General features: G+C 30.5%; 55 protein-coding genes, 1 pseudogene and 1 other annotated feature (1 of these 57 running past the window's edge). Of the genes and pseudogenes, 44 read left to right on the top strand and 12 right to left on the bottom strand.

The features are described 5' to 3' along the window. From L1S49_RS02060 to L1S49_RS02050, 3 genes are all read left to right on the top strand, one after another. Positions 1-241: the 3' portion of an HTH domain-containing protein gene (locus tag L1S49_RS02060; RefSeq protein ID WP_238902350.1), read on the top strand. The gene continues 185 nt to the left of window position 1, outside the view; only the last 241 of its 426 coding nucleotides appear in the window; its start codon lies off the left edge, out of view; it ends in the stop codon at positions 239-241. Positions 242-319: 78 nt separating this feature from the next. Beyond that, complete coding sequence (locus tag L1S49_RS02055) at positions 320-778, top strand: DUF3888 domain-containing protein (protein WP_238902349.1); 459 nt, start codon at positions 320-322, stop codon at positions 776-778. 80 nt (positions 779-858) lie between these two features. Then, on the top strand, positions 859-1209 hold the full coding sequence (locus L1S49_RS02050; RefSeq protein ID WP_238902348.1) for a DUF2200 domain-containing protein: 351 nt from the start codon (positions 859-861) through the stop codon (positions 1207-1209). A gap of 143 nt (positions 1210-1352) precedes the next feature. Here L1S49_RS02050 and sufU read toward each other — a convergent pair whose 3' ends face one another. Genes sufU through sufC form a run of 5 tightly spaced genes read right to left on the bottom strand, consistent with a single transcriptional unit; the run spans position 1353 to position 6246 of the window. After that, on the bottom strand, positions 1353-1775 hold the full coding sequence (gene sufU / locus L1S49_RS02045; protein ID WP_073019981.1) for a Fe-S cluster assembly sulfur transfer protein SufU: 423 nt from the start codon (positions 1773-1775) through the stop codon (positions 1353-1355). Further along, the gene (locus tag L1S49_RS02040; protein ID WP_238902347.1) at positions 1762-2982 is read right to left on the bottom strand and encodes a SufS family cysteine desulfurase; all 1221 of its coding nucleotides are present in this window, start codon (positions 2980-2982) and stop codon (positions 1762-1764) included. Before L1S49_RS02040 ends, sufU begins: the two co-directional genes overlap by 14 nt. Then, on the bottom strand, positions 2975-4066 hold the full coding sequence (gene sufD / locus L1S49_RS02035) for a Fe-S cluster assembly protein SufD (RefSeq protein WP_238902346.1): 1092 nt from the start codon (positions 4064-4066) through the stop codon (positions 2975-2977). Before sufD ends, L1S49_RS02040 begins: the two co-directional genes overlap by 8 nt. Before the next feature lie 10 nt (positions 4067-4076). Next, complete coding sequence (gene sufB / locus L1S49_RS02030) at positions 4077-5483, bottom strand: Fe-S cluster assembly protein SufB (protein ID WP_021801312.1); 1407 nt, start codon at positions 5481-5483, stop codon at positions 4077-4079. A 10-nt stretch (positions 5484-5493) separates the two neighbouring features. Beyond that, entirely contained in the window at positions 5494-6246 is a 753-nt protein-coding gene (gene sufC, locus L1S49_RS02025) for a Fe-S cluster assembly ATPase SufC (RefSeq protein ID WP_181600802.1), read from the bottom strand. A gap of 188 nt (positions 6247-6434) precedes the next feature. Between sufC and L1S49_RS02020 the strand changes: the two genes are divergently transcribed. Beyond that, a complete protein-coding gene (locus tag L1S49_RS02020; RefSeq protein ID WP_238902345.1) occupies positions 6435-7256 on the top strand; it encodes a patatin family protein in 822 nt (273 codons plus the stop codon). Positions 7257-7321: 65 nt separating this feature from the next. Continuing rightward, complete coding sequence (locus tag L1S49_RS02015; protein ID WP_238902344.1) at positions 7322-7915, top strand: hypothetical protein; 594 nt, start codon at positions 7322-7324, stop codon at positions 7913-7915. 44 nt (positions 7916-7959) lie between these two features. On the opposite strand, the gene L1S49_RS02010 is transcribed toward L1S49_RS02015, so the two are convergent. Then, on the bottom strand, positions 7960-8637 hold the full coding sequence (locus tag L1S49_RS02010; RefSeq protein WP_238902343.1) for an HAD family phosphatase: 678 nt from the start codon (positions 8635-8637) through the stop codon (positions 7960-7962). Between the two features lie 134 nt (positions 8638-8771). On the opposite strand from L1S49_RS02010, the gene L1S49_RS02005 reads away from it, so the two are divergent. The 5 genes from L1S49_RS02005 (at position 8772) to L1S49_RS01985 (ending at position 13059) form a co-directional block, all read left to right on the top strand. Beyond that, positions 8772-9665, top strand: a complete 894-nt coding sequence (locus L1S49_RS02005; protein WP_238902342.1) for an AraC family transcriptional regulator — start codon at positions 8772-8774, stop codon at positions 9663-9665. Between the two features lie 84 nt (positions 9666-9749). Further along, positions 9750-10658 carry a GNAT family N-acetyltransferase gene (locus L1S49_RS02000; protein WP_238902341.1) on the top strand — a complete coding sequence of 303 codons (909 nt, stop codon included), beginning with the start codon at positions 9750-9752 and terminating at the stop codon, positions 10656-10658. Between the two features lie 9 nt (positions 10659-10667). Beyond that, positions 10668-11324, top strand: coding sequence for a pentapeptide repeat-containing protein (locus L1S49_RS01995; protein ID WP_238902340.1), 657 nt, complete (start codon positions 10668-10670; stop codon positions 11322-11324). Positions 11325-11379: 55 nt separating this feature from the next. After that, a complete protein-coding gene (locus tag L1S49_RS01990; protein ID WP_238902339.1) occupies positions 11380-12273 on the top strand; it encodes an MBL fold metallo-hydrolase in 894 nt (297 codons plus the stop codon). A gap of 117 nt (positions 12274-12390) precedes the next feature. Then, positions 12391-13059, top strand: a complete 669-nt coding sequence (locus tag L1S49_RS01985; RefSeq protein WP_238902338.1) for a DUF3990 domain-containing protein — start codon at positions 12391-12393, stop codon at positions 13057-13059. Positions 13060-13112: 53 nt separating this feature from the next. On the opposite strand, the gene L1S49_RS01980 is transcribed toward L1S49_RS01985, so the two are convergent. After that, positions 13113-13769, bottom strand: a complete 657-nt coding sequence (locus tag L1S49_RS01980; RefSeq protein WP_238902337.1) for an FBP domain-containing protein — start codon at positions 13767-13769, stop codon at positions 13113-13115. Positions 13770-14030: 261 nt separating this feature from the next. Here L1S49_RS01980 and L1S49_RS01975 point away from each other — a divergent pair. The 23 genes and pseudogenes from L1S49_RS01975 to L1S49_RS01865 all read left to right on the top strand — a co-directional run bounded on the left by L1S49_RS01975 (position 14031) and on the right by L1S49_RS01865 (position 36479). Beyond that, positions 14031-15049 (top strand): annotated as a pseudogene (locus L1S49_RS01975) (PDDEXK nuclease domain-containing protein). 217 nt (positions 15050-15266) lie between these two features. After that, the gene (locus L1S49_RS01970; RefSeq protein WP_238902336.1) at positions 15267-15890 is read left to right on the top strand and encodes a GNAT family N-acetyltransferase; all 624 of its coding nucleotides are present in this window, start codon (positions 15267-15269) and stop codon (positions 15888-15890) included. Continuing rightward, positions 15877-16785: a PhzF family isomerase gene (locus L1S49_RS01965; RefSeq protein WP_238902335.1), complete on the top strand. Its 909-nt coding sequence runs from the start codon at positions 15877-15879 to the stop codon at positions 16783-16785. Before L1S49_RS01970 ends, L1S49_RS01965 begins: the two co-directional genes overlap by 14 nt. A 149-nt stretch (positions 16786-16934) precedes the next feature. Continuing rightward, positions 16935-17537, top strand: coding sequence for a Holliday junction branch migration protein RuvA (ruvA, locus tag L1S49_RS01960; protein ID WP_238902334.1), 603 nt, complete (start codon positions 16935-16937; stop codon positions 17535-17537). Positions 17538-17547: 10 nt separating this feature from the next. Next, positions 17548-18579, top strand: coding sequence for a Holliday junction branch migration DNA helicase RuvB (gene ruvB / locus L1S49_RS01955; protein ID WP_238902333.1), 1032 nt, complete (start codon positions 17548-17550; stop codon positions 18577-18579). A gap of 14 nt (positions 18580-18593) precedes the next feature. Continuing rightward, positions 18594-19619, top strand: a complete 1026-nt coding sequence (gene queA, locus L1S49_RS01950; RefSeq protein ID WP_238902332.1) for a tRNA preQ1(34) S-adenosylmethionine ribosyltransferase-isomerase QueA — start codon at positions 18594-18596, stop codon at positions 19617-19619. Positions 19620-19829: 210 nt separating this feature from the next. Continuing rightward, complete coding sequence (tgt, locus tag L1S49_RS01945; protein ID WP_238902614.1) at positions 19830-20972, top strand: tRNA guanosine(34) transglycosylase Tgt; 1143 nt, start codon at positions 19830-19832, stop codon at positions 20970-20972. A 14-nt stretch (positions 20973-20986) separates the two neighbouring features. After that, the gene (gene yajC, locus L1S49_RS01940; RefSeq protein ID WP_238902331.1) at positions 20987-21265 is read left to right on the top strand and encodes a preprotein translocase subunit YajC; all 279 of its coding nucleotides are present in this window, start codon (positions 20987-20989) and stop codon (positions 21263-21265) included. A gap of 55 nt (positions 21266-21320) precedes the next feature. Further along, entirely contained in the window at positions 21321-21686 is a 366-nt protein-coding gene (locus L1S49_RS01935) for a TIGR04086 family membrane protein (RefSeq protein ID WP_021801336.1), read from the top strand. Between the two features lie 155 nt (positions 21687-21841). Beyond that, positions 21842-21979, top strand: a complete 138-nt coding sequence (scfA, locus tag L1S49_RS01930) for a six-cysteine ranthipeptide SCIFF (protein ID WP_021801337.1) — start codon at positions 21842-21844, stop codon at positions 21977-21979. Between the two features lie 69 nt (positions 21980-22048). Beyond that, on the top strand, positions 22049-23413 hold the full coding sequence (gene scfB, locus L1S49_RS01925) for a thioether cross-link-forming SCIFF peptide maturase (protein WP_238902330.1): 1365 nt from the start codon (positions 22049-22051) through the stop codon (positions 23411-23413). 46 nt (positions 23414-23459) lie between these two features. Continuing rightward, entirely contained in the window at positions 23460-24716 is a 1257-nt protein-coding gene (secD, locus tag L1S49_RS01920; RefSeq protein ID WP_238902329.1) for a protein translocase subunit SecD, read from the top strand. 4 nt (positions 24717-24720) lie between these two features. Then, entirely contained in the window at positions 24721-25569 is an 849-nt protein-coding gene (gene secF / locus L1S49_RS01915) for a protein translocase subunit SecF (protein WP_021801340.1), read from the top strand. Positions 25570-25856: 287 nt separating this feature from the next. Further along, a complete protein-coding gene (locus L1S49_RS01910; RefSeq protein ID WP_073019931.1) occupies positions 25857-26723 on the top strand; it encodes a DHH family phosphoesterase in 867 nt (288 codons plus the stop codon). Between the two features lie 13 nt (positions 26724-26736). Beyond that, positions 26737-27255 (top strand): adenine phosphoribosyltransferase, encoded by a 519-nt coding sequence (locus tag L1S49_RS01905; RefSeq protein WP_073019929.1) that lies wholly within the window; start codon positions 26737-26739, stop codon positions 27253-27255. A gap of 107 nt (positions 27256-27362) precedes the next feature. Further along, positions 27363-29540 (top strand): bifunctional (p)ppGpp synthetase/guanosine-3',5'-bis(diphosphate) 3'-pyrophosphohydrolase, encoded by a 2178-nt coding sequence (locus tag L1S49_RS01900; RefSeq protein WP_238902328.1) that lies wholly within the window; start codon positions 27363-27365, stop codon positions 29538-29540. 16 nt (positions 29541-29556) lie between these two features. Continuing rightward, positions 29557-30006 (top strand): D-aminoacyl-tRNA deacylase, encoded by a 450-nt coding sequence (gene dtd / locus L1S49_RS01895; RefSeq protein WP_238902327.1) that lies wholly within the window; start codon positions 29557-29559, stop codon positions 30004-30006. A gap of 12 nt (positions 30007-30018) precedes the next feature. After that, a complete protein-coding gene (locus tag L1S49_RS01890; protein ID WP_238902326.1) occupies positions 30019-30618 on the top strand; it encodes an MBL fold metallo-hydrolase in 600 nt (199 codons plus the stop codon). Positions 30619-30628: 10 nt separating this feature from the next. Next, positions 30629-32056, top strand: a complete 1428-nt coding sequence (locus L1S49_RS01885; RefSeq protein ID WP_238902325.1) for a coproporphyrinogen III oxidase — start codon at positions 30629-30631, stop codon at positions 32054-32056. Between the two features lie 12 nt (positions 32057-32068). Further along, positions 32069-33322, top strand: coding sequence for a histidine--tRNA ligase (gene hisS, locus L1S49_RS01880; RefSeq protein ID WP_238902324.1), 1254 nt, complete (start codon positions 32069-32071; stop codon positions 33320-33322). A 16-nt stretch (positions 33323-33338) separates the two neighbouring features. Continuing rightward, positions 33339-35120 (top strand): aspartate--tRNA ligase, encoded by a 1782-nt coding sequence (gene aspS, locus L1S49_RS01875; RefSeq protein ID WP_238902323.1) that lies wholly within the window; start codon positions 33339-33341, stop codon positions 35118-35120. Between the two features lie 282 nt (positions 35121-35402). After that, on the top strand, positions 35403-36017 hold the full coding sequence (locus L1S49_RS01870) for an acetate uptake transporter (RefSeq protein WP_181600775.1): 615 nt from the start codon (positions 35403-35405) through the stop codon (positions 36015-36017). 192 nt (positions 36018-36209) lie between these two features. After that, on the top strand, positions 36210-36479 hold the full coding sequence (locus L1S49_RS01865; RefSeq protein WP_021801350.1) for a metal-sensitive transcriptional regulator: 270 nt from the start codon (positions 36210-36212) through the stop codon (positions 36477-36479). Positions 36480-36505: 26 nt separating this feature from the next. Here the strand turns inward: L1S49_RS01865 and L1S49_RS01860 are convergent, their stop codons facing one another. Next, positions 36506-36940 (bottom strand): threonine/serine exporter family protein, encoded by a 435-nt coding sequence (locus L1S49_RS01860; protein WP_073019913.1) that lies wholly within the window; start codon positions 36938-36940, stop codon positions 36506-36508. A gap of 1 nt (position 36941) precedes the next feature. Next, positions 36942-37709, bottom strand: a complete 768-nt coding sequence (locus L1S49_RS01855; RefSeq protein ID WP_021801352.1) for a threonine/serine exporter family protein — start codon at positions 37707-37709, stop codon at positions 36942-36944. Between the two features lie 162 nt (positions 37710-37871). Here L1S49_RS01855 and glyA point away from each other — a divergent pair, with 162 nt between their 5' ends. From glyA to L1S49_RS01835, 4 genes are all read left to right on the top strand, one after another. Beyond that, positions 37872-39104, top strand: coding sequence for a serine hydroxymethyltransferase (glyA, locus tag L1S49_RS01850; RefSeq protein WP_238902322.1), 1233 nt, complete (start codon positions 37872-37874; stop codon positions 39102-39104). A gap of 86 nt (positions 39105-39190) precedes the next feature. After that, positions 39191-40048, top strand: coding sequence for a metallophosphoesterase (locus L1S49_RS01845; RefSeq protein WP_238902321.1), 858 nt, complete (start codon positions 39191-39193; stop codon positions 40046-40048). A 12-nt stretch (positions 40049-40060) separates the two neighbouring features. Continuing rightward, a complete protein-coding gene (locus L1S49_RS01840) occupies positions 40061-40999 on the top strand; it encodes a dipeptidase (RefSeq protein ID WP_238902320.1) in 939 nt (312 codons plus the stop codon). An 8-nt stretch (positions 41000-41007) separates the two neighbouring features. Beyond that, on the top strand, positions 41008-41751 hold the full coding sequence (locus L1S49_RS01835; protein ID WP_238902319.1) for an SDR family oxidoreductase: 744 nt from the start codon (positions 41008-41010) through the stop codon (positions 41749-41751). A 134-nt stretch (positions 41752-41885) separates the two neighbouring features. Here L1S49_RS01835 and L1S49_RS01830 read toward each other — a convergent pair whose 3' ends face one another. Both L1S49_RS01830 and L1S49_RS01825 read right to left on the bottom strand, forming a co-directional pair. Then, positions 41886-43379: a HAMP domain-containing sensor histidine kinase gene (locus tag L1S49_RS01830; protein ID WP_238902318.1), complete on the bottom strand. Its 1494-nt coding sequence runs from the start codon at positions 43377-43379 to the stop codon at positions 41886-41888. After that, a complete protein-coding gene (locus tag L1S49_RS01825) occupies positions 43372-44046 on the bottom strand; it encodes a response regulator transcription factor (RefSeq protein WP_238902317.1) in 675 nt (224 codons plus the stop codon). Before L1S49_RS01825 ends, L1S49_RS01830 begins: the two co-directional genes overlap by 8 nt. 154 nt (positions 44047-44200) lie before the next feature. On the opposite strand from L1S49_RS01825, the gene L1S49_RS01820 reads away from it, so the two are divergent. From L1S49_RS01820 to L1S49_RS01810, 3 genes are all read left to right on the top strand, one after another. Beyond that, positions 44201-45439, top strand: coding sequence for a pitrilysin family protein (locus tag L1S49_RS01820; RefSeq protein WP_073019895.1), 1239 nt, complete (start codon positions 44201-44203; stop codon positions 45437-45439). A 207-nt stretch (positions 45440-45646) separates the two neighbouring features. Further along, on the top strand, positions 45647-46285 hold the full coding sequence (gene recX / locus L1S49_RS01815; RefSeq protein ID WP_238902316.1) for a recombination regulator RecX: 639 nt from the start codon (positions 45647-45649) through the stop codon (positions 46283-46285). A gap of 12 nt (positions 46286-46297) precedes the next feature. After that, positions 46298-47461, top strand: a complete 1164-nt coding sequence (locus L1S49_RS01810; protein WP_238902315.1) for a transglutaminase-like domain-containing protein — start codon at positions 46298-46300, stop codon at positions 47459-47461. Between the two features lie 26 nt (positions 47462-47487). Here L1S49_RS01810 and L1S49_RS01805 read toward each other — a convergent pair whose 3' ends face one another. Then, positions 47488-47835 (bottom strand): tetratricopeptide repeat protein, encoded by a 348-nt coding sequence (locus tag L1S49_RS01805; RefSeq protein ID WP_073019889.1) that lies wholly within the window; start codon positions 47833-47835, stop codon positions 47488-47490. Positions 47836-48003: 168 nt separating this feature from the next. Here L1S49_RS01805 and L1S49_RS01800 point away from each other — a divergent pair, with 168 nt between their 5' ends. The 4 genes from L1S49_RS01800 to L1S49_RS01785 all read left to right on the top strand — a co-directional run bounded on the left by L1S49_RS01800 (position 48004) and on the right by L1S49_RS01785 (position 57586). Continuing rightward, complete coding sequence (locus L1S49_RS01800; RefSeq protein WP_238902314.1) at positions 48004-52263, top strand: 2-hydroxyacyl-CoA dehydratase; 4260 nt, start codon at positions 48004-48006, stop codon at positions 52261-52263. Positions 52264-52330: 67 nt separating this feature from the next. Next, positions 52331-52554: a binding site (T-box leader), on the top strand. A gap of 150 nt (positions 52555-52704) precedes the next feature. Next, positions 52705-55347, top strand: coding sequence for a valine--tRNA ligase (locus tag L1S49_RS01795; RefSeq protein WP_238902313.1), 2643 nt, complete (start codon positions 52705-52707; stop codon positions 55345-55347). A 124-nt stretch (positions 55348-55471) separates the two neighbouring features. Next, the gene (locus L1S49_RS01790; protein ID WP_238902312.1) at positions 55472-56266 is read left to right on the top strand and encodes an HAD family hydrolase; all 795 of its coding nucleotides are present in this window, start codon (positions 55472-55474) and stop codon (positions 56264-56266) included. A gap of 15 nt (positions 56267-56281) precedes the next feature. After that, positions 56282-57586, top strand: a complete 1305-nt coding sequence (locus L1S49_RS01785) for a folylpolyglutamate synthase/dihydrofolate synthase family protein (protein WP_238902311.1) — start codon at positions 56282-56284, stop codon at positions 57584-57586. Positions 57587-57671 lie beyond the last annotated feature (85 nt).

Genomic DNA, 57671 nt, shown 5'->3' with positions numbered 1-57671 from the left:
AGTATTGATGCTTGAACTTATTGGTAAAGATGATGCAGATTTTAAAATAGGAGCATTTTTGCAAGTTTTATTAGATTATCATGATATTTCAGCAGAAACGATCTCATTAATGTCTGGGGTTAAGGAAAAAGAAGTTGTTGATTTAGTAGAAAATCCAGATTTAGTGCCATTAGAAAATAAATATAAAATAGCTAAAACCGTGATGAGCTTAAGATTTTTCTTAAAGGAGTTAGAGACATAGTTTTATTTCCTAAAAAGTTATTGATTTAGTATAAATCCACTGATAAGAGAAACTCTATATTATAGAATACTTTTGGGGGTGGGATTTTTGAAAAAAATTCTGTTTGGGATAAGCCTTTTAGTAGGAATAATGTCTTTTACAACTGAATGTTCTGCATACGAGTTATTAGTAGAAGAACCAATTCAGTTAACAGAGAATTCAAAGGAAATTATTTATAGAGACGTAATAACCTCATTACTTGTACCACATATACAAAAAGAAGTGAATAATTATTATAAGGAATACTTAACAGAAGCTCCAATGATATTTGCATATAGTGTTGATATAATAAGTGCTAAAAGGCAATATGAAACAGGTTATTTAATTGAGTTAGAAGTTATAGCACATCCATACGTTGGAGCACACAATACTGTTGGAGATGAAAGGCTAATAATTGAAACTGGAGGGCTTGGTTCTGTTGAAGTTAAGAAATTTGAACATATTAAAAGCTATCCTCTGCCAACCCATTTGCAAAACATAATAAAGAAACCATATTAAGTGAAGTCAATAGCAATTTTATTAAGTAATATTATTAAAATTTGAGATGGTTTTTATAAAAAGTTAAGGAGAAATTAAAAATGAAGAATTTAAAAATTTTCACAATGCCTTTTTCAAGGATTTATCCACTCTATATACAAAAAGTTGAGAAAAAAGGAAGAACAAAAGAAGAAGTGGATGAAGTTATTTTTTGGCTTACTGGGTATGATGAAGATTCATTACATAAGCAAATAGTTAATGAAGTAGATATGGAAACCTTCTTTAAACAAGCACCTCATATTAATCCAAATGCTTCACTTATAAAAGGAGTAATTTGCGGATATAGAGTAGAAGAAATAGAAGATGAATTAATGCAAAAAATCAGATATCTAGATAAATTAGTTGATGAGCTAGCTAAAGGTAAAACCATGGAGAAAATATTAAGAAAATAGAGAGTTCAGAAATTAGTTTAATAATGAATAGTTAAGAGTTAATAGTAATGGATGATTTTTGCGGAAGCAAAAAACTTTTATTAATCAAAAATTCCTAAGGAATTTTATCCATAACTCTTAACTATTCTCTTTTAACTCTTAATTTATTTGAGTGATTCCTTTAAAGTGTGCCAAGCAAGTACTGCACACTTTACTCTTGCAGGCATGTTTTGGATGTTTTGAAATACCATAGCGTCTTCTAGAGCTAGAAGTTCTTCTTCATTTGTGATTTCACGTTTTATCATGGAGATAAAGGTTTCTACTAAAGATAAAGCTTCTTGTTTGCTTTTACCTTTGATTAAATCTATCATGATAGAAGTTGAAGCTTGTGATATAGCACAGCCGCTGCCTGTAAAAGCCATATCTTCTATGATATCTCCATTAAATTTTACTGAAAGTGATATCTCATCTCCACAAGAAGGGTTATGACCTCTTTCTGTTTTGTCTGGATTTTCAAGTTCTCTTTTATTTCTTTTGGAGCTGTTATGTTCCATTATAAGTTCTGTGTATAGTTTACTCATGTCCATGTCCAAATAACCTCCTTGCATAGTTTAAGGCATCTACAAGTTTATCAATGTCAGTTTTTTCATTATAAATAGATAAACTGATTCTGTTGGTTGCATTTACTCCTAAGTATCTTAAAAGTGGTTGAGCACAGTGATTACCAGCTCTTAATGCTATACCTTTTGAATCTAGTATGGTAGCTAAATCATGAGGATGGATATCATCAACTACAAATGAAACAACACCAACCTTATCATGGGCCTCTTTTGGGCCTATTATTTTAACGTAGGAAAGAGAATTAAGTTTTTCATGAGCATACTCTAAAAGTTCTTGTTCATATGTGTGTATATTTTCGTATCCTATAGTATTTATGAAATTTATTGCCTTAGTTAAACCATAAACTCCTTCTACATGTTGAGTTCCTGCTTCAAACTTATGAGGAACTTCATCAAAGGTAGTTTCTTGCTCATATACATATTCAACCATGTCACCACCGTACATAAATGGAGGCATTTCATCTAATAGTTTTTTATCTGCACATAATACCCCTATACCCATTGGGCCAAAGATCTTATGAGGAGAGAAGGTATAAAAGTCAGGAGTATATTTAGATAAATCAGTTTTTATGTGAGGTACTCCTTGAGCTCCATCTACAATAACTTTTGCGTTAACTTCTTGAGCCTTTTTTATTATAGCTTCTATTGGATTTATAGTTCCAAGTACATTAGAAGCTTGACCTACTGCTATTAGCTTTGTTTTTGAAGTTATCTTTTCATCTATCTCTTCTTGAGTTATTTTATAGTTATCATTAATGTAAAGATATTTTAAGGTTGCCTTTTTAACCTTAGCTACATGTTGCCAAGGAATTAAGTTAGAGTGATGTTCTGTTATTGAAACAACAATTTCATCACCTTCATTAATAAAGGTTAATCCATAGGAATAAGCAACTAGGTTTAAAGCTTCAGTGTTATTCTTAGTAAATATAACCTCATGAGAGGAAGGCAGGTTAAGTAGTTCCTTAACCTTGGCTCTTCCTGCTTCATAAATGTTAGTGGAGTCTATTGAAATGCCGTAAGCACCTCTATGAGGATTGGCATTGGATTTATGATAATATTCATTTAAAGCTTCTATTACAGTATAAGGTTTTTGACTTGTTGCTGCCGAATCAAGATAGATTAGATTTTCATTATTTTTAATTAGCGGAAATAAATCTTTATAACTGTTAGACATTTTTAAGTTTCTCCTCTATAGAATTAATTAAATCTTCTCTTAAACTCTCTGGCAGATTATTTATAATTGGTGTAAAGTGAGCTAAAATGAGTAACTTTTTACTTTCTTCTAAAGATAAACCTCTACTCATCAAGTAGAATAGAGTGTCTTCATCTATTTTTCCTGCAGAAGCTGCATGTTCTCCTTGCACATCATCTTCCCTACATAAAAGTAGTGGAATTGAACTGTTTCTAGCTTTAGGGGAAAGAAGCATAACATACTCTTCCTCTTTTCCTATAGAACCTGATGCACCTCTCTTAAAGTCTAATGTACCTCTAAAGATTTTTTTACTTTCATCTAGTAGAGCACCTTTGGAGTTTATTACTCCTAAAGTTGACTTTCCTCTTTGAATAAGAGAGTAATTGATGTCTATTATCTTTTTGCCTTCACCTATATAAAGAGAGTCTAAACTAGAGTTAGAGTTTTCTCCATTTAGGTAAGAGTAGTAGCTAGAAAGTGAGTTAAGTGAGCCTAAGTCTATAAAACTATAATTAACTTTGGCATCTTCTTCAAGTATAGATACAGAAGATGTTAAGTTCACACTTTTGCTATTTAATCTTTGAAGTACAACTACATTTACTTGTGAGTTTCTTTGTGCATAGATCTTAATTAAAGAGTTAGCATAGTTAAACTCATCTTCAGTTGAGTCAAGACTTACTATAACAGTAGCAGTTGAACCTTCTTCAGCTAAGATGAAGTTATTAGCTACAAGAGTTGGACTTTTAGAGTCTAACTTGTAATTAACTATGATAGGTTCTAAAACTGACTTCTTTATATTTAAGTAAAAGCTAGAGTTAGCTTCCTTGTTAACTTGATTAAGTACTCCTTCAGAAACTCCATAAGTTTCTCTTTCAAAGTCTAGAACTTTAGGAAAGTTTTTAGAAGAGAAGTCTAGATTGTAAGAGTCTGCATCAACTGATTCAAAGTTGTGTTTAAAATCTGTTATAGTTGGAACCTCAACGTCTTTTAAAGAAACATTGTTTATTCCAAGCCATCTAAAAGTTTTTACTGGTATTTCGTTTAAGTTAGTTAATTGTAATGACATTGTATCCCTCCTATCCTATAGCACCTTCAAGTTCTAAGTTAATTAAGTTGTTCATTTCAACTGCGTATTCAAGTGGAAGTTCTTTAGAAATTGGTTCAACGAAACCTCTTACTATCATCTTTTTAGCTTCATCTTCACTTAAACCTCTAGACATTAAGTAGAAGATAGCATCATCAGATATTCTTCCTATTTTAGCTTCATGTCCGATATCAACTTCGTCATTTTCAATCTGAACTACTGGTATAGTATCTGAAATTGACTTGTTATCAAGCATTAAAGATTCACAAGAAACAGTGGATTTTGAGTTAACTGCATTTGGTGTTATTCTAACAACTCCTCTGTAGATTGCCTTACCTCCATCTCTAGATATAGACTTTGAGTTTATAGTAGAGGAAGTGTTGGGAGCTGCATGAATTACCTTTGTACCTGTGTCTAACTCTTGACCAGATGATGCGAAAGTTATTCCAGTAAACTCAGAAGAAGCACCGTCACCTTTTAATATACTCATTGGGTATAACATAGAAACTTTTGATCCAAAAGATCCTGATATCCATTCTATTTTTCCGTTTTTGTCAACTGAAGCTCTTTTAGTGTTTAAATTCATCATGTTTCTTGACCAGTTCTCAATAGTTGAGTATCTCAAAGTTGCATCTTCTTTAACAAAAAGTTCAACACAACCTGCATGAAGGTTAGTTACATTGTACTTAGGAGCTGAACAACCTTCTATAAAATGAAGTTTAGCACCTTCTTCAACAACTATTAGAGTATGTTCAAATTGACCAGCTCCTGGAGAGTTTAATCTAAAGTAAGATTGAAGTGGAATATCAACTTCAACTCCTTTAGGTACATAAACAAAAGAACCTCCTGACCAAACTGCACCATGTAGAGCTGCAAACTTATGGTCTTGAGGAGGAACTAATTTCATAAAGTATTTTTTTACTATGTCCTCGTAATCTCTTACAGCTGTCTCCATGTCAGTGTAAACTACACCTAACTTAACTAGATCTTCTTTGATACTATGATATACAACCTCTGAATCATATTGAGCGCCAACTCCAGCTAGGGAAGTTCTCTCGGCTTCAGGAATACCTAATAACTCAAAAGTATTTTTTATTTCATCGGGAACATCATCCCAAGTATGTTTCATTGAAGTGTCTGGTTTAACGTAAGTAACTATGTTGTTCATATCAAGGTCGCTTATATCAGGACCCCAAGTAGGAACTTCTATAGAGTTATATATATCTAAAGACTTAAGTCTAAAGTCTCTCATCCAATCTGGTTCATTTTTTTCTTTGGAAATAGATAATATAACTTCCTTTGTTAACCCTTTATCTGATTTATAACTAAATTTATCTTCATTTTTAACATCATATATGCCTCTATCTACGTCTTCTACATAGGTTTTTCTCTTTTCCATAATTATCACCTTACTTTTCTATAAGATTTTTAAAGCCGTTAAAACCATTTTCGTTGATTTCACTTATAAGATCTTCAGATCCTGTTTTAACAATTTTTCCATCGATTAAAACATGAACAAAGTCAGCTTTTAAATTTTCTAAGATTTTAGTGTTATGGGTAATGATTAATATAGAATTATTTTCTTTCTTAAACATTGAAACCCCTTGAGAAACAATTTTTACTGCATCTACATCTAGACCAGAATCTGTTTCATCTAATATAGCAAGTTTAGGTTCTAGTAGAAGCATTTGAAGAATTTCATTTTTCTTCTTTTCTCCACCAGAGAAGCCCACATTTAAATATCTTTCTCCATAAGTCTCAGGAATGCTTAAGTTCTTCATTTGATTTTTTAATTTAAAATTAAAAGCAAATGGACTTATTGGTTTATCTTCAACAGAACTTTTAGAAGAACGTATAAAGTTTTCAACTGTTATTCCAGGAACTTCTTCTGGATTTTGGAAGGATAAGAAGATACCTTTTTTAGCTCTTTCATTTACCTTTAATTCTGATATATCTTCACCTTCAAAGGAAATTGAGCCTTCAGATACTTCATACTTAGGATGACCCATTATAGCGTAAGCTAAAGTAGATTTACCTGCTCCGTTAGGTCCCATAATTACGTGAACTTCACCCTTATTAATTTTTAGATCTAAGCCTTTTAAGATCTCTTTATCTTCAACTTTAGTTTTTAAGTTTTTTATATCAATTAAAACTTCTTTCATAAAACGAACACCTCTTAATTCCGATAATTTTACTCTGATTTATTTTATAGTATCACCCAAAACTTAGTAAGTCAATAGTAAAACAGAGTATACATATATAAATTTCCAATGGTTACATAAATTATGTTATAATTTTTAAAATAGTTTGTTATAATTTAAAGATAGAATAAATTATAGGAGTGAATCATATGAAAGATACAGCATTAGTTCTAGAAGGCGGCGGAATGAGAGGCATATACACAGCAGGAGTATTAGAATATTTTTTGGAGAATGATATTAATTTTCCTTATGTAGCAGGAGTATCGGCAGGAGCTTGTCATGCTTTTTCATATATTTCAAAACAAAAGGGAAGAAATAGAAGAATAATGATTGACTACATAAATGATAAAAGATATTTAAGTTTTAGGAATTATTTTAAAGAAAAATCATTATTCGGCATGAATTTTATATTTGATGAAATTCCAAACAACTTAGTTAAGTTTGATTATGAAACTTTTGAAAATGATAATAGAGATTTTTATATAGGGGTAACGGATATAGTGACAGGAGAATCAATATATTATAATAAAAAGGAGCTTAATGATCCTAACTTAATAGTTAGAGCTTCTTCATCTCTTCCATTAGTTTCTCCAATTGTTGAATATGAGAATAAAAAATTTTTAGATGGAGCAATAGCAGACCCTATTCCAATAGAGAAGGCATTAAGAGATGGATATGAAAAGTTTGTAGTAGTTCTTACTAGAAATTTAGGTTATAAAAAAGAAAAAGATAAGTCCATTAGACTTGCAAAAAGATTTTATAAAAAGTATCCTAATTTAATTAAGCTTATGGAAACTAGACATGAGGTTTATAACAGGCAGTTAGATTTAATTGATGAGCTTGAGAAACAAGGTAGGGCTATAGTAATAAGACCTAGTGAAAAACTTCAGGTTGATAGATTTACAAAAGATAAAAATAAGTTAGAGGGTTTATATAAATTAGGATATTTAGATGGTAAAAAAATCAGATAAATTACTATTGAAATGAATATTTTGGATAATAATGGACATAATCACACCTAAGAGGTGAGATTATTATGAATAAAAGAAAGCTTATTTCAGTAATTATTTTAAGTTCTTTATTTTTAGTATTAGTTTTTGCAGGTACTTATGTAGGGGTTTCAAAATATATACACAATAAATATAAGGTTGAGCAAGAACAAATTAAAAAAGAACAGCTATTAAATGAAAAAGATAAAAGCTTAAAGGACTCCATTACGCTTATATTTAAGAATAATGATAAGGTTGAAAAGTCAATGAAGCTTAAGGATTATAAGAGCGAAAACTCAATAACTGGAGATATTAATAGAGAAGAACTTTTAAATAAATTAGAAAATAAAAACTACTCCTTAGAAAAAGAAGGAGAAGAACAGATGGTTTTCAGTAGGAGTACAGTAAAAAAATTAACTCCTAACAGCTATTACTTAGGCGAAAAAGATGGATATTTTGCTATATATAAAGCTGATAGCACTGGAAAACCTACTATAGAAGATGAATCAAAAGATGTATTTAAAAATTATAAGATGGTTAAAGAACTAAGTGACTTAGACCAAGAAAAGATAGTTAATTTTGAATTCTCTTTTACAACAAAAGAGGATGCTGAAGAAAAATTAAGCGAATTCCTATCATAGAAGAAAAACCGTTATTTTTTGTAACGGTTTTTTCTTTTATAAAATTACGGTCTTAAAAGAAATCTATCAAAATCATGGAAGTTATGAATTACATCGTAAACTTCAACCATGTTTTGAAATGTTGATTCATTTTTAGAAGAAGTAACAGCAATTATTTTACCTATTCCAGCACTATAAGCAGCTTGAATTCCAGAAATAGCATCTTCAAATACAATGCAGTTTTGAGGTAATATTTCTATTTCTTTAGATGCTTTTATATAGTAGTCAGGGTTAGGTTTACCAAGAACTGTACCATCATCATATACAATCTTGTCCACATCAAACCATCTAGTTAAATTGAAACTTTCAATATAGAACTTTAGATTTGTAAGTTGAGAGGCTGTTGCTATTGTGATTGGAATGTTTCTTTCTTTAAGTTCATCCAAAAGAATCTCAGCACCAGTAGCTAAATGAAAGTTAGATTTATCAGATAAACAAAGCTCTCTATAGATTTCCTCTTTAATCTCTAAATATGAGGAAACTTCCTTATCTGTTAAGGGTTTTCCAGATAAAAATTTTAATGTGAAATCACCATTTCGACCATGAACATATTTTCTAAATTCCTCATCAGTTACATCTCGTTTAAATTCAGTTTTGAAAAACTGTCTCCATGCTTTTTCATGTTTATCAGAATCATGAAAAAGTGTACCATTAAAATCAAAAACTACGCCTATATTATTCATATTATAATCCTCCCATGACTTATTGAAATCCTCTATATTTATAAGTATAATGCAATTATATAGACGGAAAATATAATATTATTGCATATAAATATAACAATATTGCAAATCTTAAAACTATGGAGGGAGTTATTATGGAGAAGGTAATTGTTACAAATGAGAACGATATGGAAATGATTTTACATGGTACAACAGAGCTCCCCTTAAAGGTAAGTGACGAAAGTATATTAAATTATAAAAATAATTACTTTAATTGTCATTGGCATAAAGAGATTGAATTAACCTATGTTTATGAAGGTGAGATGTTGTACCAAGCAAATAACCATGAAACTGTGCTCTCTGCTGGCGACTGCTCTTTTGTTAATTCTAAAGCCCTACATTTAGGAAGTGCTATTGATGGTAAGTCTTGTCACTATAAGGTGATAACTTTTAATCCAGACTTACTTGGAGTTGAAGAAACTGCGATTCAAAAAAAGTATGTTCAGCCAATATTAAACTGTAATAAACTTTCCTTGTATTTATTTAAAGCTGATAATGAGTGGGAAAACAAAATAGTAGAGATGATCAAAAAGATAATATTCATTTATGAAGAAAAATCCCCTTGTTATGAAATTGAAATAACTGCACTTTTGATTAATATATGGGGGATATTTTATCAAAATACAAGATCTATTCTTAAAGAGGAAGGCAACAATCCTAAAAGTATAGATTATATAAAAAATGTGGTAACTTTTATCCACAAAAACTTTAGCTCAAAAATATCACTAGAAGATATGGCTAAAGCAGCTAATATTTCTAAAAGCGAATGTAGTCATTCATTTAAAAGGTATATGAAGGAAACCCCTTTTGAATATTTGTTAAGATACAGAGTTGAGAGAAGTATGGCAATTTTACTTAAGGAGAATTCATCTATTACTGAAATAGCTTTAGCAGTAGGGTTCTCAAATGCAAGTTATTACTCAGAAGTTTTTAAGAAATATATAGGGGTAACGCCTAGAGAGTATAAGAAGCTGGGTGTTAACAAATGATTCTGTACCAAAAATTAGATAGACACTAGTATTTTATGAGAGTAAAATGGTGGAAGAGATAGAATTATTATCAGGAGGTGGACTATGAAGAACATAGAAAATCCATGGATCAAGCTCAAGGAAAATATAAATAAAGAAGATTATGAAGTAATAAATAGGTTACAACAAGAGTGTATTGATAAGGTTGCATTAAAGCTAGAACTTGATTATAAACTTGCATCATCAAATGAAAGCTCAAAGATAACAAACAATACAAATGAATTTATGTACTTTGACGGAGAAAAACTCATTGGGTACATAGGGATTGGAAGCTTTGGTGGATTTAACACACCTATTGAGGTAAATGGAATGGTACATCCAGATTACAGAAAACAAGGTGTTTTTAAGAAGTTAAGTGAGTTAGTAATTGATGAATGGAAAAGAAGAAATTCAAATAATATGTTTTTATTAAGTGATAGAACATCAAAGGAAGGACAAGAATTTATCAAAAACTTAGGGGCAACTTATAACCATACTGAATATGAAATGTATTTTAGGCAAGAAGGTTCATCAGAACTATCAAAAGGCCCATCAAACTTAACTTTTAGAAAAGCTAATAATGAAGATGCTTATGAACTTGCAAAACAGGATGCTATTTATTTTGGAGAAGAAGTTCCTGAAGAAAATGATAAAGAAAAATTAATACTTCCAGAAGAAGAGGAAAAGAAGGGTATTAGAACTTACTTAGCTGAAAAGGACAATGAAATAATTGGAAAAGTTCGTCTTGAGTTAACTGATAAAGGTGGAATTTATGGACTTGGAGTTTTACCAAAGCATAGAAGAAAAGGATACGCAAGAGAGATGTTAAAGTTTGCAGTTGACACACTTATAGAAGATGGAGCTAAGGAAGTTATGCTGCAAGTAGATAGCGAAAATCCTAATGCACTTAATTTATATAAGTCTTGTGGATTTGTTGAAACCTCTGTAATGGATTATTATGAAATGAAACTTTAGGAGAAGAAGATGAGTACTAGTCAAAAAACTATAAAAATAGCTAAACCTCAGTTACTTAGAGGAATTGAAGGTAGAAGTATAAACGAACTTACACTTGAAGATGAAAGTGTAATAGAAAATATTTATATAACTGATTGTGAAGTTGAAGTAAGTGAAGCAAGTAGTGTTAACTTTGAAGGAGTTGTCTTTAGTAGAGTAGACTTTAACGGAGTTAAGTTAGAGTCTTTAGAACTTACTGATGTAAGATTTGAGAACTGTGACTTATCTAATGCTGACTTTAGTGGAGCAATTATACATAGAACAGAGTTTGTAAACTGCAAACTTATAGGGTTAAAACTTAATGATTCTTCTCTTCAGAATGTTTATATAGAAAACAGTAATGGCAAGTTTGTTCTTATGAACTATGGGGAAATGAAAAATGTTGTTATAACTGACTCAATATTTGAAAACAGTAGTTTTCAGTATTGCAAGCTAAATAAAGTAAGTTTTAGAAGATGTGATTTTAAACTAAGTCAAATGTCTGGAACTAGTTTAAAGGGAATGGATATAGGCGATTGTGAGTTTGAAGGAGTAAACTTGAGTATAGATGACATAAAAGGTGCCATAGTTTCACCTATACAAGCTGTTGATTTTTCAAAGTTAATTGGACTAATAATCAAAGAATAAGAGTTAAGCAGAGTTAAAATAACTCTGCTTATTTTTTACAGAAGGAGAAGTTAAATTGAAGATACTAGAAGTTAAAGGAAATACATATTGTATAGATACTGGAATGACTTATATTCCATTTTATAAAATCAATGAGAATGAAATAATAATGTTAGATAGTGGCTGGGCAAAAGGTGAAAGAAAAGGAATAGAGGAAGTTTTAGAAAATAACAAATTTAAGGTAGTAGCTATAATAAATAGTCACTTTCATATTGATCATGCTGGTAATAATTTTTACATCAAGGAAAAACACAATTCTATAATTGCTATGAGTGAACTTGAAGCTGTTATAAGTAGTTCACTTGATAATCTTAAACTTTATTATGGAGAACAAACTATAAGAGATGTAAGAGAACATCATGAACATATGATATTTAAAACAGATATCATAATAGAAAAACATCAAAAAGAAATATCAGTACGTGGTGTTAATTTCAAGATTCTTCATACACCTGGACATAGTCCATCACACATATGCATAATGACTCCAGATGATGTTTTCTATGTAGGAGATGCACTTATAAGTTATGAGGTTATGAAGGGATCAAAGCTTCCTTATGCCTTTATATTAAGTGAAGACATGAAAAGTAAGGCTAAGCTTTATGATATTAAATGCAGTAAATATGTTGTAGCCCATAAAGGAATATATGATGACATCACAAAACTAATAGATGATAATATTGATTTCTATGAGAGTAGGGCCATGGCTATATATGAACTTATAGATAGGCCCATGACCTTTGAATGTATCATGAAAGTTGTACTTGAAAATCTGAACATCAAGGTAGGAAGTATATATAAATATTACACCGTTGAAAGAATGCTTAAATCCTACATAGAGTACTTAAATGACATAGAAAAAATCAAACTAATTATGGAAGACGGCTTCTTAAAGTATTCACCACTATAAGCAGGTCTTAAAGAAAGCTCTAAACTTTAAATGAATAAGTACATTAACATTTTCAATTTTCTAAAATACTATAATTAATGGATAAATATAATATGGAAAAAATTATGGAGGAGTTATATGTACTTGTATCATGGTTCTGATATAGCAGTAACTACAGTTGATTACAAAAAAAGTAGGACTTCTGCTGACTTTGGTACTGGATTTTATACTACAAACATTAAAGAACAGGCAATAATATGGGCTAAAAGGATAGCTATAAGTCATATGGGGAAGGAGTATAATCCTGAGATTAAAGCAGTTGTGACCACTTTCAATCTAGATAACAAAATATTTAAAGATACAAAAATAAGGTATAGGCGTTTTCGTGGAGCATCTGAGACTTGGCTTAGATTTGCTAGAAAAAATTTAGTGGGAGATAAAAATACTAAAGGAGATCATAATAAGGACTTTAGATATGATTTAGTCAGTGGATATATGGCTACAGCAGAGCTTATATCAATACTTAATAACTACGATAAAGGTGAAATTGATAAGGAAACTTTTAGAATGTATTTAAAATCTACATTAAAAAATAATCAATATTCCTTTCATTCAAAAAGAAGTACAAAATATCTAAAATCCCCTATGCATGAATATTTTGATATAACTCAGGAAGACTTTAATAAAGCTCGAAATACTGGTAATATAATTGAACTTAAGTTTTTTATTTATGATGAAAATAATGGTGTAAGTTTAAAAAGTATTGTTTTAAATCTAGAGGATATACTTAACAATAAAATTCAATGATTTTAAATTTAAAGGACTTACCCTTAAATGGTAAGTCCTTTAGTGTAAAAATATTATTTTATATCATTAACTTCTTTTAATATTTTCTCAAGCTTTTCTACTGATTCTATTCTATCATTACATTTACTGCTATCCAAACAAATATCAAAACCTATAGATTTATAGGCTCCGTCAAAAGAGTTTGATGTCTTGCATATAGGGGATACAAAAGCTACTTCGCTTTCTTTACCAACTCTATTACAAAGTACACATATATGTGAATTTGGATCTGGATTTGATATTCTACAAGACATACCAACAAGATTATCATTTAACTTATAAGCTATAAATAACTTTCTAACTGACTCATCAACCCAACCTAAATACACATTTTTTGAATCGGGATCCTCTTGATTTGGAAGTTTAAGTTTTTTCTCTTTCTTAAAGAGTTTCTTTAACTGAGCATCTGTAATTTTTTGCATTCCATAAACATACTCTTCTAATTTATCTAGGTATTCATCAACTTCAGTGGATTTAGTTAAGTTTGTAATATCTAAAAGTGATTTCTCATCTTCAGACAATGATGAAAATACACTAATTATCTTATCTTGTATATAGATTTTACTGGCAGCAATTATATCATTATCCACACAACCTTTAAAAGAATTCTTTAAATCTTTTAAACATCTCTTTATGTAGTTATATTCATGTTTTTTAATAAAAGTATTCATAAAATTATTACCTCTCTGTTCCGATTAATCTGCAAAATATTATTTCTACAAGTGAAATTTTAGCATGGACTAAGGTGGAATTCAAATCAATAAATAATTCTGTAAAGATTATGATTGAATGTAGTGAGAAGTTGAGGATGAATGAGTAGTGTATATATTAATACAAATATGTAATGTGATATAATATTAGAATGATGAACAGAGAAAATGAGAGAGAAATATATAATAAAAAAGATTAAAGAAAGTAGGGTAACTTTTAATATGAACATAGAAAAATCCAGTGAATATAAAAATTTGATAAGTGGCATAAAGAATCAAATAAAAACCTCAAGACAAAAGGCTTTATTGGCTGTAAATAAGGAGTTATTAATTTTATATTGGAACATAGGAAGAACTATTTTAGAATATCAAGAAAAAGAAGGCTGGGGAGCTAAAGTTATAGATAATATAGCAAAAGAAATTAAGTCGGAATTTCCAGAATTAAAGGGATTTTCTCCAAGAAATCTAAAGTATATGAGAAAATTTTCATCTGAATATGTGGATATTCAATTTGTGCAACAAGTGGTTGCACAAATTCCATGGTCACACAATGTAGTTTTAATGGATAGAGTTAGTGATATGAAGCAAAGATTATGGTATATTGAGAAAACCATAGAAAACGGATGGAGCAGAAATACTCTTTAGTTCACCAAATTGAAAGCAAGCTGTTTGAGAGATAAAACAATGATTTAAAAACAACAAATTTTATGGAAAAACTAAAAGCTCCTAATAATAAGTTGGCTATAGAAACTTTAAAAGATCCATATATATTTGACTTTATTACAATGACAGAAGAAATGAATGAAAGAGACATAGAAAATCAATTAGTAAAGAAAGTTACTAAATTTTTATTAGAGTTAGGATCAGGATTTGCTTTTATTGGAAATCAATATAAGTTGCAAGTAGGTGGAGATGATTACTACTTAGATCTTCTGTTTTATAATTTGAAATTAAGATGTTATGTGGTAATAGAATTAAAAACTGGCAAGTTTAAACCCGAGTATGCAGGTAAGTTGAATTTTTATCTCTCGGCTGTAGATGATATATTAAAAACTGAAATAGATAATCCATCAATAGGTATAATACTTTGTAAAGAGAAGAATAGACTTGTAGCAGAATACTCCCTTAAAGACATGACAAAACCAATAGGTGTTAGTGAATATAAGCTGTTAGAAAAAATACCAGAGGAATTAAAGGGAACATTACCAACAATAGAAGAAATCGAGGATACTTTAGAATAATCATAAGTTTAGTACTTATCTATAATTAATCTACAAAAACATTACTTTACAAGTGCAAGTTTATTTAGGAGTTAATCATTAGGTTGTTTCAATAAAAATTTTGATGTTATCATGAAAGGGTATGTTAAATTAACATATGCATGAGATAAAAGATATTTTTAACAAATATGAGTTAAATGAGAGAGTTGCTTAGAAACTGAAAGAGAGGATAATTATAATGGTCACTAATTGTACAAACTTTGATAATGAAAATTCAGCAAATATTTTTACTATAAACTGTAAGGATATTGTACTAAGAGAATTCCAAATGGAGGATCTGGATGAGATATATAATATTACCCTGCAACCAGAAATAGCAGAGTTTTTACCTGATTGGATAGCAACTAAGGAGACACGTAGAGAATGGTTAATTAAATATGAAATTAAAGAGAATAGAGAGTTTTTAGATTCTGTTCCTGATATCTCTAAGGTTAAAGGACGTGCTTTTCGATTAGGGGTTATATTGAAAAAGAGTAATAAACTTATAGGGTGGATCAATTCAGGTTTAAAAGAGGAATTACCTCCACCTAATAGGGAAATAGGGTATGCTATTTCTAATGAATATACAGGTAAGGGGTATGGAACTCAAGCTGCTCAAGGTTTAATAAAATATCTATTTGAAAATACTAATACAGAGATATTAAATGCAACGGCATTAACATATAATTTAGCTTCAAATAATGTCATAAGAAAATGTGGATTTAGATTAATAGATAAGATTGAAATTGAAGGTAAAGAATATTTTTATTATAGACTTAGTAAAAGTGAATATATTATGGAGGAAAAAGATGAGGAAATATAGTTTATATCAAGTTGACTCATTTACTAAAGAAAAGCTTTCTGGAAATCCAGCAGGTGTTATAACTAATGCAGATGGATTAAAAGATGATGAAATGCAAAAAATTGCTAGAGAACTAAATAATTCAGAAACTGCATTTATATTTTCAAAAAATAACGATGATTATGATGTACATGTACGTTTTTTTACTCCTAAAAATGAAGTTCCAATCTGTGGACATGCAACTATTGCAGCTCACTATGTAAGAGCAGTTGAAAATAATTTAGATAGCATGAGAATATACCACAAAACTGGAGCTGGAATTTTACCTGTTGATATAATAAGGGAAGATGAAGATTATAGAATTGTCATGACTCAAGGAGAGATTGAATTTGGCGATATTATTGAAGATAAAAACAAAGAAAGTCTTCTTGAAGCCTTACATATAAAAGCGGATGATTTACTTGAAGATTATAAAATCCAAATAGTATCTACGGGACACTCTAAAGTCATGATTGGGATTAAAGATAAAGTTGTTTTAAATAACTTAAATCCAGACTATTATGGGCTAGCTAGGTTAAGTAGTATTATAAATTGCAATGGATATTATGTTTTCACAGTTGATTCAGAGGAAAGTGATATTTTAGTTCATGGAAGAATGTTTGCACCTAGTATAGGAATTAATGAAGATCCCGTCACAGGTAATGCAAATGGGCCTTTAGGTGCATATTTAGTACATCATAACCTTATTAAACACGATAACTCTTCCTTCAAATTTAAAGCAAAGCAAGGAGAAGCTATGAAAAGACCAGGTATTATAGAGGTTGAGGTAGGTATAGAAGATGAGGAACCTAAAGAAGTAAAAATATCTGGAAATGCTGTAATAGTATTTAAATCAGAACTTATATTAAATGATTAAATATAATTTAATCTAGAGAAATCACCTATGATAATAGTTATAGGTGATTTCTCATTTCTACCCTCCAAACAAATTTTCGCATTCTTATTGATAAAATACTCCATAAATGCTAAAGTATTATGTAGGTTTTTAAAGGTTGAGGTGAGAATATGTACGAATATATTAGAGGTTTACATAAAGGAATAAATAAGGATTATATAGTAGTTGAGAATAACGGAATTGGATATAAGATTTTCACATCTGGTTCTACTTTAGCTAAACTTCCAAAGCTTGATGAAGAAGTAACTATCTATATTCAACAGATAGTTAGGGAAGACTTTATAGGTTTATATGGATTTTTGTCTAGAGAAGAACTTGATATGTTTAATATACTTTTAACTATTAATGGAGTTGGAGCTAAGGCTGCTTTATCGCTTTTATCTATAAGCACAGTTGATAATCTTAAGTATGCTATAATGATAGGTGACGAAAAACATGTAGTAAGAGCACCTGGAATAGGTAAAAAGACTGCTCAGAGAATTATATTAGAGCTTAAGGATAAGTTTAAAGCAGATGAGCTTTTAGATAATAAAGATGCTTCAATTGATATTGATATGAATAATATTTACGCTAACAATATTAATGAAGCTTTAAGTGCTTTAATGGCACTAGGATATACTGAGAAAGAAGCTCAGAAGGCTCTTTCTAATGCTGATGTTGATAAATCAGTTGAAGAGATAATAAAAGAGTGTTTAAAAATGCTTATGAGATAGGGGTGGGGAAATGGATGATAGAATGACTACAGGCGAAGAAATTCTAGAAGATTCCCAAGGTGAATTAAGTTTAAGACCTCAGAAAATCAGCGAGTATATAGGACAACAGAAGGTAAAGGAAAAACTTAATATTTTTATAAAAGCAACTAAAAAAAGAAGAGAAGCTTTAGACCATGTACTTTTATATGGGCCTCCAGGTTTAGGAAAGACAACTTTGGCCAATATTATAGCTAAGGAGATGGGTGGAGATTTAAAGGTTACTTCTGGACCTGCAATAGAAAGAGCAGGAGATTTAGCTGCTATTTTGACTTCTTTAAATGAATTTGATGTTTTGTTTATTGATGAAATACATAGACTGAACAGAAGTGTTGAGGAAATACTTTATCCTGCTATGGAAGACTATGCCTTAGATATCATAATAGGAAAAGGTGCATCAGCAAAGTCTATAAGACTTGAGTTACCTAAGTTTACTTTAATAGGTGCAACAACTAGAGTTGGTATGCTTACTGCTCCTTTAAGAGATAGGTTTGGAATTCTTTCATCTATGGAGTATTACACAAATGAAGAACTTAGAGAAATCATAGTAAGAAGTGCAGATATCTTAGGTTGCAGTATTACTCCTGAAGGTGCTTATGAAGTTGCAAGAAGATCAAGAGGAACTCCAAGAATAGCTAACAGACTTCTAAAGAGAGTGAGAGATTACTCAGAAGTTAAAGAACATGATTTTATAGATATCAAAGATGCAAAAGAATCTTTAGAACTTCTAGAAGTTGATGAAGAAGGTTTCGATAGAGTTGACAATAAGATACTTGAAGCAATTATAGATAACTTCAACGGAGGGCCAGTTGGTATAGAAACTCTTTCTTATTTTGTTGGAGAAGAACTTGGTACAATAGAAGATGTTTATGAACCTTATCTTCTTCAAAGAGGGTTCATTATAAGAACTCCTAGAGGAAGAATGGCAACTAAGAAGGCTTATACACATTTGGGAAGAATTAAGATTGAAAATAAGGATGAAAGTCAAACTACATTATTTGATTAGAGAAGGTGCTAGATATGAAAGTTGAAGATTTTTACTTTGATTTGCCAGAGGAACTTATAGCTCAACATCCCTTAGAGGATAGAACAAGTTCAAGACTTATGGTGTTAGATAGAGAAACAGGTGAAGTTTCTCATAAACATTTTTATGATGTAATAGAGTATTTTAACGAAGGAGATACCTTGGTTTTAAATAACACAAGAGTACTACCTGCAAGACTTATTGGAGAAAAAGAAGGCACAGGTGGAAGGATAGAGTTTCTACTTCTTAAAAAAGTTGGAGAAGATTTATGGGAATGTTTATCTAAACCAGGTAAAAAAGCTAAACCTAAAGCTAGATTTACTTTTGGAAATGGTAAACTTACAGCTGAAGTTAAAGAAGTTTTAGATAATGGTAATAGAATAGTTAAGTTTTATTATGAAGGACTTTTTGAAAATGTATTAGATGATTTAGGAGAGATGCCTCTTCCTCCATATATACATGAAGCTTTAGATGATAAGGAAAGATATCAAACTGTATATTCAAAAGAAAAGGGTTCTGCAGCAGCTCCAACTGCTGGTCTTCATTTTACAGAAGAGCTTTTAGAGAAAATAAAAGCTAAGGGTGTAAATATAGTTTATCTAACTTTACATGTAGGACTTGGAACTTTTAGGCCAGTTAAAGTTGAAAATATAGAAGAACATGATATGCATTCAGAGTTTTATGTATTATCAGAAGAAACTGCGAAGGTAATAAACGAAACTAAAAAGAGAGGCAACAAAGTTATTTCGGTTGGAACAACTTCAACAAGAACTTTAGAAACTGTAGGAGATGAGAATGGAGAAGTTAAAGAAGCTTCAGGGTGGACTAACATATTCATCTACCCAGGCTATAAGTTTAAAGTAGTTGACAACTTGATAACTAACTTCCACTTACCTGAATCAACTTTGATCATGTTAGTTTCAACTTTAGCTGGGCAGGACAATGTAATGAAAGCATATAAAACAGCAGTAGAAGAGAAATATAGATTTTTCTCCTTTGGAGATGCTATGTTTATTAAATAGTGTAGACTTGATAGTTTGGAGTTGACAATGAAGTAAGAACTTCATTAAACTTATTCAGTTAACTTTGCAAAGTCAGTAAAATATCATTAAAGTTTGACAAAGATTGTTAAAGATTATTAAAGTCTGCAAAAGTCTATCAAAGATTGCTAAACTTAGTTAAAGTTGAAGAAACTAGTTTATAAATTAAATTACTAATAGTTAGGAGAAAAGATTTTGTCTAAGAAGTATACACTTTTAAAGAAAAACGGAAAAGCAAGAAGAGGGAGATTTGAAACTCCTCATGGAACTATAGAAACTCCAGTTTTTATGAATGTTGGAACTTTAGCTGCTATAAAAGGCGGAGTTTCATCTATGGATTTAAAGGAAATAGGTTGTCAAGTTGAGTTATCTAATACTTATCATCTGCACTTAAGACCAAGTGATAAAGTTGTTAGTAACTTAGGTGGACTGCACAAGTTCATGAACTGGGATAGACCTATACTTACAGACTCAGGTGGATTCCAAGTGTTTTCACTTTCAGCTATGAGAAAGATAAAAGAAGAGGGAGTTTACTTTAACTCTCACATAGATGGAAAGAAAATCTTCATGGGACCAGAAGAAAGTATGCAGATTCAAAGTAACTTAGCTTCAACTATAGCTATGGCTTTTGATGAATGTGTATCTAATCCATCAACTAGAGAGTATGTAGAAAAGTCTGTAGCTAGAACTACAAGATGGCTTGAAAGATGTAAAGTTGAAATGGATAGATTAAACTCACTACCTGACACTATAAATAAAGAGCAGATGCTTTTTGGAATAAATCAAGGTGGAGTTTATGATGATATAAGAGAAGAACATGCTAAAACTATAGCGAAGATGGACTTAGATGGATATGCTATAGGAGGTTTAGCAGTTGGAGAAACTCATGAAGAGATGTATAGAGTAATAGATGCAGTAGTTCCTCATCTTCCAGAAGATAAACCTATATATTTAATGGGAGTAGGTCTCCCAAGTAATATATTAGAAGCAGTTGAAAGAGGCGTAGATTTCTTTGACTGCGTACTTCCTGCTAGAAATGGAAGACATGGTCATGTATTTACAAAGAGTGGAAAGATAAACTTAATGAATGCTAAGTTTGAGTTAGATTCAGCTCCTATAGATGAAGGCTGTGAATGCCCAACTTGTCAGAACTACACTAGAGCATACATAAGACATTTATTTAAAGCAAAAGAAATGTTAGCTATGAGACTTTGTGTATTACATAACCTGTATTTCTACAATAAACTTATGGAAGATATAAGAAAAGCTATAGATGGAGACTATTTTGATGAGTTTAAGAGAGAAAAACTTGAAGCTTGGGGTGGAAGAGCTTAAGAAAGGGTAAAAATATGAGTGGTGGTCAATTACAAATATTGATATTAGTAGGTATTCTTGTAGTATTTTATGGAGTATTAATTATTCCTGAGAAGAAAAGAAAAAAAACTTACAACAACATGCTGTCAGAACTAAAAGTTAACGACAAAATAATTACTAGAAGTGGGTTAATAGGAAAAATAGTGATTATAGAAAAGGATAATGTAGTAATAGAGGTTGAGCCTGATAATGTTAGACTTACATTTAGTAAACAAGGAATATCATCTTTATTAACAGAAGAGAGTAATATGTAATAACTTCACCCCTTATGTTCATATAATTATAGTGAATGTAAGGGGGTGTTTAATTTTGGGAGTTGATTTAATCAAAAATTCAGGGAAAGGGGTATTTGTCTCATTTATATCAACCATAGTTATGATGTTGATATTAGCTATGATAATGAGCTTTATGGATCTTTCAACCAAAGCACTATATGTAGGATATGTTGTTGTAACTTGTATAAGTATAGTATTTGGTTCCATTTATTCAGCAAAAAGAAATGGTTCTAAAGGATGGTTAGTAGGATTATTAGTAGGAATTCTATATTATATTCTTATTGGAATCATATCTTCAATAGCAACTGGATCTATGGCACTTGGATTATTTGACTTTTACAGATTCATTTTCGCAGTAGCTATAGGGCTGCTTTCAGGAATGCTTGGAATAAATCTATAGAAAAGTTAAGTACGTTTAAAAACTATTAACAATATAGTATAGTTCAAATAAATTCATATGGAAGATTAAAACTCCATATGAAAAGTTTCACTTTATCTTAAGAAAAAACTATGCTATAATCTTAATGGAATTGTATCAGAATGGAGGAGTATGACGTGAAGCATATTAAAACTATTAATAAGTCAAGCCTAAAAAATAGTCTTTGTAAGCCAGGCTGTAAGGAATGTGCAAACTCATGCCAATCAGCATGTAAAACATCTTGTACAGTTGCTAACTTAGCATGTGAAAACTAATTTAAGTGTAGGTATGAGAAAGTGGCAGTAACTTATGTTACTGCCACAATTGTAGTTAGGAGGAAAAAAATGAGTTTAATTCATAAGTTTAAACTTGAAGATAATTATTATGTTATAGATGTTAATTCAGGAAGTATTCATTTAGTTGACAAGCTTATATTTGATTTACTAATAGATAATGATAGATTAGCACCAGTTAATGAAGTGGTTGAAAGATATAAGGGTGTATATTCAGAAGAAGAAATCAATGAAGCCTATGAGGATTTAGTTGAATTAGTTAATGAAGAGGCTTTATATTCAAAAGATTACTATGAAGAGATTGCCCAAAATGATGAAGACAGGGACTATATAAAAGCGCTTTGCTTAAATGTAGTACATGACTGTAACCTTAAATGCAAATACTGTTTTGCAGAAGAAGGTGAATACAAAGGTTGTAGAAAACCTATGAGTGCAGAAACAGGTAAAAGAGCTATAGACTTTGTTATAGAGAAGTCTGGTCCAAGAAGAAATATAGAAGTTGACCTTTTTGGTGGAGAACCTTTAATGGTTTTTGATACAATAAAAGAGATAGTAGATTATGCTAGAGAACAAGAAAAGATACACAAGAAAAACATAAGATTTACCATGACTACTAATGCAACTCTTTTAAATGATGAAATAATGGAATATATGGATAAAAATATGGGAAACATAATATTATCCATAGATGGTAGAAAGTCTGTTAATGATGCAGTAAGAATTAGAAGAGATGGTTCAGGAAGTTATGACAGAATATTACCTAAAATCAAATCAATGGTTGATAAAAGAGATAAATCTAAACAGTATTATGTTAGAGGAACCTTTACTAGAAACAACACAGATTTTTATGAAGATGTTATGTCTTTAGTTAATGAAGGTTTTAGAGAAATCTCTGTTGAGCCTGTAGTTTTACCAGAGGATAACGAACTAGCACTTAGAAAAGAAGATCTTCCAAAGATTTTTGAACAATACGATTCTTTATATAATGAAATGCTTAGAAGACATAAAGAAGGAGATTCCTTCAAGTTCTATCACTTTAACATTGATTTAAATGGTGGACCTTGTGTTTATAAGAGAATATCAGGTTGTGGAGCTGGTTTTGAATATGTGGCTATAACTCCAGATGGTGAAATATATCCATGTCATCAATTTGTTGGTAACAAGGAATTCTTACTTGGAAACATAAATGATGGGGAGATAGATAGTGACCTATCTAAAACATTTAAAAAAGCTCATATATACAATAAACCTAAATGTAAAGACTGCTGGGCTAGATTCTACTGTAGTGGAGGATGCCAAGCGAATAACTTTAACTTTAATAATGATATCCATGTTCCTTATGAAGTTGGATGTGAAATGCAGAAAAAGAGAATTGAATGTGCAATAGGACTAAAAGCACAAACTATGGTAGATTAAATAGGATACTCTCCTATTAAAAAATAAATAACCAAGGGGGATAAAAATGAGAACAAAAGGAAAAGGCAAAAGCACTATATTGTTTTTATTAATCTGTGGGTTTATATTCCTTTTCAGTTATCTAGCGGTATTCGGGGCTGAGATAGCTGGATATGAATACATAAAACTTGACAAATCTATAACTAAAGGACTTGACCTTCAAGGTGGAATTTCTGTTCAAATGGAAATTTCAGGTGATGATGTATCTAAAGAGAATTTAGAAAAAACAAAAGAGCTATTATCTTTAAGAGTTAATAAGGTTGGAGTTTCAGAAACAGTAGTAAGTACTGAAGGTGATAATAGGGTAAGAATTGAGATTCCAGGTAAATATGACTCAAAAGAAATAGTTGATAGTTTAAATAAAACTGGAGAACTAAAGTTTGTGGCTCCAGATGAAGCAAAAACTGTAATATTAACTGGTAGTGATATTAAAAAAGCTACTTCATACATGAGTTCACAAGATAACCAACCTGTTGTTGGATTAGAATTAACAGAGGATGGAACTAAGAAATTTGCAGATGCTACTGCAAAGTATTTAGGACAACAAATATCAATATATATGGATGATGAAGTACTAACTTCACCAAAAGTTAATAGCGTAATTAATAACGGAGAAGCTACTATTACAGGAAATAGAAGTTTAGAGGAAACTAAAAGTTTAGCAGGAATAATAAATGCTGGGGCGCTTCCAGTACCTGTTAAAGTTGCATCTGTTCAAACAGTAGGAGCTCAATTAGGTGCAAGTGCACTTCCAAATGTTATTAAAGCAGGATTTATAGGAATAGCATTAGTATTTTTATTAATGATACTTTATTATAGAATTCCTGGATTATTATCATGTATTGCATTAACCCTTTATGTTACATTAGTTTTAACAATATTTGCATCTATAAAAGCTGCATTAACTCTACCAGGTATAGCAGGTTTCCTTTTAACTGTAGGTATGGCAGTAGATGCTAATGTACTTATATTTGAGAGAATTAGAGAGGAACTTAAAAAGGGTAAATCACCATTAAGTTCTATAAAAGAAGGTTTTGACCATGCAATGTCTTCTATAGTTGACTCAAATATAACAACTATAATTGCAGCTTTAGTATTATATTTCTTTGGTACAGGAGCGGTAAAAGGCTTTGCGACTACCCTTTTAATAGGTATAGTTATATCAATGTTTACAGCTATAGTTGTAACTAGGACATTAATGAATCTTGCGGCTAAAATGGGACTATTAAGCAAACCATGGTGCTTCAGGGTTAAAAGGGGGTAATGGCATGCTAAAGATAATAGAAAAAACTAAGATATGGTTTAGTATTTCACTTTTAGTTATTGTTTTAGGAATTGGATTTATGGTATATCGAGGTGGTTTAAACTTTGGTATCGACTTTATAGGTGGAAGTAAGGTTATTATTCAAATGCCTGATGATTTTACAAAAAGTGAAGTTGATGAAATAATTAAAAAATATGCAGAAGATGCTGTAACTAATACAGTTAATGATACACAATTAGAGGTTAAAGCTAAAGATTTTGATTCAACTAAAGTTTCTGAAATGATGAATGAACTTAAAGAGAAATATAAGTTAGAAGATGATGCTTTAGTATCTCAAGATGAAATAGGAGCTTCTGTTAGCAGTGAATTAACTAAAAACTCTCTTATTTCATTATCTATAGCAGTAATTGCTATGCTTATATATGTTGCTGTAAGATTTGAATTTAAGTTCGGAGTATCTGCTATAATAGCTTTACTTCATGATATTTTAATTACGGTAGCTATATATGCTATATTTAATGTTCCTGTTAATACCCCTTTTATAGTAGCGATACTTACTATAGTAGGATATTCAATAAATGATACTATAGTTATATTTGATAGAATAAGAGAAAATATTAATAAGATGCGTAGAAGTTCTCCAGCAGAAGTTGCAAATATAAGTGTTACACAAACTATGTCTAGATCAATAAATACAACATTAACTACATTATTTACTATAATAGCAGTTAATGTATTTGTACCATCAGTAAGAGAATTTACATTCCCATTAATTATAGGAATTGCATGTGGAGCATATTCATCTATATTTATAGCGAGTCCAGTGTGGGTAATGCTAAAAAATAGAAAATAATAAGCTTAAAAATACTTATTTTACAAAAACCTCCAGTATTTTTTACTGGAGGTTAACTATTTCTATGAAAAGTATTTGTAAAATAGGTTAAATTCATTTATAATATAGATGTTTTCTATCAGGTGAAGCTTAATTTTGGTGGATTATAATCCATGGAATTATGGTTAAACTTAACCATAAGCTTAGTGCTATAATAGACAAACTAATCAAATGAAAGTTATTCAAATATTAGATAAAATGTTATATTAATAGCATCTAGCCTTAGATAAATATGGAGGAGTTTAGAGATGAGCAAACAATGGGAGCAGATTTATCGCCCGAATTATATATCAGGATATAATCCCTTTATAATAAAAAATATGAATAAAGCCATAGAGAAACTAGTAGACGCTATAAACTCTAGGAAAAAGATTGTAGTTTATGGACGATGTGATGTAGATGGTATTTGTGCTTTATCTTCTCTAATTCTCATACTTAAATATTTAAATGGTGATGTAGAATATTGTATCGAGGAAACCTCGAATTCTGAGCATATTATAAAAGAAGAGGATATAAAAAATAGAATACACTTTTTAGGAGCAGATTTACTGATTACTGTTGGATGTACCTTTAAGAGTACAAAGGAGTTGGAACTCTGTGAATCTTTGAATATAGAAACAATTGTACTAGAAAACATAAAACCTAAGAAAGTATATAACACAATTTACATAAATCCAAATCAAATAGGATGTTCATACAGATATAAAAATTTATCAATTTCTGCTTTAACCTTTAAACTTATGCAGGCTATAGCAATATACTATAATATGAAAAGTATAAATAGGTACTTAGATCTGATTTTCTTAGGCAGCGTTTATAACGCAAGTGAAGAAACTGGTGAGAATAAGGTTTTTTTAAAGGAAGGACTTACATATTTAAAGCAAACAGATAACTATGGATTAAGCTCAATTCTTGAGTATTTAAATATAGAAGCCATAGAAAAACATAACATAGATAGTATTTTAGAATTACTTAAGCCTAAAAGCAGCTCAGTTAGCAAAATGGATACTGCAAAAATAGTAGTTGAGCTTTTAACAACTTCTGATAAAGATAGGGCTGAGCAGATTGTTAAATATCTTAATTTTGAGAAAAAAAAATTATCTACAATTAATTAGGGGGATTCATAAAATGGATTTAAAAGAAAAAGTAAGAATAATAGAGGACTTTCCTAAAGCAGGTATAAGCTTTAAAGATATAAGTACTTTAATTGGAGATGGGGAAGCGTTTAGATATTCTATTGACCAAATGGTAAGTTATTTAAAAGATAAAAATGTAGATTTAATAGTTGGACCAGAAGCAAGAGGATTTATATTTGGAGTTCCTGTAGCTTATGCTTTAGGAGTGGGTTTTGTACCAGTTAGAAAACCTGGTAAACTTCCTTATAAAACAACAAAGATAGAATATGCTTTAGAGTATGGTACTGATGCATTAGAGATTCATGAAGATGCTATTAAACCTGGACAAAGAGTAGCTATAGTTGACGATCTTTTAGCTACAGGTGGAACTATAGAAGCGGTTACTAAACTTGTTGAAAAAGTTGGTGGAGAAGTTGTTTCTCTAAACTTTGTTATTGAATTAGAAGAGTTAAAAGGCAGAGATAAATTAGTAGGTCATGATATAATGACTTTGCTTAAGTATGATATTTAAATTTCTTGAAAAACAATATCTGTTGATATATAATATAAGTTAAATATGGCTGGTATAAATACCAGCCTTTGCATTTAATTATATTATTTTAGGGGAGAGTAATCCATATGCTTGATAACTTAATGAAAAAAATCAATATAAATTGCAATAACATAGATTGTTCTCTAGTAGAGAAAGCATATAATTTGGCTAATGAGGCGCATTCAAGTCAAAAAAGAGAGTCTGGAGAACCGTACATAATTCATCCATTAGATGTTGCAGGCATTTTAGCTGAACTTGGTATGGATACGAATACTATTGTAGCTGGATTACTTCATGATGTAATTGAGGACACCGAATATAGTCATGCTGATCTAGAAAGACTTTTTAATAAAGAAGTTGCAGACTTAGTTGAAGGGGTAACTAAGCTTGGACAGATAAAATATAAGTCTAAAGAAGAACAGCAGGCTGATAATGTAAGAAAAATGCTTTTAGCAATGGCTAAGGATATTAGAGTTATCATAATAAAGCTTGCAGATAGGCTTCATAACATGAGAACTTTAAAATACATGAGCGAGGAAAAGCAAAAACAAAAGGCGAAAGAAACTTTAGATATATATGCACCTTTAGCTCATAGATTAGGTATATCAAAGATTAAATGGGAGCTAGAAGATTTAGCTTTTAGATATATGCATCAACAAGAATATTATGATCTTGTTCATCAGATAGCAGAAAAAAGAAAAGAAAGAGAAGCTTTTATTGATGATATAATTCAAGAAATGAAGGATAAGCTATCTCAATCTGGAATTGAATCGGATATAGAAGGAAGACCAAAACATTTTTACAGTATCTATAAAAAGATGGTTAACAAAAACAAAAGCATAGAGCAGATTTTTGATTTAACTGCCATTAGAATTTTAGTTAATTCAGTTAAAGACTGTTATGCTTCTTTAGGGATAGTACACACTATATACAAACCTATTCCAGGTAGATTTAAAGACTATATAGCCATGCCTAAACCTAATATGTATCAATCACTACATACAACAGTTATAGGACCACAAGGAAAAACCTTTGAGATTCAGATTAGAACCTTTGAAATGCATAAAACAGCTGAGTATGGTATAGCAGCTCACTGGAAGTATAAAGAAGGGGATAACTCTAAGGGAGAAACTTTTGAACAAAAGTTAACTTGGCTTAGAGATATGCTTGAATGGGGTAAAGAGACCTCAGATGCAGAAGAATTCATAGAAGGTTTTAAGATAGATTTATTTTCCGATGAGATATTTGTTTTTACGCCTAAAGGAGTTGTAATAAACCTTCCATCAGAATCTACGCCTATTGATTTTGCTTATAAGATACATACTGATGTTGGAAATAGATGTGTAGGTGCTAAAGTTAATGGAAAGATGGTTCCACTTGATTATAACTTAAAAACTGGTCAGATTGTAGAGATTATGACTAGTGCAACAGCTAAGGGGCCTAATATAGATTGGGTAAGTATTGTTAAGAGTAATCAAGCAAAAAGCAAGATAAAACAATGGTTTAAAAGAGCTCAAAGAGATGAGCATATATATAAAGGAAAAGAGTTAATTGAAAAAGAAGCTAAAAGACAGGCTGTAACTTTTTCTGAACTCACTAAAGGAGAGTTATACGAAAAATTCTTAAAGAGATATAATCTCCACAATCAAGAAGACATATATGCAGCAGTAGGAACTGGAGTAGTATCAGCTTCTATGGTTTTAGGAAGACTTAAAGAAGAAGTAGCTCCAGATGATAAACAGGTTTTAGAAAATATTAATAAAACCATTGAAGAAAATGCTGCTAAAGCACAAAAAATGAAAAACATTAATAAGTCTTATGGAATAACCGTTAAAGGCTTAAGTAATATAATGATAAGATTTGCAAAATGTTGTAATCCTGTACCTGGGGATGACATTATTGGATACATAACTAAAGGTAGAGGTGTTTCAGTTCATAGAAAAGATTGCTTAAATGTTAAAGAACTTGAAGATAACGAAGAAACAAGAATAGTTGAAGTAAACTGGGGTGTTTCTAAAGGAACAGCTTATACAGCTGAACTTCAAGTAGAGGCAGAAGATAGAATGGGTCTACTTGCAGAAGTTATGCTGATTTTAAGTGAAGCAAAAATTAGTGTAAATGCAGTAAATGCTAAAACCCTAAAAGGAAACCTAACTGTTACTAACATAAAAATCAAAATAGATAGTATAGATCAGCTAAAAGATTTAATGAAAAAGTTAAGAAAACTTAAAGGTGTTCTTGATGTTTATAGAATGAATAACTAAAGGAAGTGCTAAGAGTTTGAGAGCGGTAGTACAAAGAGTTAAGAGAAGTAGTGTTAAAGTTAATGGAGAGACAATAGGTGAGATATCAAAAGGCATCAATGTGCTAGTTGGTATAACTAAAGACGATAATCTAGAAGATCTTAAATATATTAAAGAGAAGATTTTTAATTTAAGAATCTTCTCTGATGAAAATGATAAAATGAATCTTTCTGTAAAGGATGTTAAGGGAGAACTTCTTATAATATCCCAATTTACTTTGTATGGAGATGCAAGAAAAGGAAGAAGACCAAGTTTTATAGAAGCCTTAGGTGGAGAAGAAGCTGTAAAACTATATAATGATTTTATAGAGCTTTGTAAAATAGAAGGCCTTAAAATTCAAACTGGAGAGTTTGGAGCTGATATGGAAGTAGAGATAATAAACGATGGACCTGTTACCTTACTTCTAGATAGTAAAAAGAATTTTTAGGAGGAATGAACTATGCTAATAAAAGGAGTTGAAGCTGGTCAACTTGGAGCTAATTGTTACATCATAGTAAATGAAGAAACAAAAAAAGGCTTTATAATAGATCCAGGTGGAGATGCGGAATATCTAAACAATATAATAAACTCTTTAGGAGCTAAAATAGAAGCAATACTTTTAACTCATGGGCATTTTGACCATGTAGGTGGAGTTGTTGACATGAAAAACTTAACTGGAGCTCCTTTTTATATTTGCGAAGATGAGATAATTTATATGGATGGAGCTTATGTTTTTGGTAAGTTACCTAAAGCAGATAAATTAATCAAAGATGGAGATGTTTTAAATCTAGCTGGTTTCGAAGTTAAGTGTATTCATACGCCAGGACATTCGCCAGGAGGAATTAGTTTTCTTGTAGATAATGTCCATCTTTTTTCAGGAGATACTTTGTTCCAACTAGGTGTTGGAAGAACAGACTTTGATGGTGGAGATTCAAGAACTCTTACAAAAAGTATAAAGGAAAAGTTATTTGTACTTGATGATAATGTAGTTGTATATCCAGGACATGGACCTAAATCCTCCATAGGATTTGAAAAAAAGAACAATCCTTTCATAAGATAGGAGAGAAATGATGGCAATTAACATAGAACTTAATGATGAAAACTTTAGATACGATGTATTTCTAATATTTAATATCTTTTATCTACTTGAAGATGTTTTGATAAATAAGTCAGAGACTAATGAGTTTAAGGTTTTTATTGAATCAGACAAGATGATATTAAGTCATAAGGATTATGAAAAAGCTTATGAGCTTGAGGAAAACAAGAAAGAATCCATAAAAAGAGGTGTGTTTAAATTCTTAACTGAAGTTACAGGAGAAAAACATCCTTGGGGGACAATGGTTGGTATAAGACCAAGCAAAATAGCATCATCTCTACTTAAAGATGGAAAAAGTGAAGATGAGATTATAGCCACTTATAAAGAGTCATATTTAGCTTCAGCTGAAAAAAGCAAGTTGTGTATTGAAGTTGCTAAAAGAGAAGAGAAGTTTTTAAAGAGTAGTAAAGACCAAGTTAGCATTTATGTAGGAATGCCTTTCTGCCCAACTAGGTGTCTTTACTGTTCTTTTGCGTCTAATCCTATATCAGCTTGTAAGAAACAAGTACCAACTTATTTAGAGGCTTTGAAGAAAGAAATAAATGCTATAAACGAATATATCTTAAGTAAGTCGATTAAAGTCAACACTGTTTATTTTGGAGGAGGTACTCCTACTTCCGTAAACAATGAAGATTTTGAGGATTTGATGAAGGTTATATATGAAAAGATCATAACTCCTTTTAAACCTTTAGAGTTTACAGTAGAGTGTGGAAGACCAGATTCTATAACTGAAGAGAAACTTATAACTATGAAAAATTATGAAGTATCTAGAATAAGTATAAACCCTCAGAGTATGAACAATGAAACTCTTCGTACTATAGGTAGAGGTCATACAAAAGAAGCTGTAGTTGAGAAATTTAACTTAGCTAGAAAGTTAGGTTTTGAGAATATAAACATGGATATAATAGTAGGACTTCCAGGAGAAGGAATACAAGAAGTTAATAATTCTTATAAAGAAATAATGGACTTAAAACCAGATTCTTTAACAGTTCATGGCATGTCTATAAAACGTGCATCAAGGTTACATGAAGAATTAGTTTTAGGAAGAAAACTTTATAGACCTAAACAAGAAGAACTAAAAGAGATGTACGATAAAACAAGAGAGCTATCAGAAGAGTTAGGAATGAACCCTTACTATATGTATAGACAGAAAAATATGGTTGGAAATATGGAGAATATAGGTTATTCTAAAGAGGGTAGTGAATGTGTTTATAATATAGTTATGATTGAAGACATAGAAACTATAATAGCGTTAGGAGCAGATGCAGTATCTAAAGTTGTTTTTAAAGATGAAAATAGAATAGAGAGAACTGCAAATGTTAAAGATGTTAATGAGTACATTAACAGAATAGATGAGATGATAGAGAATAAAATTAGTTTACTTAATACCTTATATAAGTAGGGAGGATATTTAATGGAGAAGATTCAAGCGCCAAAAGGTACTAAAGACATGTTGCCTAAGGATGGGTACAAGTGGCATTTTGTAGAAGAGAAATTAAAAAAGTTATCTGAGGAGTATGGAATTAAGGAGATAAGAACTCCTATTTTTGAACATACAGAACTTTTCTTAAGAGGAGTTGGAGAAACAACTGATGTAGTTCAAAAGGAGATGTATACTTTTTTAGATAAGGGAGAAAGAAGTATAACTCTTAAGCCAGAGGGAACAGCTCCAGCTGTAAGAGCATTTATAGAAAATTCTATTTATGCAGATCCTCAGCCAACAAAACTTTGTTATTTTACACCTTGTTTTAGATATGAAAAGATGCAAAAGGGAAGACTTAGACAGTTCCATCAATATGGGATTGAAGTTTTTGGAGCAAAAGAAGCTTCTGTAGATGCAGAGGTTATATCTTTAGCAATGAGAGCTTTAGATGAGTTTGGAATAAAAGGTTTAACTTTAAACATAAATAGTCTTGGATGCCCTAAATGTAGACCTAATTTTAATAAGGCATTAAGAGAATTTTTAGAAGCAAACTATGACGGTCTTTGTGAAACTTGCAAGGGTAGATTTGAAAAAAATCCTATGAGAATTTTAGACTGTAAAGAAAAGAAGTGTAAGGAAATCACTAAAAATGCTCCTGTAATTTTAGATTTTTTATGTGATGAATGTAATGATCACTTTGATGATTTAAAGAAGTATCTTGAAGTTATGCACATTAACTATCAAATAGATTCTAAAATAGTTAGAGGTCTTGATTACTATTCTAAAACCGTTTTTGAAATTATAAATAAAGATATTACTGTTTGTGGTGGTGGAAGATATGACTACCTAATAAGCGAAATGGGCGGTCCTGAAACTCCAGCTATAGGTTTTGGATTAGGACTTGAAAGACTTCTTTTGACTTTAGAAGAAGAGGGAATAGAAATTCCTGTGCCAAATTACATGGATATTTTTATAGGTTCAATTGGAGATGCGGCTAGATTAGAAGCTTTTTCATTAACTTATGAACTTAGAAAACTTGGAGTTAAGTGTGAATGTGATCACATGAAAAAGAGCGTAAAAGCTCAGATGAAACATAGCAACAGAATAAATGCATCATATTCAATGATATTAGGTGAAGATGAAATAACCAACAAAACTGCAAAGCTTAAGAGAATGAGTGATGGAGAAATATTCGAAGTTAAGTTAGATTCCTTAGAGGAAATTAAGAATATAATAGTAAAGTAATTAGGAGGACAAAAGCATGGGTGAAGCCTTAAATGGATTAAAAAGAACCATTATGTGTGGTGAACTTAGAGAAGAACATATAGGCAGTAAAGTTACTGTTATGGGATGGGTTCAAAGAAATAGAAATCTAGGTGGATTAGAATTTCTTGATTTAAGAGATAGAACTGGAATTTTACAAGTAGTTTTTGGTGAAGAGATAAATAAAGAAGCTTTTGAGAAGGCTGACAAAGTAAGAACGGAATATTGTATAGCTGTATCTGGAGAAGTTATTAGAAGAGAATCTCCAAATGCAAATATGCCAACAGGTATGGTAGAACTTAAAGGAGAATCTATTAAGATATTATCAGAATCTGAAACTCCTCCTATATACATAAAGGATAATTTAGATGCAGCTGAAAATATAAGACTTAAATATAGATATCTAGATTTAAGAAGAGGAGATATGCAAAAAATCTTCATGATTAGAAGTAAAGCAACTAACTCTGTTAGAAACTATCTAATTGATAATGGATTTTTAGAAGTTGAAACTCCTATGCTTACAAAAAGTACACCAGAAGGTGCTAGAGACTACTTAGTTCCTTCTAGAAACTATCCAGGAATGTTTTATGCACTTCCTCAATCACCACAATTATTTAAACAATTACTTATGGTGTCAGGATTCGATAAGTACTTTCAAATAGTTAAGTGTTTTAGAGATGAAGATTTAAGAGCAAACAGACAACCAGAATTTACTCAAATAGACTTAGAGATGAGTTTCGTTGAGCAAGATGATGTTATAGCTGTTAATGAAGGTTTAATTCAAAAAGTATTTAAAGATGTTATAGGAGCAGATGTTAAACTTCCTATAAGAAGAATGGTTTATAAAGAAGCTATGGAGAAATACGGTTCAGATAAACCTGACTTAAGATTTGGAATGGAAATCACTGATTTAACTGATGAAGTTAAAGCTTGCGATTTTAAAGTGTTTAAAGATGCAATTGAAAATGGCGGTTCAGTTAGAGCTTTATGCTTAAAAGGTGGAGCTTCCATGGGAAGAAAAGATATTGACAGATTAGGTGAATTCGTTAAGACATTTAAGGCTAAGGGATTAGCTTGGATTCAATTAAAAGAAGATGAAATAAAATCTCCTATATCAAAATTCTTAAAAGAAGAAGAAATGAATGCTGTAATTGATAAGATGAAGGCAGAAAAAGGAGATATGATATTAATACTAGCAGATAAAAATTCTGTAGTATTCCAAGGACTCGGTCAATTAAGATTAGAACTTGCTAAAAAGTTTGACTTAATTAAGGATAAAAATGAATTTAATTTCTGCTGGATAACTGAGTTCCCATTATTTGAATATGATGAAGAAGAAGGAAGATATTTTGCAGCTCACCATCCATTTACATCACCTATGGACGAGGACATTGAGTTCTTAGAGTCAGAACCTGGTAGAGTTAGAGCTAAAGCATATGACTTAGTTTTGAATGGTGAAGAACTTGGTGGAGGTTCTATAAGAATTCACGATAGTTCTCTTCAAGCTAAGATGTTCGAAGTTTTAGGATTTACGAAAGAAAGCGCTTGGGAGAAATTCGGTTTCTTACTTGAAGCATTTAAGTATGGTCCACCACCACATGGAGGATTAGCTTTTGGACTTGACAGAATGATAATGTTCTTAGCTGGAACAGATAACATAAAAGATGTTATTGCCTTCCCTAAAAACCAAAATGCTTTCTGCCCAATGACAGAAGCACCTAATGTTGTAGATGAAAAACAATTATCAGAACTAGGTATAGCTAAGATAAATGTTGAATAATTAATGAAAATCCAGTCTCTTATGAGGCTGGATTTTTTTGCTTATATATTTAAAATCTTCAAGGTTTAAAATTTTAACCCTATATAATGAAAAAATGAAAATATAACCTTTGACAAGTTCGACAAATTTTGATAAATTATACTCTGGATTTATCTGATGTCTAGTCACTGTAAAACTTCCAGTAATATGGAAGATAACAGTGACACGACCCTAGATAAGTTCAACTAAGATTCAGATGCCTGAATCAAGTTTCACTTAATAAATAAAATAATGGGGGTAACCATGAACAATCAAACACAAAATGTAAAAATCCTAAATGCAGATCCGTCAGCATTAGGACTATTTGGACTTGCTATGGTAACAATCGTAGCTTCTTCACAAAAACTTGGTTTAACAGATGGAGTATCTTTTGTTTTACCTTGGGCAATTTTCTTAGGAGGATTTGCGCAATTATTTGCTTGCTTTAATGATTCAAAAAGACAAAATGTTTTTGGAACAACGGCTTTTGGAGCCTTTGGTTTCTTTTGGCTTGCAGTAGGAACATCTTGGATGATAAAAAATGGAGTATTTGGAGCTGCTTTAGCTTCAAGCGTAGATCCTAAACAACTTGGATTTGCATATTTAGGATATTTAATATTCTCAATTTTTATGACAGTAGGAGCAATGGAAACACATAAGGTTTTATTTATAATATTTGTTTTAATTGATTTCTTATTTGTAGGATTAACTCTTTCATCTTTTGAAATAGCTACAGAGTTTACACATAACTTAGCAGCCTACTCAGAACTGTTAATAGCATTATTTTCTTTTTATGGTTCTGCAGCAGCAGTGCTTAATCCACACTTTGGTAAAGTATTTTTACCAGTTGGAAAACCATTTGGAATATTTAAAAAATAATGAATAAAACCTTAGAATACATTAGATTTGTGTTCTAAGGTTTATTTTTATAGATATATAGACCTAATCTATTATTGCATAAAATAATGATTATAATATATACTAGTTATATACCAGGTATGGGTATAGCGGCTCCTGTTATATAGATAGTAAATTTATAATAGCGAGACAATATATAAAGGAGATGATTTTATGGAAAATGATGAAGCTTTGAAGAAGAATATATTAACACGATTAAAGCGAATTGAAGGCCAAGTTAAAGGTATTCAAGGAATGATAGATAAAAACGTATGCTGCTCAGATGTTTTAGTCCAAATATCAGCTATAAGAGCTGCTATAAACAAAGTAGGAGGACTTATTCTAGAAGACTATGCTAGAAATTGCATAGGTATAGAAGAAGGCAGCGATAACGAAGAGGGATTAGAAAATTTAATAAAAACCTTAAATAGTTTTGTAAAATAAAAAAAATAGAATTGACGGTGTCAATTCTATTTTTGTCTTAAAGGATAATTTCTCATTAGCCTAGTTAAGGTAGATACGAAGATTATTCCAAGTGCTAAAGCACCAGCTGAAGCTAATGTTTCTAAACCTAGGCTAAGAGCTTTATCTATGTTGCCTTGTACAACTTCATACATTGTGTAATACATTCCTCCACCAGGAACTAAAGGTATTAAAGCACATATTACAAAGGTTGTAACAGGGGTTTTCAATATTCTAGCACATATCTCTGAATAACTTGAAAAAATAGTTGAAGCTAAAAACAGAGATAAGGATAAAGATAAACCATCGTTAAGGGCAGTTTTATAAACAATCCAGCCTAAACCTCCACCTAAAGATGCAAATATAAGATTTTTTCCATGTATATTAAAGATTATTCCAAATCCAAAGGTTGCTATTAATGAAACTAAGATTTCTTTTAACATACTATATTCCTCCATATAAATTAAACCAAAAACTTAAAACCACACCTGTTCCAATTGCTATAGCTAAAGCTATTAAAAAAGCTTCAGCAGATCTAGTAAGCCCAGCTACTAAATCACCTGCCATGGTATCTCTAATGGCGTTAGTAATAGCAAGACCTGGAACCAGAAGCATAATTGAACCTATAATAGTCATATCTAAATTAGATGCGAGTCCTAAGTTAACACAAACTAGTGCCAATAAGGCTGCAATAGCTCCACCTATACTATTTATAAAAAAGTCATTAATTAATAAATTACTGCTTAATATAGAAAATGCTTTTATTATTAAACCTATAAAAAATGCTGAAAAGAAGTCTTTGATATCTCCTCCAAATAAAGCAGAAAATCCAGCAGCTCCTAAAGCAGAAAAAAACAAAGTTGTTTTAGTTCCATATCTTGAGCTTTTATCTATTTCTTTTAAAGCTTTATTAACTTCTGCTACAGTCATATGTTGCTGGCCTATACTTCTTGATAAGTCGTTAACCATATGAACTTTTTCAAGGTTAACAGTTCTATATTTAACTCTTTTAATTAATGAAACTGTTCCTTTATCTTTGTGAAAAGCTGATACCATTATTCCAGTTGGAGTAACAAAACTATCTGCATCATCCATTCCAAAGGATGTACATATTCTATTTATGGTTTCTTCAACCCTATAAGTTTCTCCACCACTTTCTAGTATTATTCTGCCAGCAAAAGTAGCTACGTATAGTATCTTATTTATGTCCATAAAAATCCCCTCGATTTAAGATATTCTGAATGTATTATAGCATAGTAATTTCAAAAAAGAATAGAGAAAGTTGTTTTATTTTTAAAGTCATATATGATACAATACCATATATGATGTCAAATCATGTTTAGTCTACGAAATTATAGAAATTGGGGTGTTAAAATGGATTTTACAAATCTACAAAAAGTTGATCCAGAAATAGCAAAACTAACTGAAAAAGAGTTAGAAAGACAACAATATGGAATTGAATTAATTGCATCAGAAAACTTTACTTCTAAGGCAGTTATGGAAGCTATGGGATCATATCTTACTAACAAATATGCTGAAGGATATCCATCAAAAAGATATTATGGAGGATGTCACGTAGTTGATGAAGTTGAAGAACTAGCTATAGAAAGAGCTAAAGAATTATTTGGTGCTGAACACGCAAATGTTCAACCACACTCTGGTTCTCAAGCAAATATGGCAGTTTATTTTACTGTTTTAAATCCAGGAGATACAGTTTTAGGTATGGATTTAAGCCATGGAGGACATTTAACTCATGGTTCACCAGTAAACTTTTCAGGCAAGTTATTTAACTTTGTTTCTTATGGAGTAGATAAAGAAACAGAAGAAATAAACTATGAAGAAGTTAGAAGAATAGCATTAGAATGTAAGCCAAAGTTAATAGTGGCTGGAGCTTCTGCTTATTCTAGAACTATAGATTTTAAGAAGTTTAGAGAAATATGTGATGAAGTTGGAGCTTTATTTATGGTAGATATGGCTCATATAGCAGGTTTAGTTGCTGCTGGAGTTCATCCAAATCCAGTACCATATGCTGAGTTTGTAACTTCAACAACTCATAAAACTTTAAGAGGACCTAGAGGAGGACTTATACTTTGTAGAGAGAAGTATGCAAAAGACTTAAATAAGAATATCTTCCCTGGAATTCAAGGTGGTCCATTGATGCACATAATTGCAGCAAAAGCAGTATGTTTTAAAGAAGCATTAGACCCATCTTTTAAAGAATATGGTAAAAACGTAGTTGAGAACTGTTCAGTACTTTCAGAAGAATTAGTTAAGTTTGGATTTAAGATAGTATCAAATGGTACAGATAATCACCTTATACTTCTAGATTTAAACAATAAAGATATAACAGGTAAAGAAGCTGAAAATCTATTAGATTCAGTAGGTATAACAGTAAATAAAAATACTGTTCCGAACGAAACAAGAAGTCCATTTGTAACTTCAGGAATAAGAATAGGTACAGCGGCTGTAACTACTAGAGGATTTAATCAAGAAGATATGAAAGAAGTTGCAAGTATCATAAACTACGTAATAGAAAATAAAGAAGGCAATTTAGAGGAAGCTAAACAAAGAGTTAAAACTCTATGTGAAAAACATCCACTATATTAAGAATAAAAAATCATCATATTTTATATGGTGATTTTTTTCTTTAAAAAACATAAGATTAATGTATAGCAATAAATTAAAAAGGTTTTATGTATACTAAGATAATAGATGAATTATATAAAAAAGCTGAAACTATAACTTTAGAAGATAAGGACAAAGTAGTATTTATAAGTGATTGTCATAGAGGAGATGGAAGTTATAAAGATCCATTGATGAATAATTACAATACCTATAAAGGAGCACTTAAATATTATTTGAGAAATAATTTTAAGCTTGTAGAGATAGGTGATGGTGATGATTTATGGAGAAATAAAGATTACAGATATATAGGTTATTATTATGAAGAGATATTTAAAATCTTATTAAAGTTTAAGAAGGAGCATAGGCTTTATCTGTTTTGGGGAAATCATGATATTATAAAAAAATACAAACGTGAATTTACTAGTCTTTTAGAGAGAAGTGAGGAGGAGAAATTTTATAAAACACTTAAAGCTTTATATGGAGATTTAGATTTTTATGAGGCTTTAAAGTTCCAAATAAGAGAAGATGAATTTTTTGTTTTTCATGGTCATCAAATAGATAAGATAAATAGCACCTTTTGGAGAATATCTTGTTTCTTATTAAGAAATGTATGGGCTAGAGTTGAATCCATCGGCATAAAGACGCCAACTTTACCAGCACAAAACATAGCTAGAAGAAAAGTAGTTGATAAGAGAATACTTAATTGGAGTATTAAAAATAATAAAAAAGTTATAGCAGGTCATACTCATAAAGCAAGATTAGGTAATCATGAAAGCGGGTATTATTATAATGACGGTTGTTGCGTGTATCCAAATCATATAACTACCATTGAATATATAGAAGGAAAATTAAATTTAATAAAATGGTATTTAGATTTAGGAGATGATGGTAAAATTATATTGACGAGAAAAATCATAAATTATTAAGGAGAATATATTATGAAATTTATAGATATGCATTGTGACACACCTTCATTTATACTTGATAATAGAGAAAATTCTCTAAAAAAGAGTAATGGTACAGTAGATATAGAGAAACTTAAAACAGGAAATGCTCTGATTCAGTTTTTTGCCTATTTTGTTGAACTAAATAAGGAAATAGATTCATTTGAGAAATTTGATGAGATGTATCATAACTTCCAAAATCAGATCAAATTAAATGAACAGGATATAGAAGTTATAAAAAGATTTGAAGATATAAAAGCTATCGAAGATAAAGGTAAAATAGGATGTTTATATACAATAGAAGAAGGTGAAGTTTTAAAAGGAGATATGGAAAACCTCTATAAAGTATACGACAAAGGTATAAGAGGTATAACTTTAACCTGGAACTTTGAGAATTCTATAGGTTATCCTAATTGTATAAAAGAGTGTTCAAGCAAGGGACTTAAAAACTTTGGATTTGAGTTAATAGGAGAAATGAATAACTTAGGAATTATTGTTGATGTTTCTCATTTATCTGATGGTGGTTTTTATGATGTAAGTAGAGAAAGTATAAAACCTTTTGTAGCTACTCATTCTAATGCCAGAGCTATAACAAACCACTCAAGGAACTTAACAGATGATATGATTAAGATTCTTTCTGAAAAAGGTGGAGTTATGGGATTAAACTTTTGTGCTCCTTTTTTAGGTGGCAGTAAGATATCTAGAATTCAAGATATGATACTTCATTTAAAACACATAAAAAATGTAGGTGGAGTAGATGTAATAGCATTAGGAAGTGACTTTGATGGTATTGATAATAAGGTCGAAATAAAAAATGCATCAAAAATGCCAATTTTAGCAGAAGAACTTCTTAAAAATGGATTTAAAGAAGAGGAAATTGACAAGATATTTTATAAAAATGCATTGAGAGTATTAAAGGATGTAATAGCTTAGGAGGAAAAATGAGTAGGTTAAAAGGAAAAGTAGCAATTGTTACAGGAGCTTCTTCTGGGATAGGAAGAGGAATAGCTTTAGAGCTTTCAAAAAGAGGAGCAACAGTCGTAATAAACTATAAAAGCAATAAATCTGGTGCAGAAAAAACACTTGAACTTTTAAAAGAAGCAGGTGGATATGGACATATAATAAAAGCTGATGTAAGTATATATGATGAGTGTAAAACATTAGTTCAGGAAGTTATAAATAGTTTTGGAAAGATTAATATACTTATAAATAATGCAGGTATATCTAAAGTAGGACTTTTTATGGATATGCACATTGAAGAGATATATGAACTAATAGATACTAATATGAAGGGAACTTTAAATATGAGCCATGCTGTTCTACCTCATATGACAGAAAGAAAACAAGGTTCAATAGTTAATATATCATCAATATGGGGAGTTCAAGGTGCTTCTTGCGAAGCAGTATATTCTTCTACAAAAGGGGCAATAAACTCTTTTACTAAGGCTTTAGCTAAAGAAATGGCCCCTAGTAATATTAGAATTAATGGGGTAGCTCCAGGAGTTATAGATACAGAAATGAATAGTTGGATGAGTAAAGAAGATAGAGAAAGTTTAGAAATGGAGATTCCTATAGGCAGGTTTGGAAAGGTTCAAGAAATAGGAGAAGTAGTTTCTTATTTATGCTGTGATGAAAGTTCTTATTTAACTGGACAAATTATAACAGTTGATGGTGGATTTATTTAGTCGAGAATGGAAAGTTGACAATTGAGAACCAGTATATTAATTGACAATTAGTAGAGAAGAATAGTCAATTAAATAGAGAAATTCATTTCATGAATTTCTCTATTTAATTTTGATTCTCAATTTTTAAATTTCAATTACTCAAGTTTCTCATCTGTACTTAAGTTTAAAGTGAAGTATGATAGTACTCCATTTGAAGTGTTTTGTATTCCGTAGGAACTGTTATGAAGATCAAGAATTCCTTTGGTTATAGATAATCCTAAACCTGATGAGTTTTTATCTCTTACTCTAGACTTATCTATTTTATAGAACTTGTTCCAGATATTATCGAGTTCATCTTTAGATATTTGGACACCAAGATTTTCAATAGATATTAGGACTTTACTTTCAAGTTTCTCTATAGATATAACTATCTTTTCACTTGAAGGGGTGTATTTAATAGCATTTGTCATGAAATTACTTAGTACTTGTTCTATTTGAAAAGTATCACCTTCAACATACAAATACTCAAATTCAGGATTAAAAACTACTTCTAAGGATTTTTCTCTAATTAATACATTATACTTTCTAAGTGAACCTTGAATCATTCTAATTATATTAAAAGTTTCTAGGTTAGGTTTAACATTACCTGATTGAAGTTTTGATAGTTCAAGCATATCCATAACAAGTTTATTCATTTTATGAGCTTCATCTATTATGATATTTAAATAATCATTTTTAGCTTCTCCCTGAACTATGCCATCTCTAATTCCTTCTGCATAACCTTCTATTATACCTATAGGAGTTTTTAATTCATGAGATACATCAGCAATAAAGCCTTTTCTCATTTCTTCTACTTTTCTTTCATGTTCAACTTCTTCTTGTAGAATATCATTTTTACTTTTAAGTTCCGTTAAAGCAGATTCTAGATTTTCTGATAAAAAGTTTAAAGTTGTTCCAAGATTATTTATTTCATCATCTTCTAAAGGGGTATATCTTTCAGAAAAATCCATGTTACTCATTTTTTTAGCTATTTTATTTAGTTTTATAAGAGGGTCACCTATGTATTTAGATAAAATCATAGAATAAAATAACGCTACCATAAGGGTTCCAACTATAAAGTATGGTAAAAATCTATTTAAAACGCTAGTAGCTTCTCTTATAGGCTCTACAGAAGATACTGCCATTAAAATAGAACCATCATTCAATTTACAGATAACTACAGTAATAGTTGGATCAAAGTTTGAATTATCTGAAATAGTGACAAAGATTTTACCGGAGGAAATATATTGAGAGTTAGGTAAATACAAGTTATTATATATTTGCTTAAATGAAGATTCTGTATATTCATTAGTAGCTATATATATAAGGGAATCTTTTGGAGTTACAACTCCTACTTTTGCATTATTATTAGTTTCAAATTTATTCATGGCTGGCAAAAGAGCTCTTTTATATAATTCCACTCCTTGATTATATTCTACTGCTGAATTAGAATTTCTAAATTCCTCTACAGATTTGATTAGTGAATTGTTTTTTTCGTTTATATAAAACTTCTCGAAAAAGTGTTTTTGAAAAATTAATATAAGAGAAACTAATATTATTAATGCTATAAAGGTAATAAAAAAAATCTTTTTTCCTATTTTACTACGCATCTTTTACCTCAAACTTATATCCGCTTCCTCTAACAGTAACTATATATTCAGAAGCCGTAGTTAACTTCTCTCTAAGTCGCTTAATTGTTGTATCAACTACTCTTGAATCTCCATAATAGTCAAAACCCCATACTCCATCTAACATAGTGTCTCTTGATAAAACTATGTTTATGTTGTCAGTTAAAAAAACGAGAAGTTCAAACTCTTTAGGGGTTAAGTTAATAGATTTATCCTCTACGCTTACATCCATGGAATCTTTATTTAAAGAAAGTTTTCCAAGTTCTAATACAGTTAAATTAGTTTCTTTTGAAGTTCTTTTTAAAAGCGCTTTGATTTTTGCAACCAAAACTTTTGGTGAAAAAGGTTTTGTTACATAGTCATCTGCACCCAATTCATAGCCGAGTAATTTATCCTCTTCTTGACTTTTAGCAGTTAATAAAATTATAGGAACAGATGAGGCTTTCCTGATTTCTTGAGTTAATGTTAAACCATTTAGTCCAGGCATCATGATATCTAAAATTATTAAATCTACTTTGTTTTGTTTAAATAGGTGCAACCCCTCATTTCCATTTGAAGCTTCTATGATAGTATAATTTTCAATAGTTAAGTAGTCTCTTAAAAGAGATCTAATTCTAAGTTCATCTTCAACAATTAATAAAGTTTTCATAGGTCTAACTCCTTTCTAGTCTAATTATATAATAATTATTATACATAAAAAATATAGATAATCTGAATTTTTAAATAAAATGGTTTTAGTTTAGATTATATTATATAATAAGTGGAGAGTATATTAAAAGTAATTAACTATAAGGAGTGTTTTAATGGTAAGACTTAACTTTGATGCTAAAGAGGATGTTTTAGATAATGGATTTAAAGTAATAACAATAAAGAGAGAAACACAATTAGCATCTTTAAATTTAGGAATTAAGATAGGGGCTCTATATGAAAAAGAAAATGAGAAAGGAATATCTCATTTTATAGAACACATGATGTTTAAAGGAACTAAAACAAGAAACAACGAAAAGCTAAATGATGACCTAGAAGCCTTAGGTGGAGAATATAATGCTTATACAGATTATACATCTACAGTTTATTCAATAACTTGCCTAGAAGAAGAAATTGAAAATGCTGTTGATATTCTAAGTGATATGATAGTGAACCCCTCATTTGATATAAAAGAAATGAAAAAAGAAAGAGATGTTATATTATCTGAAATAAGGACAAGTAAAGATGATGTAGAAGATTTAAGTTTTAGAAGAACTAGTACTTTTGCATTTAATGAAAGTCCATTAAAATATGATATTATGGGAACAGAAAAAAGTATTGCTTCTTTTTCAAGGAAAAATTTGGTAGAGTATTATAACAAGTATTATATGCCTAAAAATACAGTTTTGACCTTTGTATCAAGTTATGATCATGATAAAGCTATAGAGCTTGTTAAAAAGTATTTTGATAAGTGGAGCAACAAGATAATAGGGGATAAGGACTTTAATTTAGAAAAGAATATTGCTGGAGTGTTTGAAAGTCATAAAAATGATATAGAACAAGCTACAATAACTTATTTATTTTCTTTTAACGATGTTCCAAAAGAATTAGAATTACCTATTAAGATTTTAAATCACAAATTAGGTGAAAGTTCTAATTCAATATTATTTAGAGAGTTAAGAGAAAAAAGAGGTTTTGCCTATGATGTGTACACTCATTTAGATTTAAGCAGTAATGTAAAAACCCTTCATATATTTACTTCCCTTGTTGAAGAAAATGTTGAAGAAGCAATTAATGTTATAAATGAATGTATAGAAAAAATTAAATCTAAAGATATAGTTTTTGATGAATCAACTTTTGATTTGATGAAAAAAGTTCATAAAACAGCTGTGGTATCAACGCTTGAAGATTCAACTGATTTAGGAAACTATGTATTGCATCAAATACTAGAAGGTGAAAGCATGTTTGAGTTTATTAAAGACATGCACAATTTAGATTCTTTAAAACCAGAAGATATATATAAGGCAGCTGAATATATATTGAGGGAGCCTACGGTTCATATCCTAAGAAGTTAAAGTAATTATTTGATATGACTTTTTAGATAAGAGAAGGATTTGATGAAGCCTGAGAGGAGGCTTCTACAGGGCAGAGGTGTAAGGAATTTAATGGAGTTCTCCAAAGTCGAACTCCTACAGGATATAGGTGCACTTTACTCCGGTAGAAGCGGTTGCTGCTTCAGTCTAATCATTTTATATTAAGGAGTTAAGAAAGGTTGAAGTTATTTGAATAAAATCACTAAGATAGAGGTTGGGAAACGAAATAAAGATAGAGTTAATGTTTTTATAGATGATGAGTTTGCATTTGCTTGTTTTGGGGAACTTGTGTATAATTATAATCTTACTAAGGGCAAGGTCGTTAATGTTGATGAACTTAGGGAAGTTATAGAACAGGAAGAGTACTTAAAATGTAAAAGTGCTGCTTTAAAGATGATGGAAAGATCTTATAAAACTGAAAAAGAAGTAAGAGAGAAGTTATTAACTAAAGAATTTAGTGAAAATTCTATTCAAAGAGCTATTGAGTTTCTTAAGGAGTATAATTTTATAAATGATGAGAAATATGCTCAAATGTATATTAAAGATAAAATTAAACTTTCTGGAAAAAACAAAATAAAGTACTCTCTTATTAGAAAGGGAGTAGATGAAGAGTTTATAAAAAGTAATCTTGATATGGTTGATAAAGATTCAGAACTGGAAGTAGCTGAAAAATTAGCGTATAAAAAATATGCTGTTATTTCAAAAGGTGAAAGTGATAAGTATAAATTATCAAACAAACTTATAAGATTTTTAATGACAAAAGGATATGACTATGATACTTGTAAGAAAGTAACGAAAAAAATCGTAGAACTTGATTTTAATGATTAATGAGGGTGAGTTATGAAAGATTATAGTATAGACTTTTTATTTCTAGTATGTTTTTTGTTGCCTATAATATTTGGAGTAATAAGAGGATTTAGAGCAAATGACCTTATGAAAATAATTAGGGGTATTGAGGAAAGTATATGTTTTGTTACCTCATTTATAATAACAATTAACTTTTTAAATAGAAGTTATTTCTTTGATATTGACTTTATCCAAAGCATATCTATAAATTTAAGTAATTTTACTGAAAAATATCCGCAAATTTCTTATTACATTTTCTTGTTAATAAGTATTATAATAATATATGGGATATGTTTCATTCCATTTTTTATACTAAATCTACTTATATTTAAGCCTTTATTGACTAAAGTTGAAAATGTGTGGGATAATGGAGGGAATTTATTAAAGGGATTTATAGGAGCTATATTTAGAATTCCTCAGGGAATAATAATGGCTTTATTGTTTGGAATGATAGTTCATGGAGTTGTGTCATTTGTTCCTAATGATAACTTATCAACTCTTGTAAATAATTCGAAAAGTTATAAATATTTTTATAGCAAGATATTCAACCCAATATCAACATCGAATTTTGCAAGAGCTTTGCCTAATTTAATCGGTGATTCTATTAAGGTTAAGATTGTTAAAGAACAAATAGGAAACTCAAATGGTAGTGTTGAGAGTAATAAGATTGTAAATGAGATTGTATATTACAATGGAATTACTTTAGAAGAGGGAATAAAATCAAATAGTGAAATTGATAATATGGCATATGAGATTACAAGAAAAAGATCCTCGGATAAAGAGAAAGCTAAGGCTATTTATGCCTGGGTTGGATCGAATGTTGAATATGACTATGATAAGGCAACTGAGATTTTAAATGATAATTTCAGAAATAAATCAGGTGCAATTGTAACTTTTAAAGATAGAAGAGGAATATGTTTTGATTATGCATGTCTATTTACTGCAATGGCAAGAGCTAGTTCATTAAAGGTTAGAGTAGTAATAGGGCAAGGTTTTGATGGAAAGACTTGGGTTGCACATGCATGGAACGAAGTATACTTAAAAGAGGAAGATAGATGGATAAATGTAGATCCTACTTTTTATAAAGGTGGAAATTATTTTGATTCAAAGGACTTTTTTGAAGATCACAAAAAAGAAAAAGTAATAGGTGAATGGTAAGGGATTTCTTAAAAATTAAGAAATCCCTATGTAACCTTTTTTAGAAGAAGATTTATTGCCTTTTCACAATCTTCATCCTTGCTATTTAGTGCCCAAGCTCTATTAAAGTATAACAAAGCTTTCCTAGTATTATTAAGCATGGCATATGAATAAGCCAAATTAAAATAATATTTACTATCTTCTGATAAATCTATAGCTTTTTTTATATAAGTAATTGCATTTAAATAATCTTTAGTTTTTATCAAACATACCCCTGCATTATAATATGAGCAGGCTAAGTTTTCTTTAAGTTTTATGGCTTTTTCGTAATAATCTAATGCTTCTAGATAGTTCTTACTATTATATAGTTTATTACCCTCTTGAAAATAACTCATAAATCCTCCATAATATAAATAATTTACATATTGACATTATTAACAAAAATAACAATATTATTCAAAAACATAACATTGTTAACAATTAAATAGCTATACTTTAAATTGGATTTATTTAATAATATAATAAGTATTAGGCTTTTATTTTTATTGAAAGGAAGCGATTAAATGTATAATTTAGGGTTGGATGTAGGGTCTACTACAGTAAAACTAGTAATTTTAAATGCAGCAAATAAAATAGTATATAGCAGATATAAGAGACACTTCTCTGACATAAAAAGCACAATTATTGGCCTTATTAGAGAAGCCTATAAACAGTTCGGAAATATTGAGATAACAATTAATGTTACAGGATCTGGTGGACTTTCAGTTTCAAAGTGGCTAGATGTTACTTTTATACAAGAGGTTATAGCATGTACTAAAACTATAGAGGAAATGGTTCCGGAAACAGATGTAGCTATAGAACTAGGTGGAGAAGATGCTAAGATAACTTACTTCAAAGGTGGAGTAGAGCAAAGAATGAATGGAACTTGTGCAGGTGGTACTGGTGCCTTTATAGATCAGATGGCCTCACTACTAAAAACTGATGCTACAGGATTAAATGATTTAGCTAAAAGTTATGGAACTATATATCCTATTGCATCTAGATGTGGAGTTTTTGCGAAAACTGATGTACAACCTCTTATAAATGAAGGTGCTAAAAAAGAAGATATAGCAGCTTCTGTACTTCAAGCAGTTGTAACTCAAACTATAAGTGGATTAGCTTGTGGAAAACCAATTAGAGGAAAGGTTGCTTTCTTAGGAGGACCACTTTATTTCTTATCAGAATTAAGACAAAGATTTATAGAAACCTTAGAGTTAAAAGAAGAGGATGTCATATTCCCAGAAAACCCACAATTATTTGTGGCTTTAGGAGCAGCTTTAGCTTCAAAAGGTGAAAATAGCGTTTTGTTTAAAAATATAGTTGATAAAGTGAAAGAATTATCAAAGTTCCAAGATAAAGAAATAGAAACTTTAAGACCTTTATTTAAGGATGATGAGGAATTAATAGAATTTAGAAATAGACATGAGGGCAATAAAGCAAAAAGAGGGGATTTAAGTTTATATAAAGGAAATACCTATTTAGGTATTGATGCAGGATCTACAACAACTAAAGCTGCATTAATAGGTGAATCAGGAGAATTACTTTATTCTTATTATGGATCAAATGAAGGAAGTCCTTTATTAACTGTAGTAGGTATATTAAAAGAAATATACAGTAAGATGCCAAAAGAAACTAAGATAGTTAATTCTACTATAACTGGATATGGTGAGAGTTTAATTAAAGCTGCCCTTCATATAGATATTGGAGAAATAGAAACTATAGCTCACTATAAAGCTGCTGATAACTTTTTACCAGGAGTTGATTTTATCTTAGATATTGGTGGACAAGACATGAAATGTCTAAGAATAAAAAATGGAGTAATAGACAGCATATTATTAAATGAAGCTTGTTCTTCAGGATGTGGATCATTTATAGAAACCTTTGCTAATTCTTTAAATATGGAAGTTAAAGATTTTGCTAAAGAAGCTTTATACTCATCAAGCCCTGTGGACTTAGGCTCAAGATGTACAGTGTTTATGAATTCAAGAGTTAAGCAATCTCAAAAAGAAGGTGCAACAGTAGGTGATATATCTGCTGGACTTTCCTATTCTGTTATAAAAAATGCTTTATTTAAAGTTATTAAGATAAGAAAAAAAGAAGAAATGGGAAAGAAGATAATAGTTCAAGGTGGAACTTTCTATAATGATGCTGTACTTAGAAGTTTTGAACTTGTTTCAGAAAGAGAAGTAATAAGACCTGATATTGCTGGTCTTATGGGAGCTTTTGGAGCTGCATTAATCTCAAAAGAAAGATATACACAAGGTTATGAGTCTACTTTAGTACATTTAGAGGAACTAGAAAGCTTTACTTTTGATACAAGTCTTGAGAGATGTGGACTTTGTGGAAACAACTGCTTGTTAACTAAAAATAAGTTCTCAAATGGAGAAACTTTTATATCAGGAAATAGATGTGAAAGACCTATTATAGGTAGAGTATCTAGTGAAGAAGTTCCTAATTTGTATGACTATAAATATAGAAGAACTTTTAAATATATACCACTAAAGAAAGAAGAAGCTAAAAGAGGAATAATAGGAATACCTAGAGTTTTAAATCAATATGAAAACTATCCATTTTGGTTTACTTTCTTAACAGAGTTAGGATTTAGAGTTGAGTTATCTCCTAGAAGTTCAAAAGCTATATACGAAATGGGAATAGAAACTATACCATCTGAATCAGCTTGTTATCCAGCTAAGCTTGTTCACGGACATATTATGGCTCTTATAAATAGAGGAGTAAAAACAATTTTCTATCCATGTATTCCATATGAAGTAAAAGAAGATCCTACAGCGGGAAATCACTACAATTGTCCTATAGTAACTTCGTATCCAGAAGCTATAAGAGCTAATATGGATGTTATTAAGGAGCAAGATGTTAAGTTTATGAATCCTTTCTTTGCACTTCATGATAAAGATAAGTTATTAGTTAGACTTATCCATGAGTTTAAAGAACTTGGTATTAGTAAAGATGAGTGTACTAAAGCACTAGACTTAGCGTGGAGAGAAAAAGAAAACTACGTTTTAGATATAAGAAACAAAGGGGAAGAAGTAATAAAGTATCTTGAAGAAACAGGTAAAAAGGGTATAGTACTTAGTGGAAGACCATATCATGTAGACCCTGAAATAAACCACGGAATACCTAATATAATAGCCTCCTTTGGAATGGCTGTTTTAACAGAAGATTCAGTTGCTCATTTATCAGAGGTCCAAAGACCACTTAAGATAGTTGATCAATGGACATACCATTCAAGATTATATAGGGCAGCCACATATGTATCTAAAAAAGACAACCTAGAGTTAGTTCAATTAAACTCATTTGGATGTGGATTAGATGCAGTTACAACTGACCAGGTTCAAGAGATATTAAGTGCAGCTGGGAAAATATATACTGTTTTAAAAATAGATGAAGGAAATAATTTAGGTGCTATAAGAATAAGAATTAGAAGCTTAATAGCTGCAATGGAAGAAAGAGTAAGAAATAACTATGTTCCTATAAAGCAAAAGATTGAGTATAAGTCTAAAGAGTTTACTAAGGAAATGAGAAAAACTCATACAATATTGTCACCTCAAATGTCTCCTATTCATTTTGATTTAGTTCAGGAAGCTTTTAATTCTTCAGGCTACAACTTAGTAGTTTTACCATCAACTGATAAGATGGCTGTAGAAGAGGGATTAAAATATGTTAATAATGACGCTTGTTATCCTTCAATAATAGTAATAGGACAACTAATACATGCCTTAAAATCAGGTGAGTATGATTTAGATAATACATCAGTTATCATTTCTCAAACAGGTGGAGGATGTAGAGCAACAAACTATATAGGATTCCTTAAAAAAGCTTTAATTGAAGCTGGTTTTGAAAATATACCAGTTATATCTTTAAATGCTGTTGGACTTGAGAAACAGTCAGGATTTAAGATAACACCAAAACTCCTTCATAAAGCATTAATGTCATTAGTTTATGGTGATTTATTTATGAGAGTTTTATATAAAGTAAGACCTTATGAAAAAGAGGTTGGAAGTGCAAATGAACTTTATGATAAGTGGAGAAATATAGCTAAAGAAAATGTTAGAAGTGGAAGTTTTAATGCTTATAAAAAGAATATAAGAAATATTATTAAAGAGTTTGATGAACTAGAACTTTTAGATATAAAGAAACCTAAAGTTGGACTAGTTGGTGAGATTTTAGTTAAGTTCCATCCAACTGCAAACAATGATGCAGTAAGTGTTATTGAAAATGAAGGTGGAGAAGCAGTTATGCCTGATCTTCTAGACTTCTTCTTCTACTCAGCTTATGATGCAGACTTTAAATATAAATTCTTATCTGCAAGCAAAAAGAGCAGAAATATTTCAATGCTTGCTATATGGTTTATGGAGTTATATAGAAAAGAAATGAAGAAGGCTTTAGACGAAAGTAACAGATTCCATGCACCTAAGCATATAAAAGAATTAGGAGATATGGCATCTCAAATACTTTCTCTAGGGAATCAAACAGGAGAAGGATGGTTTTTAACAGCAGAAATGATAGAACTTATAGAAAGTGGAGTTAACAACATAATTTGTATGCAGCCTTTTGCTTGCTTGCCTAACCATGTTACAGGAAAAGGTATGATTAAGGCATTAAAGCATAAATATCCTCTTTCAAACATAGTTGCAGTAGATTATGATCCAGGTGCATCAGAAGTTAATCAGTTAAATAGAATTAAACTTATGATGTCAGTTGCCTTTAAGAACCTAGAACAAAAGGAAGCACCTAAAAAAGTATTATGGCTTGAAAAAGAAGTGTAAAATTTCTTGACAATTTTACATTTAATACTATAATATATGAATATATCTTATAATTTCATATGGATATACAAATGCAATGAAAAAGAGGAGTAAAAACAGTAATGATATTAAGAGAAGAAAATCCTTAGGCTGTGAGATTTTCTATATCGGATGTTTTGAAGGTAGCTTTTGAGCAGCTTTGCTGAAAGTTTAAGTAGGTAAAGTCGGCAGCTATGTCGTTAAAGTAATGAGAGTCTATAATCTTTTATGATTGCAGAAATAAAGGTGGTACCGCGAGTCTTCGTCCTTTTATAGGATGAAGACTCTTTTTTTATTCCATATATTTCCTGGGGAATAAAATTGATAAATATAAGTTCAAAAAGATGAAAGCAAAGAAAATACTTAAGCACAGCTATATTTTAGCTTAAAGAAATGTACCTAAATTAAGAGGAGGAAGAAAAAATGAGTGAAAATAATATTTCAACAACCTATAATCCAAAAGAATTTGAAGAAAAGATATATAAAACATGGGAAGAGAAAAAATACTTTACCCCAGAGGTTGATAAAAGCAAAAAGCCTTATACTATAGTAATGCCACCACCAAATATAACTGGTAAACTTCATCTTGGGCATGCTTTAGATAATACACTTCAAGATATTTTAATAAGATATAAAAGAATGCAAGGTTTTTGTACTTTATGGGTTCCTGGTGAAGACCATGCAAGTATAGCAACTGAAGTTAAAGTTGAGAATGAACTTCTGAAACAAGGTCTAGTTAAGAAAGAACTTGGAAGAGAAGGATTCTTAGAGAAAGTTTGGGAATGGTCAGATGAGTACAGAGAAAGAATAAGAACTCAACTTAAAAAGATGGGGGTTTCAGCAGACTTTACTAGAGAAGCTTTCACTATGGATGAGAACTTAAACAAAGCTGTTAGACATGTGTTTGTTAAGTTGTACAATGAAGGACTTATCTACCAAGGAAATAGAATTACTAACTGGTGTCCTAAGTGTGAAACTGCTTTATCTGATGCAGAAATTGAATATAAAGAACAAGAAGGCAGCTTCTGGCACATCAAGTATCCAGTAAAAGACTCAGATGAGTTTTTAGAAATAGCAACAACTAGACCAGAAACGCTTTTGGGAGATACTGCTGTTGCTGTAAATCCAAATGATGAGAGATTTAAGCATTTAATAGGTAAAACTTTAATACTCCCACTAGTTAATAGAGAAATACCTGTAGTTGCTGATGACTATGTTGATATAGAGTTTGGTACAGGTGCAGTTAAGATAACTCCAGCACATGATCCAAATGACTATGAAGTTGGTAAAAGACACTCTCTTAAAGAAATCAGAGTTATGGATGACAGAGGAGTTATAAACTCTTTAGGTGGAAAGTATGTTGGACTTGATAGATATGAAGCAAGAAAAGCTATAGTTAAAGACTTAGACTCAGAAGGACTTCTAGTTAAGATAAAACCTCATGTTCACAATGTAGGAACTCATGATAGATGTGGAGTTGTAATAGAACCTATAATATCAAAACAATGGTATGTTAAGATGGAATCTTTAGCAAAACCTGCTGTAGATGTAGTTAAAGAAAAGAAAACTAAGTTTGTACCAGAAAGATTTGAAAAGACTTACTTCAACTGGATGGAAAACATTCAAGATTGGTGTATATCAAGACAACTTTGGTGGGGACACAGAATACCTGTATTCTACTGTGAAGATTGTGGAGAGATGATGGTAAAGGAAGATGCACCTGAAAGTTGTACCAAGTGTTCCTCAACTAAGATAAGACAAGAAGATGATGTACTTGACACTTGGTTCTCATCTGCACTTTGGCCGTTCTCAACTTTAGGTTGGCCAGATAAGACAGATGACTTAAACTACTTCTATCCTAACTCAGTTTTAGTTACTGGATATGATATAATCTTCTTCTGGGTTGCTAGAATGATATTTTCTGGACTTCACAACATGGGAGAAACTCCTTTTGAACATGTACTTATACATGGAATTATAAGAGATTCAGAAGGTAAAAAGATGAGTAAGTCCTTAGGCAACGGAGTAGATCCTCTTGAAGTAATAGACACTTACGGCGCAGATGCTTTAAGATTCATGTTAGTTACAGGAAACGCTCCAGGAAATGATATAAGATACTTCCCAGAAAGAGTTGAATCAGCTAGAAACTTTGCAAACAAGATTTGGAATGCTTCAAGATTCTTAATGATGAACTTAGACAAAGAACTTATGAACAAGTACAAAGATGAAAAAGATTACTCACTTGCTGACAAGTGGATATTATCAAGATGTACTACTTTAGTTAAAGAAGCAACTGAGAACTTAGATAAATTTGAACTTGGTATTGCACTTCAAAAGGTTTATGACTTTATGTGGAATGAACTTTGCGACTGGTATATAGAACTTGTTAAACCTGTATTCTATGGAGAAGATGAAAAAGCTAAAGGAATTGCATATAATGTAATTTACAAAGTTTTATCAACTGGACTTAAGTTATTACATCCAGTTATGCCATTTATAACTGAAGAGATATATACTCATCTTTGTGACGAGTTTGAATCAATAACTATCTCAACTTGGCCAGAGTATGAAGAAGAGTTACATGATACTAAAGCTGAGAAAGAAATGGGTTATATAATAGATTCAATTAAATCTCTTAGAAATGTTAGAGCAGAAATGAATGTACCGCCATCAAGAAAAGCAAAAGTAATTGCATATATAAATAAAGAAGCTAAAGATGCTTTCTTAAATGGAATTTCTTATATGGAGAAGTTAGCTTCTGCATCAGAAGTTGAGTTTATAGAAGAGAAAACTTTAGTTCCTGAAAACGCAGTTTCTGTAGTTGTTGAAGTTGGGGAGTTATTTATGCCACTTCTTGACCTAGTTGACAGAGAAAAGGAACTAGATAGATTAAACAAAGAAAAAGCTAAACTTGAAGCTGAAATAGACAGAGTTGATAAAAAACTTTCAAATGAAAGATTTACAGCTAAAGCTCCAGCTGATGTAGTTGAAGCTGAAAAAGCTAAAGGTGAAAAGTATAAAGAAATGCTTGAATCAGTTATAGCAAGAATAAAAGCATTAGAATAGTATGTAAATGATGGGATGATTAAATCATTCCATCATTTAATTATATGTGATAGAATAATGGGGACAAGTTAAATACATTAAAAGTTGTAATATAAGAAGTAATTTATGGAGGTTTAGATATAATATGATTAAACTAATTGCAAGTGATATGGATGGTACACTTTTAAACTCAAAAGGAAATTTACCAGAGGATTTTGACAAAGTAGCAGATAAGCTTATAAATAAGGGAGTAGTTTTAGTTGCTGCTAGTGGTAGACAATATTATACTCTTAAAAATACTTTCAGTAATATAAAAGATGATATGGTGTTTTTAGCTGAAAATGGAGCTTATGTTGTATATAAAAACAAGGAATTATATTCCTCCATTATTTCAAAAGAAGAGGTTATAAAAATAATTGAATCTTCAAGAGGAATACCAGGAGTTGACATTGTACTTTGTGGTAAAAATGGTGCTTATATTGAAAACACAGAAGAGAGATTTTTAACTGAGGTTAAAAAATATTATCATAAATATGAAGTTGTAGAAAGTTTACTTGAAGCTAAAGATGAATTTATGAAAGTTAGTTTATTTGACAGCTTTGGAGCTGCTGAGAATTCTAACAAAGTGATGAGCCCAGTATGGGGAGAAAAATACAAGGTAACTGTTTCAGGTAAAGATTGGCTTGATCTAATAAATAAAGATGCTAATAAAGGGAATTCTTTAAAGGTTATTCAAAAGCTATTAAACATAGATAAAAATGAAACTATGGTTTTTGGAGATTATTTTAATGATGTTGAAATGCTTCAAGAGGCATATCACAGTTATGCAATGATGAATGCACCAGAAGGAGTAAAAAAACATAGCAGATTTTTAGCTAAAACTAATGATGAAGATGGAGTTATGAGAGTTATAAAAGAAAAAGTATTAAAGGAAGCTTAAACTTTGGAGGAAAAAATGGATTATAAAGAATGTATGAAGTATATACATGATTTAGGTAAATTCGGAATGAATTTTGGGCTGGAAAGAACAGAGCGTATATTAGAGCTTCTTGGAAATCCCCATAAACAGTTAAAATTAATTCATGTTGCAGGAACTAATGGAAAAGGTTCAACTACATCAATGATTACGAGTATTTTAATTGAAGCAGGATATAAAGTTGGTATGTATACTTCACCTTTTTTAGAAGAGTTTGAGGAAAGAATTCAAATTAATAGAGAAAATATATCTAAAGAAGATTTAGTTAAAGTAGTAATGGAAGTCAAAGAGATAATACCAAAGGTAATCGAAGAGGGATTTCATGCACCTACAGAGTTTGAAATCATAACCTGCGTCATGTTTAAATACTTTAGTGATAAGAAGATTGACTTTGGTGTAATTGAAGTAGGACTTGGAGGGAGATTAGATTCAACTAATGTAATTAACCCTTTAGTATCAGTAATTACTTCTATAAGTTATGACCATATGAATATTCTAGGAAATGATATAAGAGATATTGCTAAAGAAAAAGCTGGGATAATAAAAGAAAAAACTCCTTTAGTTTTATATCCTCAAGTGGATCAGGTTACAGAGGTTATAGAGGATATTGCAAAAACAAAAAACTCTAATATAATTTACACACAAAAGGAGCAAGTAAAGGTATTGGATTTTGTTCATGGAGAACATGAAAGTTATCAAATATTTGAAAGAGTTGAAGGCGGTAAAAAGAAGATATATGAGCTTCCTCTACTTGGTGAACATCAAATATTTAATTGTAATACAGCTATAACTACAATAGAGGTATTAAGAGATAACTTTAATGTTAATGTTTCAGATGAGCATATCTTAAGAGGAATAAAGAAGGTAAAATGGATTGGAAGAATGGAGATTCTTAAAAGGAATCCATTTGTTATAATAGATGGAGCTCATAACATAGATGGTATAAAAGCCCTTAAGCAAAATATACACAAATATTTTGAGTATGAAAAAATGATATTAATTTTAGGAATTTTGGCAGATAAACAAGTAGATGAGATGATTGAAGAAATTTGTCTAGAAGCTACTGAAGTAGTTGCTGTAACCCCTCATTCTGATAGAGCTGAACTTGCTTTAGATTTGAAAGATAAGATAGATGGTTTTGGAATAAAAACTGTTGCTTTAGAAAACTATGAAGAAGCTTATAAATACGCGCATAATAAATTAGGTAAAAAAGATATTCTTGTTGTAAGTGGGTCTTTATACATGATTGGAGATATGAGAAAGATAATAAGAAAAGAGCAGTAATTTTACTGCTCTCAGAGTGTCGACAAAGTCGACACTTTTTTCTTTTTAATATAAAATATTATTGGGTGATAAATTATGTTAACAA

The sequence above is a fragment of the Clostridium sp. YIM B02506 genome (genome assembly GCF_022324845.1).
Lineage (GTDB): Bacteria > Bacillota > Clostridia > Clostridiales > Clostridiaceae > Clostridium_T > Clostridium_T intestinale.
The sequence above is the reverse complement of the archived record's forward strand: the minus strand, read 5'-3'. Positions and strand labels throughout refer to the sequence as shown.

Excerpts from the sequence above, each read along its gene's own strand:
- L1S49_RS01855 (WP_021801352.1), bottom strand. The coding sequence starts at position 37,709 with ATGGACATAAATAAGATACTATACGTAGCTACTTTTGCTGGCAGAATA.
- L1S49_RS01970 (WP_238902336.1), top strand. The coding sequence starts at position 15,267 with ATGGTCACTAATTGTACAAACTTTGATAATGAAAATTCAGCAAATATT.
- L1S49_RS01800 (WP_238902314.1), top strand. The coding sequence starts at position 48,004 with ATGTATAATTTAGGGTTGGATGTAGGGTCTACTACAGTAAAACTAGTA.
- L1S49_RS01785 (WP_238902311.1), top strand. The coding sequence starts at position 56,282 with ATGGATTATAAAGAATGTATGAAGTATATACATGATTTAGGTAAATTC.
- L1S49_RS01845 (WP_238902321.1), top strand. The coding sequence starts at position 39,191 with ATGTATACTAAGATAATAGATGAATTATATAAAAAAGCTGAAACTATA.
- secF (WP_021801340.1), top strand. The coding sequence starts at position 24,721 with ATGCTAAAGATAATAGAAAAAACTAAGATATGGTTTAGTATTTCACTT.
- sufB (WP_021801312.1), bottom strand. The coding sequence starts at position 5,483 with ATGGAAAAGAGAAAAACCTATGTAGAAGACGTAGATAGAGGCATATAT.
- L1S49_RS01830 (WP_238902318.1), bottom strand. The coding sequence starts at position 43,379 with ATGCGTAGTAAAATAGGAAAAAAGATTTTTTTTATTACCTTTATAGCA.
- L1S49_RS01795 (WP_238902313.1), top strand. The coding sequence starts at position 52,705 with ATGAGTGAAAATAATATTTCAACAACCTATAATCCAAAAGAATTTGAA.
- queA (WP_238902332.1), top strand. The coding sequence starts at position 18,594 with ATGAAAGTTGAAGATTTTTACTTTGATTTGCCAGAGGAACTTATAGCT.
- L1S49_RS02015 (WP_238902344.1), top strand. The coding sequence starts at position 7,322 with ATGAATAAAAGAAAGCTTATTTCAGTAATTATTTTAAGTTCTTTATTT.
- sufD (WP_238902346.1), bottom strand. The coding sequence starts at position 4,066 with ATGTCATTACAATTAACTAACTTAAACGAAATACCAGTAAAAACTTTT.
- scfB (WP_238902330.1), top strand. The coding sequence starts at position 22,049 with ATGAGTTTAATTCATAAGTTTAAACTTGAAGATAATTATTATGTTATA.
- L1S49_RS01900 (WP_238902328.1), top strand. The coding sequence starts at position 27,363 with ATGCTTGATAACTTAATGAAAAAAATCAATATAAATTGCAATAACATA.
- L1S49_RS02040 (WP_238902347.1), bottom strand. The coding sequence starts at position 2,982 with ATGTCTAACAGTTATAAAGATTTATTTCCGCTAATTAAAAATAATGAA.
- hisS (WP_238902324.1), top strand. The coding sequence starts at position 32,069 with ATGGAGAAGATTCAAGCGCCAAAAGGTACTAAAGACATGTTGCCTAAG.
- sufC (WP_181600802.1), bottom strand. The coding sequence starts at position 6,246 with ATGAAAGAAGTTTTAATTGATATAAAAAACTTAAAAACTAAAGTTGAA.
- L1S49_RS01985 (WP_238902338.1), top strand. The coding sequence starts at position 12,391 with ATGTACTTGTATCATGGTTCTGATATAGCAGTAACTACAGTTGATTAC.
- L1S49_RS01995 (WP_238902340.1), top strand. The coding sequence starts at position 10,668 with ATGAGTACTAGTCAAAAAACTATAAAAATAGCTAAACCTCAGTTACTT.
- secD (WP_238902329.1), top strand. The coding sequence starts at position 23,460 with ATGAGAACAAAAGGAAAAGGCAAAAGCACTATATTGTTTTTATTAATC.
- L1S49_RS01790 (WP_238902312.1), top strand. The coding sequence starts at position 55,472 with ATGATTAAACTAATTGCAAGTGATATGGATGGTACACTTTTAAACTCA.
- aspS (WP_238902323.1), top strand. The coding sequence starts at position 33,339 with ATGGGTGAAGCCTTAAATGGATTAAAAAGAACCATTATGTGTGGTGAA.
- sufU (WP_073019981.1), bottom strand. The coding sequence starts at position 1,775 with ATGGACATGAGTAAACTATACACAGAACTTATAATGGAACATAACAGC.
- glyA (WP_238902322.1), top strand. The coding sequence starts at position 37,872 with ATGGATTTTACAAATCTACAAAAAGTTGATCCAGAAATAGCAAAACTA.
- L1S49_RS01965 (WP_238902335.1), top strand. The coding sequence starts at position 15,877 with ATGAGGAAATATAGTTTATATCAAGTTGACTCATTTACTAAAGAAAAG.
- L1S49_RS02020 (WP_238902345.1), top strand. The coding sequence starts at position 6,435 with ATGAAAGATACAGCATTAGTTCTAGAAGGCGGCGGAATGAGAGGCATA.
- L1S49_RS01870 (WP_181600775.1), top strand. The coding sequence starts at position 35,403 with ATGAACAATCAAACACAAAATGTAAAAATCCTAAATGCAGATCCGTCA.
- L1S49_RS01820 (WP_073019895.1), top strand. The coding sequence starts at position 44,201 with ATGGTAAGACTTAACTTTGATGCTAAAGAGGATGTTTTAGATAATGGA.
- L1S49_RS01910 (WP_073019931.1), top strand. The coding sequence starts at position 25,857 with ATGAGCAAACAATGGGAGCAGATTTATCGCCCGAATTATATATCAGGA.
- L1S49_RS01810 (WP_238902315.1), top strand. The coding sequence starts at position 46,298 with ATGAAAGATTATAGTATAGACTTTTTATTTCTAGTATGTTTTTTGTTG.
- yajC (WP_238902331.1), top strand. The coding sequence starts at position 20,987 with ATGAGTGGTGGTCAATTACAAATATTGATATTAGTAGGTATTCTTGTA.
- ruvB (WP_238902333.1), top strand. The coding sequence starts at position 17,548 with ATGGATGATAGAATGACTACAGGCGAAGAAATTCTAGAAGATTCCCAA.
- L1S49_RS01805 (WP_073019889.1), bottom strand. The coding sequence starts at position 47,835 with ATGAGTTATTTTCAAGAGGGTAATAAACTATATAATAGTAAGAACTAT.
- ruvA (WP_238902334.1), top strand. The coding sequence starts at position 16,935 with ATGTACGAATATATTAGAGGTTTACATAAAGGAATAAATAAGGATTAT.
- L1S49_RS01835 (WP_238902319.1), top strand. The coding sequence starts at position 41,008 with ATGAGTAGGTTAAAAGGAAAAGTAGCAATTGTTACAGGAGCTTCTTCT.
- L1S49_RS01890 (WP_238902326.1), top strand. The coding sequence starts at position 30,019 with ATGCTAATAAAAGGAGTTGAAGCTGGTCAACTTGGAGCTAATTGTTAC.
- L1S49_RS01825 (WP_238902317.1), bottom strand. The coding sequence starts at position 44,046 with ATGAAAACTTTATTAATTGTTGAAGATGAACTTAGAATTAGATCTCTT.
- L1S49_RS02050 (WP_238902348.1), top strand. The coding sequence starts at position 859 with ATGAAGAATTTAAAAATTTTCACAATGCCTTTTTCAAGGATTTATCCA.
- L1S49_RS02000 (WP_238902341.1), top strand. The coding sequence starts at position 9,750 with ATGAAGAACATAGAAAATCCATGGATCAAGCTCAAGGAAAATATAAAT.
- L1S49_RS01865 (WP_021801350.1), top strand. The coding sequence starts at position 36,210 with ATGGAAAATGATGAAGCTTTGAAGAAGAATATATTAACACGATTAAAG.
- L1S49_RS01860 (WP_073019913.1), bottom strand. The coding sequence starts at position 36,940 with ATGTTAAAAGAAATCTTAGTTTCATTAATAGCAACCTTTGGATTTGGA.
- L1S49_RS01885 (WP_238902325.1), top strand. The coding sequence starts at position 30,629 with ATGGCAATTAACATAGAACTTAATGATGAAAACTTTAGATACGATGTA.
- L1S49_RS02010 (WP_238902343.1), bottom strand. The coding sequence starts at position 8,637 with ATGAATAATATAGGCGTAGTTTTTGATTTTAATGGTACACTTTTTCAT.
- L1S49_RS02005 (WP_238902342.1), top strand. The coding sequence starts at position 8,772 with ATGGAGAAGGTAATTGTTACAAATGAGAACGATATGGAAATGATTTTA.
- L1S49_RS01840 (WP_238902320.1), top strand. The coding sequence starts at position 40,061 with ATGAAATTTATAGATATGCATTGTGACACACCTTCATTTATACTTGAT.
- L1S49_RS01980 (WP_238902337.1), bottom strand. The coding sequence starts at position 13,769 with ATGAATACTTTTATTAAAAAACATGAATATAACTACATAAAGAGATGT.
- L1S49_RS01905 (WP_073019929.1), top strand. The coding sequence starts at position 26,737 with ATGGATTTAAAAGAAAAAGTAAGAATAATAGAGGACTTTCCTAAAGCA.